This is a genomic window from Nonomuraea sp. NPDC059023, assembly GCF_042740095.1.
Lineage (GTDB): Bacteria > Actinomycetota > Actinomycetes > Streptosporangiales > Streptosporangiaceae > Nonomuraea.
Genome location: NZ_JBHYIO010000006.1, coordinates 1 through 56,955 on the forward strand (window position 1 = coordinate 1; position 56,955 = coordinate 56,955).

General features: G+C 69.7%; 49 protein-coding genes. 24 read left to right on the forward strand and 25 right to left on the reverse strand.

Translation table 11 applies throughout. From position 1 onward, the window contains the following. Positions 1-59: 59 nt before the first annotated feature. From ACFWYW_RS12005 to ACFWYW_RS12030, 6 genes are read left to right on the forward strand one after another with little or no spacing between them, the layout of a single operon-like run. Positions 60-692 carry a class F sortase gene (locus ACFWYW_RS12005; protein WP_379609749.1) on the forward strand — a complete coding sequence of 211 codons (633 nt, stop codon included), beginning with the start codon at positions 60-62 and terminating at the stop codon, positions 690-692. A 43-nt stretch (positions 693-735) separates the two neighbouring features. Continuing rightward, positions 736-1,545 carry a crotonase/enoyl-CoA hydratase family protein gene (locus ACFWYW_RS12010; RefSeq protein WP_379609750.1) on the forward strand — a complete coding sequence of 270 codons (810 nt, stop codon included), beginning with the start codon at positions 736-738 and terminating at the stop codon, positions 1,543-1,545. Between the two features lie 32 nt (positions 1,546-1,577). Continuing rightward, complete coding sequence (locus ACFWYW_RS12015) at positions 1,578-1,856, forward strand: type II toxin-antitoxin system Phd/YefM family antitoxin (RefSeq protein WP_379609751.1); 279 nt, start codon at positions 1,578-1,580, stop codon at positions 1,854-1,856. Further along, entirely contained in the window at positions 1,825-2,253 is a 429-nt protein-coding gene (locus ACFWYW_RS12020; protein ID WP_379610110.1) for a type II toxin-antitoxin system VapC family toxin, read from the forward strand. Before ACFWYW_RS12015 ends, ACFWYW_RS12020 begins: the two co-directional genes overlap by 32 nt. Before the next feature lie 12 nt (positions 2,254-2,265). Further along, positions 2,266-3,171 (forward strand): RNA polymerase subunit sigma-70, encoded by a 906-nt coding sequence (locus ACFWYW_RS12025; RefSeq protein WP_379609752.1) that lies wholly within the window; start codon positions 2,266-2,268, stop codon positions 3,169-3,171. 38 nt (positions 3,172-3,209) lie between these two features. Next, a complete protein-coding gene (locus ACFWYW_RS12030) occupies positions 3,210-3,611 on the forward strand; it encodes a hypothetical protein (RefSeq protein WP_379609753.1) in 402 nt (133 codons plus the stop codon). Here the strand turns inward: ACFWYW_RS12030 and ACFWYW_RS12035 are convergent. Both ACFWYW_RS12035 and ACFWYW_RS12040 read right to left on the reverse strand, forming a co-directional pair. Next, the gene (locus ACFWYW_RS12035; RefSeq protein WP_379609754.1) at positions 3,598-4,698 is read right to left on the reverse strand and encodes an NAD(P)H-dependent flavin oxidoreductase; all 1,101 of its coding nucleotides are present in this window, start codon (positions 4,696-4,698) and stop codon (positions 3,598-3,600) included. The genes ACFWYW_RS12030 and ACFWYW_RS12035 overlap by 14 nt on opposite strands. A gap of 168 nt (positions 4,699-4,866) precedes the next feature. Next, the gene (locus ACFWYW_RS12040) at positions 4,867-5,778 is read right to left on the reverse strand and encodes a DUF3068 domain-containing protein (protein WP_379609755.1); all 912 of its coding nucleotides are present in this window, start codon (positions 5,776-5,778) and stop codon (positions 4,867-4,869) included. 134 nt (positions 5,779-5,912) lie between these two features. On the opposite strand from ACFWYW_RS12040, the gene ACFWYW_RS12045 reads away from it, so the two are divergent. Together ACFWYW_RS12045 and ACFWYW_RS12050 are read left to right on the forward strand one after the other, a co-directional pair. Further along, entirely contained in the window at positions 5,913-6,632 is a 720-nt protein-coding gene (locus tag ACFWYW_RS12045; RefSeq protein WP_379609756.1) for a class I SAM-dependent methyltransferase, read from the forward strand. Continuing rightward, entirely contained in the window at positions 6,629-8,242 is a 1,614-nt protein-coding gene (locus tag ACFWYW_RS12050) for an acyltransferase family protein (protein ID WP_379609757.1), read from the forward strand. Before ACFWYW_RS12045 ends, ACFWYW_RS12050 begins: the two co-directional genes overlap by 4 nt. On the opposite strand, the gene ACFWYW_RS12055 is transcribed toward ACFWYW_RS12050, so the two are convergent. Genes ACFWYW_RS12055 through ACFWYW_RS12070 form a run of 4 tightly spaced genes read right to left on the reverse strand, consistent with a single transcriptional unit; the run spans position 8,166 to position 14,635 of the window. Beyond that, a complete protein-coding gene (locus ACFWYW_RS12055; RefSeq protein WP_379609758.1) occupies positions 8,166-12,563 on the reverse strand; it encodes an alpha-(1->3)-arabinofuranosyltransferase family protein in 4,398 nt (1,465 codons plus the stop codon). The genes ACFWYW_RS12050 and ACFWYW_RS12055 overlap by 77 nt on opposite strands. Further along, on the reverse strand, positions 12,560-13,690 hold the full coding sequence (locus ACFWYW_RS12060) for a glycosyltransferase family 4 protein (protein WP_379609759.1): 1,131 nt from the start codon (positions 13,688-13,690) through the stop codon (positions 12,560-12,562). Before ACFWYW_RS12060 ends, ACFWYW_RS12055 begins: the two co-directional genes overlap by 4 nt. Next, entirely contained in the window at positions 13,687-14,490 is an 804-nt protein-coding gene (locus tag ACFWYW_RS12065) for a glycosyltransferase (RefSeq protein WP_379609760.1), read from the reverse strand. Before ACFWYW_RS12065 ends, ACFWYW_RS12060 begins: the two co-directional genes overlap by 4 nt. Before the next feature lie 10 nt (positions 14,491-14,500). Further along, positions 14,501-14,635 (reverse strand): hypothetical protein, encoded by a 135-nt coding sequence (locus ACFWYW_RS12070; RefSeq protein ID WP_281395023.1) that lies wholly within the window; start codon positions 14,633-14,635, stop codon positions 14,501-14,503. Positions 14,636-14,797: 162 nt separating this feature from the next. Here ACFWYW_RS12070 and ACFWYW_RS12075 point away from each other — a divergent pair, with 162 nt between their 5' ends. Continuing rightward, complete coding sequence (locus ACFWYW_RS12075) at positions 14,798-16,825, forward strand: helicase-associated domain-containing protein (RefSeq protein WP_379609761.1); 2,028 nt, start codon at positions 14,798-14,800, stop codon at positions 16,823-16,825. On the opposite strand, the gene ACFWYW_RS12080 is transcribed toward ACFWYW_RS12075, so the two are convergent. Beyond that, complete coding sequence (locus ACFWYW_RS12080) at positions 16,820-18,343, reverse strand: hypothetical protein (protein ID WP_379609762.1); 1,524 nt, start codon at positions 18,341-18,343, stop codon at positions 16,820-16,822. The two genes, ACFWYW_RS12075 and ACFWYW_RS12080, sit on opposite strands and share 6 nt — an antisense overlap. A gap of 73 nt (positions 18,344-18,416) precedes the next feature. Here ACFWYW_RS12080 and ACFWYW_RS12085 point away from each other — a divergent pair, with 73 nt between their 5' ends. Next, positions 18,417-20,237: a hypothetical protein gene (locus ACFWYW_RS12085; RefSeq protein ID WP_379609763.1), complete on the forward strand. Its 1,821-nt coding sequence runs from the start codon at positions 18,417-18,419 to the stop codon at positions 20,235-20,237. 51 nt (positions 20,238-20,288) lie between these two features. Continuing rightward, a complete protein-coding gene (locus ACFWYW_RS12090) occupies positions 20,289-21,695 on the forward strand; it encodes a serine hydrolase (protein WP_379609764.1) in 1,407 nt (468 codons plus the stop codon). Between the two features lie 42 nt (positions 21,696-21,737). Here the strand turns inward: ACFWYW_RS12090 and ACFWYW_RS12095 are convergent, their stop codons facing one another. Both ACFWYW_RS12095 and ACFWYW_RS12100 read right to left on the reverse strand, forming a co-directional pair. Further along, positions 21,738-23,915, reverse strand: coding sequence for an acyl-CoA dehydrogenase (locus tag ACFWYW_RS12095; RefSeq protein WP_379609765.1), 2,178 nt, complete (start codon positions 23,913-23,915; stop codon positions 21,738-21,740). Between the two features lie 60 nt (positions 23,916-23,975). Then, positions 23,976-25,043: a hypothetical protein gene (locus ACFWYW_RS12100; protein ID WP_379609766.1), complete on the reverse strand. Its 1,068-nt coding sequence runs from the start codon at positions 25,041-25,043 to the stop codon at positions 23,976-23,978. Positions 25,044-25,110: 67 nt separating this feature from the next. Here ACFWYW_RS12100 and ACFWYW_RS12105 point away from each other — a divergent pair, with 67 nt between their 5' ends. Beyond that, the gene (locus ACFWYW_RS12105; protein ID WP_379609767.1) at positions 25,111-26,532 is read left to right on the forward strand and encodes an AMP-binding protein; all 1,422 of its coding nucleotides are present in this window, start codon (positions 25,111-25,113) and stop codon (positions 26,530-26,532) included. Positions 26,533-26,551: 19 nt separating this feature from the next. Next, positions 26,552-27,598, forward strand: coding sequence for a S1C family serine protease (locus ACFWYW_RS12110; protein ID WP_379609768.1), 1,047 nt, complete (start codon positions 26,552-26,554; stop codon positions 27,596-27,598). Between the two features lie 131 nt (positions 27,599-27,729). Here ACFWYW_RS12110 and ACFWYW_RS12115 read toward each other — a convergent pair whose 3' ends face one another. From ACFWYW_RS12115 to ACFWYW_RS12130, 4 genes are read right to left on the reverse strand one after another with little or no spacing between them, the layout of a single operon-like run. Continuing rightward, on the reverse strand, positions 27,730-28,269 hold the full coding sequence (locus ACFWYW_RS12115; protein WP_379609769.1) for an OmpA family protein: 540 nt from the start codon (positions 28,267-28,269) through the stop codon (positions 27,730-27,732). Further along, the gene (locus ACFWYW_RS12120) at positions 28,253-28,834 is read right to left on the reverse strand and encodes a hypothetical protein (protein WP_379609770.1); all 582 of its coding nucleotides are present in this window, start codon (positions 28,832-28,834) and stop codon (positions 28,253-28,255) included. The genes ACFWYW_RS12115 and ACFWYW_RS12120 overlap by 17 nt, the downstream gene beginning before the upstream one ends. Positions 28,835-28,858: 24 nt before the next feature. Next, positions 28,859-31,615: a BTAD domain-containing putative transcriptional regulator gene (locus ACFWYW_RS12125; protein ID WP_379609771.1), complete on the reverse strand. Its 2,757-nt coding sequence runs from the start codon at positions 31,613-31,615 to the stop codon at positions 28,859-28,861. Beyond that, entirely contained in the window at positions 31,612-33,114 is a 1,503-nt protein-coding gene (locus ACFWYW_RS12130; protein ID WP_379609772.1) for a protein kinase, read from the reverse strand. The genes ACFWYW_RS12125 and ACFWYW_RS12130 overlap by 4 nt, the downstream gene beginning before the upstream one ends. 86 nt (positions 33,115-33,200) lie before the next feature. Here ACFWYW_RS12130 and ACFWYW_RS12135 point away from each other — a divergent pair, with 86 nt between their 5' ends. Together ACFWYW_RS12135 and ACFWYW_RS12140 are read left to right on the forward strand one after the other, a co-directional pair. After that, positions 33,201-33,902, forward strand: a complete 702-nt coding sequence (locus ACFWYW_RS12135; protein WP_379609773.1) for a helix-turn-helix domain-containing protein — start codon at positions 33,201-33,203, stop codon at positions 33,900-33,902. Between the two features lie 55 nt (positions 33,903-33,957). Beyond that, positions 33,958-34,503 (forward strand): dihydrofolate reductase family protein, encoded by a 546-nt coding sequence (locus ACFWYW_RS12140; protein WP_379609774.1) that lies wholly within the window; start codon positions 33,958-33,960, stop codon positions 34,501-34,503. 4 nt (positions 34,504-34,507) lie between these two features. On the opposite strand, the gene ACFWYW_RS12145 is transcribed toward ACFWYW_RS12140, so the two are convergent. The 7 genes from ACFWYW_RS12145 to sigJ form a co-directional block, all read right to left on the reverse strand. Next, positions 34,508-34,909, reverse strand: coding sequence for a hypothetical protein (locus tag ACFWYW_RS12145; RefSeq protein WP_379609775.1), 402 nt, complete (start codon positions 34,907-34,909; stop codon positions 34,508-34,510). A gap of 207 nt (positions 34,910-35,116) precedes the next feature. Then, positions 35,117-36,814: an ABC transporter ATP-binding protein gene (locus ACFWYW_RS12150; RefSeq protein ID WP_379609776.1), complete on the reverse strand. Its 1,698-nt coding sequence runs from the start codon at positions 36,812-36,814 to the stop codon at positions 35,117-35,119. A gap of 8 nt (positions 36,815-36,822) precedes the next feature. Then, entirely contained in the window at positions 36,823-38,568 is a 1,746-nt protein-coding gene (locus ACFWYW_RS12155; protein ID WP_379609777.1) for an ABC transporter ATP-binding protein, read from the reverse strand. After that, positions 38,565-38,933 (reverse strand): cupin, encoded by a 369-nt coding sequence (locus ACFWYW_RS12160; protein WP_379609778.1) that lies wholly within the window; start codon positions 38,931-38,933, stop codon positions 38,565-38,567. Before ACFWYW_RS12160 ends, ACFWYW_RS12155 begins: the two co-directional genes overlap by 4 nt. Continuing rightward, on the reverse strand, positions 38,930-40,327 hold the full coding sequence (locus tag ACFWYW_RS12165; RefSeq protein ID WP_379640973.1) for an MFS transporter: 1,398 nt from the start codon (positions 40,325-40,327) through the stop codon (positions 38,930-38,932). Before ACFWYW_RS12165 ends, ACFWYW_RS12160 begins: the two co-directional genes overlap by 4 nt. A 107-nt stretch (positions 40,328-40,434) precedes the next feature. Next, positions 40,435-41,265 carry an SDR family NAD(P)-dependent oxidoreductase gene (locus ACFWYW_RS12170; protein WP_379609781.1) on the reverse strand — a complete coding sequence of 277 codons (831 nt, stop codon included), beginning with the start codon at positions 41,263-41,265 and terminating at the stop codon, positions 40,435-40,437. Between the two features lie 90 nt (positions 41,266-41,355). Beyond that, the gene (gene sigJ / locus ACFWYW_RS12175; RefSeq protein WP_379609782.1) at positions 41,356-42,312 is read right to left on the reverse strand and encodes an RNA polymerase sigma factor SigJ; all 957 of its coding nucleotides are present in this window, start codon (positions 42,310-42,312) and stop codon (positions 41,356-41,358) included. Positions 42,313-42,453: 141 nt separating this feature from the next. Between sigJ and ACFWYW_RS12180 the strand changes: the two genes are divergently transcribed. After that, positions 42,454-43,116 (forward strand): DUF2306 domain-containing protein, encoded by a 663-nt coding sequence (locus ACFWYW_RS12180; protein WP_379609783.1) that lies wholly within the window; start codon positions 42,454-42,456, stop codon positions 43,114-43,116. Here ACFWYW_RS12180 and ACFWYW_RS12185 read toward each other — a convergent pair. After that, positions 43,042-43,944: a LysR family transcriptional regulator gene (locus ACFWYW_RS12185; protein ID WP_379609784.1), complete on the reverse strand. Its 903-nt coding sequence runs from the start codon at positions 43,942-43,944 to the stop codon at positions 43,042-43,044. The two genes, ACFWYW_RS12180 and ACFWYW_RS12185, sit on opposite strands and share 75 nt — an antisense overlap. 117 nt (positions 43,945-44,061) lie before the next feature. Between ACFWYW_RS12185 and ACFWYW_RS12190 the strand changes: the two genes are divergently transcribed. After that, positions 44,062-44,589 carry a hypothetical protein gene (locus ACFWYW_RS12190; protein ID WP_379609785.1) on the forward strand — a complete coding sequence of 176 codons (528 nt, stop codon included), beginning with the start codon at positions 44,062-44,064 and terminating at the stop codon, positions 44,587-44,589. On the opposite strand, the gene ACFWYW_RS12195 is transcribed toward ACFWYW_RS12190, so the two are convergent. Beyond that, the gene (locus ACFWYW_RS12195) at positions 44,586-45,809 is read right to left on the reverse strand and encodes an oxygenase MpaB family protein (RefSeq protein ID WP_379609786.1); all 1,224 of its coding nucleotides are present in this window, start codon (positions 45,807-45,809) and stop codon (positions 44,586-44,588) included. The two genes, ACFWYW_RS12190 and ACFWYW_RS12195, sit on opposite strands and share 4 nt — an antisense overlap. 138 nt (positions 45,810-45,947) lie before the next feature. Between ACFWYW_RS12195 and ACFWYW_RS12200 the strand changes: the two genes are divergently transcribed. Continuing rightward, entirely contained in the window at positions 45,948-46,592 is a 645-nt protein-coding gene (locus ACFWYW_RS12200; protein WP_379609787.1) for a TetR/AcrR family transcriptional regulator, read from the forward strand. A 54-nt stretch (positions 46,593-46,646) separates the two neighbouring features. Next, a complete protein-coding gene (locus ACFWYW_RS12205) occupies positions 46,647-48,479 on the forward strand; it encodes a CocE/NonD family hydrolase (protein ID WP_379609788.1) in 1,833 nt (610 codons plus the stop codon). 81 nt (positions 48,480-48,560) lie between these two features. Here the strand turns inward: ACFWYW_RS12205 and ACFWYW_RS12210 are convergent, their stop codons facing one another. Next, positions 48,561-49,130 carry a hypothetical protein gene (locus ACFWYW_RS12210; protein ID WP_379609789.1) on the reverse strand — a complete coding sequence of 190 codons (570 nt, stop codon included), beginning with the start codon at positions 49,128-49,130 and terminating at the stop codon, positions 48,561-48,563. Between the two features lie 593 nt (positions 49,131-49,723). Here ACFWYW_RS12210 and ACFWYW_RS12215 point away from each other — a divergent pair. Next, positions 49,724-50,125 carry a hypothetical protein gene (locus tag ACFWYW_RS12215; RefSeq protein WP_379609790.1) on the forward strand — a complete coding sequence of 134 codons (402 nt, stop codon included), beginning with the start codon at positions 49,724-49,726 and terminating at the stop codon, positions 50,123-50,125. 446 nt (positions 50,126-50,571) lie between these two features. On the opposite strand, the gene ACFWYW_RS12220 is transcribed toward ACFWYW_RS12215, so the two are convergent. Together ACFWYW_RS12220 and ACFWYW_RS12225 are read right to left on the reverse strand one after the other, a co-directional pair. Beyond that, on the reverse strand, positions 50,572-50,910 hold the full coding sequence (locus tag ACFWYW_RS12220) for an LOG family protein (protein WP_379609791.1): 339 nt from the start codon (positions 50,908-50,910) through the stop codon (positions 50,572-50,574). Positions 50,911-51,039: 129 nt separating this feature from the next. Continuing rightward, the gene (locus ACFWYW_RS12225; RefSeq protein ID WP_379609792.1) at positions 51,040-51,867 is read right to left on the reverse strand and encodes a hypothetical protein; all 828 of its coding nucleotides are present in this window, start codon (positions 51,865-51,867) and stop codon (positions 51,040-51,042) included. Between ACFWYW_RS12225 and ACFWYW_RS12230 the strand changes: the two genes are divergently transcribed. The 4 genes from ACFWYW_RS12230 to ACFWYW_RS12245 all read left to right on the forward strand — a co-directional run bounded on the left by ACFWYW_RS12230 (position 51,820) and on the right by ACFWYW_RS12245 (position 56,952). Next, positions 51,820-52,296, forward strand: coding sequence for an alpha/beta fold hydrolase (locus tag ACFWYW_RS12230; protein ID WP_379609793.1), 477 nt, complete (start codon positions 51,820-51,822; stop codon positions 52,294-52,296). The two genes, ACFWYW_RS12225 and ACFWYW_RS12230, sit on opposite strands and share 48 nt — an antisense overlap. Before the next feature lie 773 nt (positions 52,297-53,069). Further along, on the forward strand, positions 53,070-54,449 hold the full coding sequence (locus ACFWYW_RS12235; RefSeq protein ID WP_379609794.1) for a hypothetical protein: 1,380 nt from the start codon (positions 53,070-53,072) through the stop codon (positions 54,447-54,449). Beyond that, positions 54,446-55,018, forward strand: a complete 573-nt coding sequence (locus ACFWYW_RS12240; RefSeq protein ID WP_379609795.1) for a hypothetical protein — start codon at positions 54,446-54,448, stop codon at positions 55,016-55,018. The genes ACFWYW_RS12235 and ACFWYW_RS12240 overlap by 4 nt, the downstream gene beginning before the upstream one ends. Further along, a complete protein-coding gene (locus ACFWYW_RS12245; RefSeq protein ID WP_379609796.1) occupies positions 55,015-56,952 on the forward strand; it encodes an AAA family ATPase in 1,938 nt (645 codons plus the stop codon). The genes ACFWYW_RS12240 and ACFWYW_RS12245 overlap by 4 nt, the downstream gene beginning before the upstream one ends. Positions 56,953-56,955: the final 3 nt, after the last annotated feature.

A 56,955-nucleotide genomic window follows, 5' to 3' on the forward strand; every position in this document is an offset into this window, starting at 1 on the left:
GCCCGGCAGCACGCGGGCCGTACCCCTTCCTTCCTTCGTCGACCGATCGGGGAACAGTCATGATCAGGAGCACGCTGGTCCAGGCCGCGGCGGCCGTACTGGTGTTCTCCGGCGGCCTGGCGGTCGCCGGTTCGTTCAAGGGCGAGCCTCTGCCCGCGCAGGCGGCGGAGGCGGCGGCGCGCCCGGCCGCGGCACCGCAGCGGGCGCCGATGTTCGCCGAGGCGGACACTGCCATGAAGCGGTCGGAGCCGGTCAGCGTGTCGATCGGGAAGATCGGGGTGAAGGACGCGCCGATCGACCCGGTGGGGCTCAAGCCCGACCAGTCGGTGGAGGTGCCGCCGCTGGACCGGCCGGAGCTGGTGGGCTGGTACAAGCACCGGCCGACGCCGGGTGAGGACGGGCCGGCCGTACTGCTGGGGCATGTGGACGCGCACGGCAGGCCCGCGGTCTTCCACAAGGCCGGCACGCTCGGACAGGGCGACACGATCTCGGTGAAGCGGGCGGACGGCTCGGTGGCGGAGTTCGCGGTGGATTCGGTGGAGCGGGTGGACAAGGACGCCTTCCCCACCGAGAAGGTGTACGGCACGACGGAGGGGGCGGAGTTGCGGCTGGTGACCTGCGGTGGCGCGTTCGATCCCGCGACGGGCCACTACGAGGACAACGTCATCGTCTACGCGCACCTGACCGTGTAGCCTAGCAAGCGCTTGATACATCAGCGTCTCCGGAGGTTGCCCCGTGGAACTCCTGCCGATCAGCACCCCGCACTGCCGGATCGAACGCGACGGCCACGTCGTGATCGTCACCATGAACCGGCCGGAGGCCCGCAACGCGCTCTCCTCCGACATGTTGATCGGCCTGGCCTCGGCCTGGGCCTACGTCTCGGCCGAGCCCGGCGTACGGGTGGCGGTGCTGACCGGGGCCGAAGGGACGTTCTGCGCCGGAGCCGATCTCAAGGCGATGGGCCAGCCGTCCCAGGACCCGGACGTACAGGCCCGTGCCGCCCAGATCCCCAACTTCCACTGGAAGGGCCTGCTGCGGGAGGACCTGCCCACCAAGCCGATCGTCTGCGCGGCCGAGGGCTACGCCGTGGCGGGCGGTACCGAACTGCTCATCGGCACCGACCTGCGCGTCGTGGCCGAGTCGGCGACGCTGGGGTTGTTCGAGGCCAAGCGGGCGCTGTTCCCCATGGGCGGGGCGGCGATCCGGCTGCCGCGCCAGATCCCGTACTGCCACGCCATGGACCTCCTGCTCACCGGCCGCTCGGTGACCGCCGCCGAGGCGCTGTCGATGGGCCTGGTCAACCGCGTGGTCCCCGACGGCCGGGCGCTGGCCGTGGCCAGGGAGATCGCCGACGACATCGCCGGGTCGGGGCCGCTGGCCGTACAGGCGATCCTGCGGACCTACCGCGACACCCTGGGCCTGGCCGAGCCGGAAGCCTTGAAGGTCTCCGACGAGTACGGCTGGCCGGTCATCGGCTCCGAGGACGCCCGCGAGGGCTCCCGCGCCTTCAAGGAGAAGCGCCCCGCGACCTACCGGGGCGTGTAGCACATGGGGCTACACCTCGCTACGATGATGGCATGATGAAGGTCATCACTCAACGAGAGTTCCGCAACAACTCGGCCGCCGTCATGGATCAGGTCGAAGCAGGCGAGATCTTTCACATCACCCGTAACGGCGTCGAGATCGCCGAGTTGCGCCCCATCCCGCGCAGACGGCGCCTGAGCACCGAAGAACTCATCGCACGCCGCCGTCACATTCCGGAGGTCGACTACGCGGAAATGCGGCGGGAAGCCGACGAGTTCTTCGGCAACGAAGATCGTGTCGATGACGACCCATGGGACCGGCGACGTGGGTGATCGCCAACCCCAGGGGGTGATCGACACCTGTGTCGTCATAGACCTGGTCAAGATCCCCGTCGAGGACCTCCCGCGCATCTCGGAGATCACCACCATCACCCTCGCCGAGCTCCATCAAGGTGTGGTGATGGCGAAGACGGAGACCGCGCGTGCGGTCCGTATGGAGACGCTGGCGGCGGCGGCCGTTGACTTCGACCCGCTGCCGTTTGACGCCGAGGCCGCGGCTCGATACGGAACTCTGGTCGCTTTGACGGTCGCGGCCAAGCGCGACCCGCGGCCGAGGCGCCTGGACCTGATGATCGCTGCGGTGGCGTCCGTCCATGGCCTGCCCCTCTACACGCGCAACGCCGACGACTTCGTCGGCCTGGAAAGCCTGGTCACGGTCGTTCCCGTCTGAAAGGGTGGCGGGGTGGAGGAGGCGGAGCGGTATCGGCGTGAGCTGCACGTGCACTGCTATCGCATGCTCGGCTCCTACACCGAGGCCGAGGACGCCGTTCAGGAGACGATGCTGCGCGCCTGGCGCGGGGCCGGCACCTACGAGGGCCGCTCCACCTACCGCGCCTGGCTCTACAAGATCGCGACCAACGTCTGCCTCGACCTTCTCGCCAAGCGCAAGGACGTGGTGCTGTCGGAGGCGCCGTTGTCGGATGTGCCGTGGCTGGAGCCGTACCCCGACCAGCAGCTCCCGGAGGAGCTGGCCGTGGCGAGGGAGACCATCGAGCTGGCCTTTCTGGCGGTCATCCAGCATCTGCCCGCGCGCCAGCGCGCGGTGCTGGTCATGCGCGACGTGCTCGGCTGGCCCGCGGAGGAGACCGCCGAGGCGCTGGAGATGACGGTGCCGTCCGTCAAGAGCGCGCTCCAGCGCGGCCGGGCCACGCTCCGCAAGCATCTTCCCGAACGGCGCGGCGACTGGGCGGCCGCCACCGAGCCGAGCCCCGAGGAGCGGGTCGTTCTCAAGCGCTTCGTCGAGGCGTCGATGAAGGCGGACATGGGCACGCTGGCGACCTTGTTGCGCGAGGACGCGCTGCAGGCCATGCCGCCGGCGATGATGTTCTTCCCGGGACGCCAGGCGATCCTCGACATGTGGGCGCCGGTCATGGCGGGCCAGGAGGCGTGGGGCGAGTGGCGGGCGCGTACCACCACCGCGAACAGGATGCCCGCGGTGGCCAACTACGTGCGGCGGCCGGGCGAGGAGTTCTTCGGCGCGGTCAACCTCGACGTGCTGCGCATCGAGGACGGCCTGATCGCCGAGATCACCACGTTCGGGCCCGAGACGCTGCCCACGTTCGGACTGCCGGAAAGAATCTTCGGCTGAGACCGATTCCTTTCCGCGCGCCGCCCGGTCATACGGGCATGAACATTTACGACAGGCTCATCGGTACCTGGAAAGTCTCCGGCGGCACCACCGGCACGATCACCTACCGCTGGCTGGCAGGCCGCAACTTCCTCGTCCAGGACATCGCGATGGACAGCGAGACCGGCCCCGTCCTGGGCATGGAGGTCATCGGCCGGGAGATGCCGTTCGGCGCGGACAAGCCCGGCGACGAGGTCAAGTCCCGCTACTACGGCTCCGGCGGCGAGACCTACGACTACGTCTACGAACTCGAAGGCGACACGCTGACGATCTGGGGCGGCGAGAAGGGCTCGCCCGCCTACTACCAGGGCACGTTCAGCGCGGACGGCGACACCCTGACCGGCGCCTGGCACTACCCGGGCGGCGGCGGGTACGACTCGGTCTCGGTCAGGATTCCGTGATCCCGTCGAGCCGTTCGATCGCCTCGACGTACTCCTCGACCAGCCCGAACATCACCTCCTTGACCGGCCGGACCTGATTGGTGATGCCGATGATCTGACCCGCCGGGAACGTGGCCAGCTCGGCGGCGTCGGATCTCCCGATCCGCCGCAGCGCATCGGACACCAGCATGAACTGCAGCGGCATCGGCAACGTCCCCGGGGAGTCCGCGGCTTCCCAGGCGTCGGTCCACTCGTTCTTGAGCAGGCGCGCGGGCTTGCCCGTCCAACTGCGCGAACGGACGGTGTCGCGCGAGGTGGCTTCGAGGATGCGCGCCTTGGCCATGGCCGGGGTGTCGGCCTCCTCGACGGTGAGCCAGAGCGAGCCGGTCCACACGCCCTCCGCGCCCAGCGCCATCCCGGCCGCCATCTGGCGGCCGTTGCCGATGCCGCCCGCGGCCAGCACGGGAACGTCCACGGCATCCACGACCTGCGGGATCAGCACCATCGTAGAGATCTCCCCGGTGTGCCCGCCGGCCTCGGTGCCCTGGGCGACCACGACGTCGACGCCCACCTCCACCTGCTTGAGCGCGTGGCGGGGCGTGGAGGCCAGGGCGGCCACCTTGACGCCGTGCCGGTGCGCCAGCTCGACGACGTCGGCGGGCGGCGGCCCGAGCGCGTTGGCCAGTAGCGCGATCGGGTGCCGCAACGCCACCTCGACCTGCGGCCTGGCGGTGGCGTCCGTCCAGCCGAGCAGGACTCTGCCCGCGTCGGCCGACGACTCGGGGACGTCATGGCGCCGGAGCAGGTCCTCCACGAAGGCGCGGTGCCCCTCGGGGATCATCCCCTGGAGCTTGCCGACGAGTTCCTCGGGCGCGAAGTCCGCGCCCTCGTAGGAGGCGGGCATGACCACGTCCACGCCGTACGGCCTGCCGTCCACGTGGTCGTCGATCCATTTGAGCTCCATCTCGAGCTCTTCGGGCGTGAAGTAGAGGGCGCCGAGGACGCCCATGCCGCCTGCCCGGCTGACCGCGGCGACGACATCCCGGCAGTGGCTGAAGGCGAAGATCGGCAGTTCGATCCCGAACATCTCGGTGACACGGGTCCGCATGGCCTGACGTTAATCCCGACATCAGGTTAATTGCAACACGTTCTACTCTAGAACATCACGTCGGTACTGGCGGGTAACATCTTGCAAGAACGTGTTCTAACTACGCTTCGTGGTGAAAACGAAAGACCCGCCCCTGCCGCAGGGACGGGCCATTTCGGAAACCGGGTGTCAGCGCTCGGCGCGGCGGCCCACCAGGACACCCACGAGCACGAAGGCGACGCCGACGATCAGCAGCACCAGCGGGATGATGTTCTTCAGCAGGTTGATCTGGCTCTTGCTCTTCTGGGCGCTGGAGACCAGGTCGGCGACGGTCTGGTCGGTCATCTTCGCCGTGGCCACGAAGGCCAGCGAACGCTCGACGCCGTCCTGGGTCTTCAGCACCTCGTGGCGCTGCTGCTCCTGCTTGACCGGCGCGCCGGTGGCCGGCTCGATCCAGAAGGTGACCTTGCCGTCGTAGTAGCGGTCGACCTGGACGTCGCCCTCCTCGGTCATGCCGAGGACGGAGGCCGGGGCGGTCAGGGTCTCGGTCTTGGTGGAGGGGATCTGCTGCTCGAAGACGTAGACGGGCAGGCCGTTCACCGCCTCCTCGCGCACGAACGTGGCGTCGAAGGCCTTCTGCACGCTGGAGTTGAACACCTTGTAGGTCTTCTTCTCCACGCCGAACGGGAACTTGTAGATCTGGCCCTCAAGGGTGACCGGGGCCTTCTTGACGTTGACGGCGCAGCAGTTCACGCCGGCGCCGGTGTACTTGTCGAACGCGCTGCGGCGGTCCGACAGGTCGATCTGGGGACGCCTGTTGGTCACGTCGTTGACGACGGTGGCCTCGTCCCAGACGACCACGTCGTCCTTGGACTCCTTCACGTCGCCGCGGGTCGTGACGATGATGTCGAGGTCGGCGGTGAGGACCTTGAGGTCCTGCTTGGAGAAGTACTGCGCGCCCGTCGCCGTCAGCCGGGTGATGCCGAACTGGTTGGCCGGGGCGGCGATGATCTTTTCCGCCGCCCAGAACTTCACCAGCGGGGCTAATGCGATGAAGAACGCTCCGACCCCGATGAGAACAAGCGTGGAAATGCGACCCATCAACGGCTCCTAGAACGTGTTGTCGTATGACCCGGCGCTAGGGGACCAAAGTATGACAGTGAGTGACATGCGTCACCGGGCGGTATAGAGCCGCAACCAAATCGATAGAAACAGGTTCTAACGTGGGTTGGGTTATGGGAGACACTCCGGTACGCGCCGATCTCGCGCGGTCCTTACGGCTGTTCCGCGCCTTCCGCTCCGAGCAGAGCGACGGGGACGCCTACTACACGACGCTGGCCGCCGACACCGCCGCCCAGCTCGTGGGGTACGCGGACCTGGACGGCCGGACCGTGCTCGACGTGGGCGGCGGCCCCGGCTACTTCGCGCGGGAGTTCCGGCGCAGGGGCGCGCGCTGCGTCTGCGTCGACGTGAACGCGGGCGAACTGGCGGGCGGCGGGCTGCTGGGCAGCGCCATGGACCTGCCGTTCCGCGACGGCAGCGTGGACGTCTGCTTCTCCTCGAACGTGCTGGAGCACGTGCCGGACCCGTGGCGGATGGCCACCGAGATGGCCCGGGTGACTAGACCAGGCGGCCTGATCTTCCTCGCCTACACGAACTGGCTGTCGCCGTGGGGCGGGCACGAGACGTCGCCGTGGCACTACTTGGGTGGGGAGCTGGCCGCCCGGAAATACCACGAAAAACACGGCAGGCCGCCGAAAAATCGGTACAAGGAGAGTCTGTACCCCGTCTCGGTGGCCGCAGGCCTCCGCTGGGCCCGAACCGCCGCAGAGGTGGAGCTGGTGGACGCGATCCCCCGCTACCTGCCCTGGTGGTACCGCCCGATGCTGAAGGTCCCGATCGTCAGGGAGTTCGCAACGTGGAACCTGGTGCTCGTCCTGAGGAAACGCCCGTGAGAAAACCCCCCGAAGACAAACTCGTAGCCGGCACCCCACCCCCAACCCCCACCCCCACCCCCTCGGCCAACCAGCCACCACCCCCCGACACACCCCAACGCCCCGCCGAACCCACCAACCAATCGGCAGCCACCGGGGCAACCCTTGGCACCGCCCAGCCCACCAACCAGTCGGCAGGCGGCGGGAGGTTCGAGGGCCCCGCACCTACCAACCGGCCGGCAGGTAGCGGAGCACCACCCCACGCCGCCGAACCCACCGCGCAGCCGCCAGGTGCCTGGCCAGCTCACTACGCGGCCGAACCCACCAACCAGTCGACAGGCGGCGGGAGGTTCGAGGGCTCCGCACCTACCAACCGGCCGGCAGGCGGCGGGGCAGCTCTTGGCGCCTCCGAGCCCACCAACCAGTCGGCAGGCGGCGGAGCAACACCCCACGGCACCGAACCCACCAATCAGTCGGCAGGTGGGGGTGGGCGGGATGCGGCGTTGGATGGGATTCGGGGGTTGGCGGCGCTGGGGGTCTGGCTGTTGCATGTTGGGGGGAATACGGGGGTCATCTATCGGGATGGGATGTTCGCGTGGATGACCACGCGGCTCGGGATCGCGGTGCCGATCTTCTTTCTGCTTTCCGGGCTGCTGTTGTTTCGGCCCTGGGCCAAGGCTTTTGTTGAGGGGGGTCGGGCGCCTGGTACGCCGCGGTATCTGTGGCGGCGGCTTCTGCGGGTCTTTCCTGCCTACTGGCTGGTGACCGCGCTGGCGCTGTGGGCCTGGAGTTCGCTCGACGGGTACGGCTGGGCCACCTGGATGCTGATGCTCCAGAACTACACCGGCCAGGGTCAGGCACCTGACGGGCTCTACCAGATGTGGACCATGCCTATCGAGCTGGCCTTCTATCTGGCGTTGCCGCTTATCGCCTGGTGTCTGGGGGTTTGGGCGCGGCGGGGGAATCGGGCGGTGCGGTTGTTGGGGGGCATTGCCGTCCTGCCGGTGATCTCGATTGCCACGGTGGTGGCGGCGCATGTGTGGGATCAGCCGCAGCTGGCCTTGTGGTTGCCGCATCACCTGATCTACTTCGCCGCTGGGATGGCCATGGCTGTCCTGTCGGTGTGGATCAAGGAGTCTCGGGCGCTGGACTCACTGGCGCCGCAGTTGCTGGTGCTGGCGGTGCTGCTCTACGCGATGCTCAGTACGGAGCTGGCGGGGCCGCGTACGTTGACGTTGCCTTCGTTGTCGCAGTCGCTCTGGCGGATGATGCTGGAGACCGCGGTGGCGGTGCTGGTGGTGGCGCCGTTCGCGTTGGCGCCTCGTACCGACTCCTTGCGGCATCGGGTGCTGGGGAATCCCGTTTCGGCTTATCTGGGGCGGATCTCCTACAGCGTGTTCCTCTGGCATGCGCCGGTGATCACTTTGTATTACAAGGTGACGGACGCGGAGCCGTTCAATGGGAACTTCTGGCCTGTCGCGACCTTCACGCTGATCGGGACGCTGCTGATCAGTGCGGGGAGTTACCACCTCGTTGAGGAGAACGCCCTGCGGCTCAGCGGGCTGCGGCGGCGAGTTCCTGTTCCACCGCCGGAACCTCCGGCTCGGGAACCGTCCGGGGCGGCACGGTGACCAGCGCCCCGAACAGCGCTCCCATGGCCGCGCAGGCGATCAGCTGAGCCACCTGGTCGGCCAGGACCGGCAGATCCAGCCGGATCCCGGCCGCCACGGCCGCCGCCGCGAGCACGAACAGCACCGCTCCCAGCCACGGCGACGCCACCATCCCCGCGATCCGCCCGCCCCTACGGTCCGCGGGCGCCTCGGGTACGCCTCCCGGCGCCTGTCCAGGAACCACACCTTCGGAACCAGCGCCGGGCAAGGACGCGGAGACGGAGACGACGGCCGGACCACGCGAAGGCACAGACGCCGCTGTGGCCGGAGATGCCGGGACGGGCATGTGCTCGTGGCCGGGCAATGGCGCGGAAGTGCGGGCCTGCGCAGACGAGAGGGCGCCGCGGTGGGTGGGCGTGGCGGAGTCGCCGTGGGAGGGCGCGGGAGTGTGGCTGTGCGGGGGCGCTGGTGTGCCCGTGGGTGTGGGGGTGTGGGAAGGCCTGGGGGTGCGGGGCTGGGTGGGGTGGAGGCGGGTTAGGAGGACCAGGGCGGTTGTCGCCAGGACGGCCGCCATGCCGGGCCAGCTCGCCACCCACCCGCCGAACGCGAGCCCCAGCACGATCACGTACGGCACCCGCCACCGATCCAGCCGAGACCGGTGAGCGGGCGCGGTCTGCAGGACATGCTCAGGACGTGGCCCACGCATGACGAGGGCCAGCAAGGCGAGCCCCGCGATGCCCGCCAGCCCGGCCGCCAGTGCCAGCCAGTAGGTCCGGTCAGGCCGGTACTCCAGGCGGACGGTCCCGGTGGTGCCGGCGGGCAGTTCCCAGGCCTGTTTCCAGCCGTCGATCCGCACCGGCCGCAGCGTCTGGCCGTCGAGTTCGGCCCGCCATCCCTCGTTGAAGTTCTCGTTGACGATGAGGAAGGAGTCCTTGGGCGCGGTGACGCGTACCTCGCGCAGGGACGGCGTCCAGGTGCCCTGGACGGCGGCGCCGGCGACGGCGGGTGAGCCGGGCTGGAGCGAGCCGACCATCAGGCTGGACACCGCCCATGGCTCCCAGCCGGGGATTCTGACCCGGTTGGCGCCCGCGGAGATCGCGGCCTTGGCGCAGCTGACGAAGCGGACGGGGCGCTGTTCCAGCAGGTCGGCGTAGGTGCCGCTGACCTTGGTCCGGACCTGCTTGCCGTTCAGCTGAAGGGTGGGGCCCTGCCCGCAGCCCAGGCGGAACGGGATGCCCTCGGGGCGGCTGGCCGGGGTCACTCCGGGGATGATCAGCTCGGTCACCTGGAGGCGGCGGGAGGCGGCGGAGAAGCGGAGTTTGAGCGTGCGGGTGGTCATGGGCTTGAAGACCAGGTTGCCGCCGGCGTCGACGCGGGCGCCGCGGGTGACGCCCTTGTCGCCGGTGACGATGACGTCCAGGGGTTGCTTGTCGCCGCCCGGCCGGGCGATCTGGATGCGGGAGATCGTCTTCGGCTTCTTCCAGCCGATGGTCAGGGCGGGTTCGGCGTCGGGGCCGGCGGGGATCCAGGTGGTGCCGGCATCGGCGTCGAAGGCGGATCGGGGGGCGACGACCGGGTCCTTGCTGACCTGGGAGGTGCCCTTGATGGACGGGAGGTCGTCGGTCAGGCGGGTGTAGCGGTCGACGAGCGCGGGGTCGCGCAGGACGGCGAAGCCGCTCAGCCCGTTCTTGGCGTCCTCGGCGGCGGTGAAGGTGCGGTCGAAACCGGCCCCCTCCTCGCCGGGGCGTTCCAGGAGGGGGTTGCAGACCCAGCGGGCCTGGTTGCGCATGCAGCGGGGGCGCTCGTCGACGCCGCGGTCCATGACGTAGACGTCGCCGGTGGCCTGCGGCAGCCGGATGGTACGGCCGGGCATCAGGCCCGGGATGGCGATCTCGCTGATGCCGACCCGCTCGACGAAGTTCCAGGAGCGGCTCGTGGTGGCGACGACCTTGATGCGTACCCAGCCGGTGGTGCCGGACGGGACACGCAGGCTCTGCGGGCTGTTGGTCTGCTGGACGTCCTGGACGATCCGCCCGTTCTCGGTCTCCACGGCCACGGTCTTGATGGACTGGCCGAGCAGCACGTTGTTGGTGAAGGTGACCTTCATGCCGGGCAGCGTGCGTTCGGCGGGGAAGTCGAGGCGCAGCCACTCGCCCGCGGGCGGTTTCCAGCCGCTGGTCTCCCAGTTGGTCTCGTAGTCGCCGTCCAGGGCGGCCCACGGGCTGCGTCCCGAACTGCTGATGCCGGGTACGGCACCGGCGTCGGCGGCCGAGGATGAGGCGGTCACGGCGGAGACGCCCTCGTACTCGGCGGTGGCGGTGTCGTCCAGCCAGCCGTCTTCGAGCAGGTCGAGTGCGCGTACGCCGGTGAAGTCCTCGCGGTGGTCGGCGGTGAGCGTCTGGGTCCAGTTGGAGCGGATCTCGCCGAAGTGGCGTTCGCGCAGCCGTAGCGCGTCGCTGACCACGGTCGGCGCCTCGCGGGTGCCGGCGTCGCCGTTGACCAGGACGGGCGAGTCCCCCAGCAGGCCGAGGTCGCCCATGGACAGCAAGGAATCCGGCCCACCGCGTACGGCCAGCGCGTCCCCGGCCGGTAGCACGCCGACCGCACCCGAACTGCCCGACACCTCGTACAGGTCCAGGGCGGGGAAGGGCCAATCGACGGAGTTCTCGGCGTCGTCGGTCTTGGTGTCGCCGACCTCGCCGCCGAACGACTGCAGCCGGGTGATGCCGGGTGACTCGCGCAGCGCCTCGTAGATCCTGGAGGGGTAGGCGCCGGCGATGGCGGCCCGGTTCAGGTCGTTGCGGACGAGCAGGTAGCGCACGCCCATGCGGCGCAGGACCTCGGTGAGGCCGGGCGAGCCGTGCCCGGCGGCGAAGCGCTGGTCGACGGCGTCGAGCAGCCGGCTGAGCCCGATCGAGCCGGCCGCGGTCACCTGCCTGGTCGTCCAGCGGGCGGCGAACATGGGCTGCATGGGGTCGTCCATGGGCCGGCCCCACAGGTACTCGCCGAACTTGGCGCCGGGTACGACCAGGACGCCTTCGCCGCCGGCGTTCTCGTTGACCCAGGCGGCGGCCTGGCGCCAGTAGAGCGGGACCTCCTTGAAGTGCCCGGGAGCGCCCAGGCCCACGTTGAACACGGGCAGCACCAGGCAGGCGAAGGCGGTCGCGGCCACGGCCTTGACCGGCAGGCGAACCTTGACGAGCAGGTGGGCCAGGCCGAGGGCGAGCGGCAGCCGTACCAGAGGATCGAATTTGCGCAGGTTGCGCAGCGGGGCCAGCGGACCGTCGAGCAGCCAGCGCACGGGCTCGGCGACGACGGGCTCCAGCGCGCTCATGTGGCCCGCGGTCAGCGCGGTCACGCCGACGAGGAAGAGCCCGATCACGAAGCCGCGCGCGGGCAGGTCGCGGTGGGCGAGCCCGGCCAGGCCGAGCGCGGCGAGCACGCCGGTCACGACGATCATGAGCGCGGAGGTCGCGATGGCGAAGCTCGCGGGCTGGGCGTCCACGCCGTTGACGGTCAGGTAACGCACCCAGTCGGAGGCGCCGCGCAGCACGTTGGTCAGCGAGGTGACCTGGGTGGTGGCGGTGGAGGTCTCGGTGTAGGGCAGGAAGGAGAACGCGTACCGGCCCACGAGCAGCAGCGGCAGCCACCAGAACAGCGTGGCCACGCCCACCGCGCCGCTCCACCAGGCCAGCATGCGCCAGCGCGGGACGGCTTTGGGCCTGGTCAGGATGTAGAGCACCGGGGCGATGAGCACGGCGAGCACGGCGACGGCGTTGACGCCGCCGCAGAGGGCGACGGCCAGACCCGATCTGATCGCCGCCCTGGCCCGCTGGCCGGTCTCGGCGGCGGTCAGCAGCGGGAGCAGGATCCACGGCAGCATCGCGGCGGGCAGCCACTCGGCGGAGATCTCGCCGATGATCGACAGCACCCGGGGCGCGAGCGCGTACGCCAGCGCGCCGGCGACGCGGGTGCCGGGGTTGCCGATGCCGAACTGCCTGGCCAGCCGTTCCACGCCGAGGAACGCGACGCACATGAGCAACGTCAGCCAGAGCCGCTGGGTGATCCAGGGGTCCAGGCCGAGCAGCTCGCCGAGGGCGAAGAACGGGCCCATGGGGAAGAGGTAGCCGGCGACCTGGTTCTGGAGCTGGCCGAAGTGCTGGAGGTCCCAGAGGTGGGCCAGGCGTTCCAGCCAGCCGACCGGGTTGAGCGCGAGGTCGATCTTGGTGTCCGCGATGATGTCGCCGGGACTGGTGGTGAACGCCAGGACGGCGAAGCCGAGGCAGCAGATCGCCAGCCAGAGCCGGTGCCTGGCCCGCCCGCTGACCGGGGTGTCGTTCACGACGGCTCCCAACCGAAGACCCGCATCGGCGCGACCGGACGGCCCAGGGCCAGCTCTGCCAGCCGTTCGGCGCTGTTGTCCCAGCGGAACCTCGACGCCCAGCCACGGCAGCTCGCGCTCTGGGCGCCGTCGAGCTCGTCGAGCGCGGCGGCGATGCCCTTGGCCAGGTCGGCGCCCTCGGACACGAGCCAGCCGGTCTCGCCGTGGCGGATGGCGTCCCTGAGCCCGTCCACGTCGAAGGCGACCGTGGGCACGCCGAGCGCGGCGGCCTCCAGCACGCACAGTCCCCAGCCCTCGCCTTGGGAGGCGTTGACCTGCAGCCAGGCGGTCGAGATGAGCCGCTCCTTCTCGTCCTCGGACACGTAGCCGTGCATGGTCACGCCTTCCGGCAGCCGCGCGCGCAGCCGTTCCTCCTCGGGGCCGCGGCCGACGATGTCCACGGTCAGCTCTGGCCAGCGCTCGCGCAGCTCGGGCACGGCGTCGAGCAGCAGGTCGACGCGCTTGTGCGCGACGAGCCTGCCCACGCAGACGAGCTTGGGCGTACGGCTGCGCGCCGCCCGGTGATCCGTGCCCGGTTCGACGCCGTTCGGGACGATGTCGATCGGGCCATGCCAGCCGAGCCGTACGCGCATCGCCGCCACCGTCGAGGGGGAGACCGCGACGCTGCGCCGCCTGCGGTAGGTCCAGCGCGAGGCCGGGCCCTCCAGGAAGCGGCCCAGCACGGCCAGCCACCGCGGCAGGTGCACGTCGAACTGCCGGTCGTGCACGTGGTGCACGACGCAGATCACTCTGGTACGGCGGTGCAGCACCCACGGCGTGAAGAACGGGATGCCGTTCTGGCAGTCGAGCACCACGTCGAACCTGTTCCTGCGGCGCAGCAGCCAGGCCAGCACCAGCGGGTAGACGGTGAACAGGCCGCCCATCCTGGCCAGCCGTACCCCGTCGACGGTCTGGTGGCGGGCCTGGCCGGGCGCGCGCGCCGTCACGAAGCGCACCCGCGCGCCCGCGCGGGCGAAGCGCCTGGCCATCTGCCAGGCGTACGTCTCGGCGCCGCCGGCGGCCGGGTGCCACGGATCCCGCCAGTTGACGACGGCGACGCGTAGTCCTTCGAGTTCGGACGGGATCACGAATATCCGACGGGGTCGGGCGCGTGTTCCCACGCCGGGCGTACGACGCCGCGTGACTCGGCGCGCAGCCGCAGCCAGATCCCGCCGAGTTCCAGCAGGATCCCGGCGCTGTGCCGGGCCGGGGAGAAGCGCGATCCCGGCATGTCGTGCCACTGGATGGGGATCTCCATCGCCGCGGAGCCCAGCGCCGCGCAGCGGGCGAGGAACTCCACGTCGAAGGCGAACCCGGGCGTGCGCATGCGTCCGGCCACCTCGCGGGCGAGCCGGCCGTCGAAGAACTTGAAGCCGCACTGCGTGTCGCTCACCCCGCGGACGAGACGGGAGGCGAGCGCGCGGAAGCCCACGGCGCCCAGTTCGCGCACACGGCTGTGGCGGTTCTCGACCTCGGAGAAGGTGTGCGCCCGCGAGCCGATGACCACGCGCTCCCCGGAGAGCAGCAGACCGACGGCCACGTCGACCGCGTCGAGGTCGGTGGCCATGTCGGCGTCGCAGAACCCGACCAGCGGGGCCCGCGTCTCCAGAAGTCCCGCCCGCACCGCGGCGCCCTTGCCGGGGACGGGGCAGGCGATCAGGCGGACCGGAACCTCGCCTTCCGGCCACGTCTTGACGATCTCGGCTGTGGTGTCCGTGCTGTTGTTGTCGACGACGATGACGGCGGCCGGGAACGGCATTTGGGCAAGCTTCGCGCACAGCTGCAGGAGGCCCCCGGGGAGTCGTCGTTCCTCGTTGTAGGCCGGGACGACGATCTCAAGCAGTGGTGTACGGCTTACCCGCGCGTCCCCTCGGCGGGACGGCGGCATGACGTGCGGCTTACCGGTCGCCGTAGTTGTAAAGCGGCCTGTTGACAGGCGTCGCGGTAGAACCCGTGAGCGAGACGGTTGTCACCGTCGTCACCAGAGCGGCCACGGCGATGCCGATGATCGCTGCTAAGAGGATCTTGATCACGGGGGGTTCCTCCTCTTGCGGGCTGTGATGTGGGGGCCGTCACAAACCTAGAACCAATTCTAGCTACTCGGAAGTAGCTAGACGGAATCTTAATATTCCGGACTTGTCCACCAGGGGTGTCAACCTGACCCGTAAACCCGGCGACGCCACTACCCTTGACGGGTGGATGTCCAGGCCTGCACGCTGCCGGAGTACCAGATCCTCGCCGCGATCTCCTGGGCGGCCGCCGAACGCCACGGCCCGCTTCCGCCGGCTTCCTGGTGGCGCGGCGCCCGGCCGGTGCCCGAGGCGGACGTACTACGGATGTTCGAGCCCGCCGCGCTCCGGGCCGTCAAGGCGCAGCTGACCTCGCTGGCGGAGCGGAAGCTGCTTCATCGAAGCGCGGGCGAGCTGGATCTCCCGGCCGAGGTGCGGGCCCCCGTCTCCGGCGGTCTCAAACTCGGCCGCCCGGCGGCCGACCTGATCGACGCGTACTTCAACGCCGCCGAGGTGCATCAGGTCGCGGCCGGCCTCGGGTTCGCCAAGGCGGCCAACAGGACCGCCGCCCGAAACGAGATCGTCGCGACCCTCACGGAGCCGTCACTGCTCGGCGGCGTTCTCGCGCTCGCCCCGCCGGACGCCGCCGAACTGCTGGAGACGCTCGCGTTCCAGGGCCCCTATCTGGGCACTCACGTCTTCGTCGCGACAAGTCCCTACGGCCACACCAAGTACACCTTCCGCGACGGAGGCGGGGGTGATCCGGCGACCGACTGGCTGGCCGCCCGCGGACTCGTCCTGCCCTCCGGTCAGCACGATCTCGCCGAGTTGCCCGCCGAGGTGGCGATGGCGGTCCGCGGCGACCGGCTCGCCCCCTTCGATCCGCTGCCGCCCGCGCCCCCGCCGGACTCGCCCGCCGTCACCGGGGTACGCGCGGCGGCCCAGGCACAGGCCACCGCCTTCGCCGGGCAACTGGAGCGCGTGCTCGGCGCGTGCGCCGCGACCCCGCTGACCATACGGAAGAACGGCGGCGTCGCCGTCCGCGACACCAAACGGGTGGCCAAGTCTCTCGGCCTGGATGAGGAGATCGTCAGATTCTGCGTTGACCTGTGCTTCGCCGCCGATCTGCTCGGCGGCATCGCCGATCCGGTCGAGAAGCCTCCCGGGCGGCGGCGGGCGCCCGCCCCGGCGCCCACTGTGCGCGTCGTGCCGACCGCCGCCTACGATGAGTGGCTCGGCCGTACCCCCGCGGGGCGACTGCTCCCGGCGATCACGGCCTGGGCCACGGTGCCCGGCCTGCTCACCTGGTGGCCCGATGGCGAGGAGGCCCCGGTGGCGATCGCCTTCGTACACGATCCGGCCGCGCCCGACCTGCGCCTCGCGATGCTCGAAGCGCTGGCCGTGATCCCCGGCGGCCACGGCCTCGACGAGCGGCGGGACATGGCCTACCTGCTTGAGGCGGTGAGCTGGCACCGTCCCTTCCTCGTGGACGGCTCGCCCGAGAGCCTGTCCCAGATGGCCTCGGTGATGAACGAGGCGGAGCACCTCGGCGTCACCGCGCACGGCGCGCTCACCGACCTCGGCCGGGCGGCCCTTGAGCTGCTCCGCTCCGGCGCCGCGTACCCGCAGGTCCTGAGCGAACCGCCGCCCGCCCTGGCCTCGGCGCTGGCCGAGCTGCTGCCCGCCCCCGCGACGACCGCACGTTTCCAGGCCGACCTGACCGCCGTCGTCTCCGGCCCGCCGGAGGCCTCGCTGGCCGAGTTGCTCGGGTCCGCCGCCACGCGCGAATCCGAGGGGCACGCGGTCGTATGGCGGTTCAGCGCCGCGTCGGTGCGCCGCGCGCTCGACGCGGGAACCGGCCCGGACGAGCTGCTCGCGTCGCTGGCCGCCGTCGCCCGGGGGGAGCTACCCCAGCCGCTGGTCTACCTGATCAACAACGTCGGCCGGACACACGGCCGGATGAGAGTGGTGCGCTCGGGCTGCTGCGTCCGTTCGGACGACGAGGCGCTGCTGGCCGAGCTCGCCGCCGCCCGTTCCCTGCGCCGGCTCGGGCTGCGGCGGATCGCCCCCACCGTCCTCATCAGCGCCGGTTCGGAGCGGGAGACCCTGGAGGCCTTGCGGGCGGCGGGCTACACCCCGGCGCTGGAGGCCGAGACCGGAGCCACCGTGCTGGAGCTGGACGCTGTCACCCGGGCGCCCAGACGCTTCTCATAGCTCCAGGGCGTAGAGCCGCAGTTCCGGGCGGTCCATGAGCAGCCGGGCGCCCGGAAGATCCGCGCTTCCGGAATCCACCACCACGTACCGGATGCCCTCCTCGGCCAGCCGCCGCGGGTCGCCCAGCACCGCGGCGACCCGCTTGGCCCGCGCGTCCTCGGTGCCGACCACCAGATCACCGACCCTGACGGAGTCGTTGACGATCACCTCGCGGCCCGGGGTGGCGAAGAACCGCTGCGCCGGGTCGAGCACCGCCCGGTCACCGTTCCACGGAAAGCGCCGGTAGGACTCGAACGGCAGCACCAGCACATCACCCTTCGCGGGGTCCCGGCCGATGATCTCGCGCGCCTCCACCCAGCTCAGCGGGTACGGCACCGCCGCCAGCGCACCCGACGCCCCCCACGCCAGCGTCGGCACCACGGCCAGCGGCACCAACGCCAGGGCGACGGCCCAGCGCGAGGCCACCCGGGCGGTGAGCATGCCCAGGCCGACGGCGGCCAGGAGGGCCAGCGGGGCGAGGTACTGCTGGGCGTCACGCAGCACCGCGAACCCGCTCCAGACCCCGATGAGCCACTTGAGCAGGTCCCTGCCCGGCTCGGTGACCCCGAGGCAGGCGATCAGGAACCCCGCACCGGCCGCCACCGCCAGCCCCGGCCCGAACTGCGGCTTCGTGTCCTTGAGCGCCAGCCAGAAGCCAGCGATGCCCGCCAGGACCAGCGCCAGCCGGGCCGCGGCGGTGACCGGCTGGTCGAAGCCCGCGGGGACGGCCCAGGCGTTCCAGACGCCGCCCAGCGACAGCAGGCTGACGACGGTGCCGAACGGCCCGTCGGCGCGGGCGGCGAAGGCGTCCACGCCCACCGGGTCACCGGTCAGCCCGTCGGCCCGGGTCAGCGCGGTCACCAGCCAGGGCAGGCTGAACGCCACCAGCAACAACGCCACGCCTCCGGCCATCTTCCACCGCGCCGCCGTACCGGAAGTGCCGGAGAGCGCAAGAGGGAGGGCCGTGACGGCGGTGACGATCATCGCGGCGAACCCGCCCACGGCGGCGGGCAGCAGCGCGACGGCGGGCAACCGGCCACGGGCCAGCGCCAGCACCACCCAGGGCAGCCCCGCGTACCCGAGCAGCAACGCCCACTGCCCCATGAGCAGCCGCTCGGCCACGTAGGGGTTCCAGACGTAGAAGGCTCCCGCGACCAGCCGGGGCGCCAGGGCGGACCCGGGCACCAGCAGCGCGGCCCCGGAACAACCCAGGGCGAAGACGCCCAGCAGCACGAGCTTCTGCACCAGGTCCGCCGGCAGCACCTGGGCCAGCACCGTGATCACCAGGTCACTGGGCACCGCGCGGGGCGAGCCGCCCGCCAATCCGAAGGTGAACGGCGAGAACGCCGGGTCGGGGACGAAGACCATGTCCTGGATGAGGATGTACCCGGGAGCGAGTCCGGGGCCGAGGCAGAGGGCGCCCAGGCCGGTGCCGAGCAGGGCGGCCCACCACCCATAGCGCGACACCTGCGGAAACATTCCGATATAACACCACATCACAACCGGACAACGCCCATTCCATCAGGATCAACGGCGTCGTTAGCCTTCATGCGTGACGGCGGCGAGCGAGACCGTGGTGGAGCCCAGGCAGTGGCTGCGCGGCGACGGCGTGCTCGCGGCCGCGATGGTCATGGTCGCCGTCCAGCTCGTCTGGAAGTTCGACCTGGTCCGCAGGACCTACTTCAGGCAGGACGACTTCACCTTCATCGCCCGCGGCCTGGAGAACGACCTGACCTGGGACTATCTCATGCGCGCCGACTACGGGCACCTCATGCCCGGCCCGTTCGGCGCGCACTGGGCGATGGGCCGCCTCGGCGTCTACAACGACGTGCTGATGCACGTGGTCACCATCGTGCTCATGGGCGCGGCCGCGCTGGCCCTGCTGCGCCTGCTCTTCCTCCTGTACGGCTCCCGCCCCGCCATCCTGCTCCCCTTCGCCTTCTACCTGCTCACCCCGATGACGATCTCGTCGCTGTCCTGGTGGGCGGTGGTGATCGAGACCCTCCCGTTCCAGGTCGCCCTGCCGATGGCCCTGGGCGCGCACATCCTGTACGTACGCACGCGGCGCTTCCGCCACGCCCTGGCCGCCGCCGGCTGGACCGTCTTCGCGATGGTGTTCTTCGTCAAGGCCCCGTTCATCCCGGTCCTGGCCTTCGTGCTCACCGCGGGCTGGCTCGGCGGCATCAGGAAGTGGCAGTGGCCGGCCTGGGCCCTGTACGCCGCGATCGTGGCCGGGTACGCGGCGATCCTGTTCCCGGCCGTGTTCACCTCCGTGCAGCTCACCAACGACACGGTCCAGCCCAGCCTGCCTCCGCTCGCCGTGGCGGCGGCGTTCGCCTGGCGGTTGTTCTCCGGCTCTCTGGTGGCCTCCGCCCTGGGCGGCCCCTGGCGCTGGCACCCGATCGGCGACGACTACGCCATCGCCGCCACCCCCGACGCCGCCGTCTGGGCCGGGCTCGGCGCGGCCGCGCTGGTCGTGGCGCTGACCATCCGTTTCCGGCGGCGCGCGTGGCTGGCCTGGCTCATGCTGCTCGGGTACTTCCTGCTGGCCGACGTCATCCCCGTCATGATCGGCAGAATCGAGCAGCTCGGGCCCGATCTGGGCGGCTTCGAGCTGCGCTACATCGCGCCCACGGCCTCGCTGACGGCCGTCGTGGTGGCGCTGGCCTTCATCCCGCGCGAGGGCGAGCGCCCGCTGCGGATCGTGTGGATCCCGCTGGCCGCCGTCTTCGCCGCGGGTTCGATCTGGTCCATCACCCAGTACACGCGCCTGCCCCTCGGCGAGAACGTCAAGTCCTACATCGAGACCGGCCGCATCGCCCTGCGCAGGGCGCCCGCCGGCCTCGTCGTCCTGGACACCCACGTCCCCGCCAAGGTCGTCTACCCGATCTTCTTCTACGACTACGCGCTGGCCTCCAAGGTCCTCGGCCCGATCGCCGGCCGCCCGGTCACCTGGGTCCGGCAGCTCGACGGCCCGCTGCGCAACCTGATGACCTTCGACGAGCGCGGGCGGCTGCGCCCGGTCAACATCGAGGGACTGACCGTCCCGGCCGGAACCGCTTGCCGCCCGATCGGCCCCGCCCCGGAACGTTTCCGCCTCCCGCTCCCCCTGCCGCAGGGCGCCTGGACCGTGCAGGTCAGCTACCTCAACCCGCGCCCGGCCCGGCTGACCGTCGGCCTCGGCACCGGATCCGCCGACGCGCAGACGGGCAAGGACCTCGGCTGGACGTACGCCACGGTGAAGGGCGGCGGGCAGGAGCTGACCATCCGCTCCCCCGACGGCGCCCGCCCCTGCGTGGGCGAGATCAGGATCGGCGTGCCCATGCCCGCCAAGACCGGCAGCCCCATCCCCCTGCAGCCGGTCACCCCCTGACATTCCCGAATCGGCGCCGTCCACCAAGATCAGTAAATAAGATCAAGTCACATGTCATTCCTTCAGAAGAGCCGCCGAACCGCCGCGGGGGTCGCCGCCGGCACCCTCTTCCTGAGCCTCACCACGATGCCCGCGCAGGCCGCGGAGAGCGGGCACGTCGCCCGCTTCCTCCAGCAGGCCATGGACCGGGCACGCTTCCAGGAGGTGCTCGACCTGGCCCCGCCGGGTTCGTCCCAGGCACGGGTGCTCGCCTCCTCCGCCGAGGAGAAGGAGGCCACGCCGCCCGAGGACTACGCCCGCCTGTTCGCCTCGGCCGATCCCAAGCCGATCGCGCAGCAGCCGCAGCTCGACGTCACCGTCCTCGAACTCGACCGCCACGGCAGGCCGCTGTCGTCCGGCACCGTGCTGATGAGCCCGCAGCACCCGCGCGGCGTCGTGGTTCCCGTCGACAGAAACTTCCACACCGACGCCGTGCGCTGGCGCCAGTGGGACGACAACGGCTGGTACGCCAACCAGGGCAAGGGCACGATCGACATCGTCCCCGGCCGTGAGCAGGCGCCGATCGACTTCATGTCGCCCTACCCGGCCTCCGTGCTGAAGCTGATGGTCGCCTTCGGCGTGCTGCGCCTGGCCGACAAGGGCACCATCGCGCTGGCCGACACCTACGACTACCGTCCCACCGAGACCAGCTCCCTGTGCCAGGGCGACACCAGCAACACGGTCGCCAACTACCTGGAAGCCTCCCTCACCTCCTCCAACAACCCCGCCACCTGCGCGCTCGTCAAGCTCCTGCACGACAGGGGCGCCGTCGACGAGCTCAACCAGACCTTCCAGAGCCTCGGCCTGGAGACGCTGCAGTTCAAGAACACCAACCCGGCCACCGGCGGGCGCTGGTCGAACCCGGTCACCATGAGCTCGCTCGACACCGCCAAGCTGCTCGCCCTGGTCAACGGCCTGCCCGGCAGGGCGTGGACGACTCCGGGCGGCAAGCCGGTGACCGAGGCCGTGCTGAGCTCGTCCTCCCGCCAGGTGTTCAAGCGGCACCTCGCCGCCCAGGGCTGGAACGACATGCTCTCCTCGGCCAACCGGTGCGGCGGCGCGTACCCGGCCGCGGGCATCCCGCACGCCGTCGCGGAGCGCTGGATCGACGCCGACGGGACCATCACCGTCGCCGGCAACAAGTTCGGCCGTGACGTACGCCCCTGCAACGCCAAGGCGGAGGTGACCTACTCCCACAAGACCGGCTGGGTCGGCAACTCCGGCGCCGACGCCGGCATCGTCAGGTCGCTGCCCGGCAAGGACGGCCGGCACTACATCGTCGTCGCCCTGACCAACCTCGGCACCCAGTACGTGGACGCGCACCGTCCGCCCGCCGAGCCCGGCCTCTTCCCCGTGACCTACACGGAGAAGCTCGCGCGGCTCGGCCGCGCGGTGGACACCTACGAGTCGCGCCGCTGACCGCTCCGGGTACGGCCCGGCCGGGCCGTACCCGATCTCAAGCTAGCGGCCGGGCTCGGGGTCCCTGGGGAGGCCGAGCATGCGCTCGCCGATGATGTTCAGCTGCACCTCGGTGGTGCCGCCGTAGATGGTCATGGCCCTGGTCGCCAGCACGGCGCGGTTCCAGTAGCCGGCGTCGCCGAGCTTCATGTCGGCGGCGATCACGGCCTGGGCGCCGAGCAGGCCGACCGCGGTCTCCGATACGTGCTGCGCGTGGGAGGTGGACAGCAGCTTGCGCACCGACGCGTCGGCGCCGGGTTCGCCTCCGGCCAGCTGCTTGAGCGTGACCCGCAGGGAGAGCGCGTTGATCGAGTGCCCCTCGCAGATGACGCCGGCCAGCTCCACGGCCTCGACCGGGGTGAGGTCGCGGCCCAGGCGGGAGGTCAGCCCCAGCAGGTCGGACACCGACGAGCCGGTGCCGCCCGAGCCGGACGACAGCGAGACGCGCTCGTTGGACAGCGTGTTGCGCGCCACCCGCCAGCCGTTGTCGACCTCGCCGACCACCAGGTCGTCGGGGACGAAGACGTCGTCGAGGAAGACCTCGTTGAACAGGTTCTCGCCGGTCATCTCCGTCAGCGGCCGGACCGTGACGCCCGCGCCCTTCATGTCGACGAGGAAGTAGGTGATCCCGTCGTGCTTGGGCTTGGACGGGTCGGTACGCGCGATGCAGATGCCCCATTCGGCCACATGCGCGACCGAGGTCCAGATCTTCTGGCCGTTCAGGCGCCAGCCGCCCTCGACCCTCTCCGCCTTCATCTGCACGTTGGCCAGGTCGGAGCCGACGCCGGGCTCGGAGAACAACTGGCACCAGATCATCTCGCCGCTGAGCGTCTTGGGCAGGAAGCGCTCCTGCTGCTCGGGCGTGCCGTACGTGGCGATGGAGGGCACCACCCACGCACCGATGATCATCTGCGGCAGCCTGACCTTGGCGGCCTTGAGCTCCTGCTGGATGAGTACCTGCTCCAGCGGCTTGGCGGCGCGGCCCCACGGCTTGGGCAGGTGGGACATCACGAAGCCCTGGCCGGCCAGCGCCCGCTTCTGCTCCTGTCCCTCCAGCTTCGCCAGCTCGGCGATCTCGGCGCGGATCGCGGCGCGCATCTCCTCCGCGCCCTCGGGCAGGTCGATCTCCATCTCGCGGGTGACGCCCTGCAGCGCCAGCGCGGTGACGGAGGCGGCCCACTCGGCGCTCGGGCCGAGCAGCGCGCGCAGGGTGAGCGCCCGGCGGTAGTACAGGTGGGCGTCGTGCTCGAAGGTGTAGCCGATGCCGCCGAAGGTCTGGATCGCGTCCTTGGCGCACTGGACGGCGGCGTCCGGGGCCATGACGCCGGCGATCGCGGCGGCGTACTCCAGCTCGCGGCCCTCCGCGCGGGTGGCGTCCCACACGGTGGCCCTGGCCTGCTCCAGCGCCACCAGCATGCGCGAGAGCTTGTGCTTGATACCCTGGAACTGGCCGATCGGCCGGCCGAACTGCTCGCGTACCTTCGCGTAGCCGGAGGCGGCCCGCACACACCACGACGCCAGGCCCGTGGCCTCGGCGCCCAGCAGGATGGCGGCGAGGTTGAGCACGTCGGGCCCCTCGACCCCGTCCAGAACCCGCTCAGCCGGTACGGCTGCCGCCGCCGCCTCCACCTTGGCCACCGAGCGCGTGATGTCCAGCGACGTGACGGCCGTCACCGTGGCGGCGGAGGCGTCGAGCGCGATCCATTCCTCGCCGTCGCCGGTGGACACCGGCAGGACCAGGATGTCGGCCATCGCGCCGCCCAGGACGGGCTCGGCCGTACCGGAGACGACGAGGGAGCCGTCGGCGGCGCGCTCGCCCGTCAGCGCGGCGCCGAGCGCGACGGCGCCGGTCAGCGTGCCGTCGGCCAGGCCGGACAGCAGTCCGTGCTGCTTGGAGGCGTGGATGACCGCGCCGGCCAGCACCGTCGGCACGTACGGCCCCGGCGCCATCCGCTCGGCCAGCGCCTCGACCGCGACGGCGGCCTCCAGCAGCCCGTAGCCGGAGCCGCCGTACTCCTCGGGCAGGTGCAGGCCCAGCAGCCCCTGCTCGGCCAGCCCCGCCCAGAACGCGGGCCGCTCTTCGGTGCCGGACCGCAGCAGCTCGGCGGGGATGTTGCGCTCCGCCCAGCCGGTGACAGACTCGCGGAGCGCCTCGTGCTCCTCGCTCAACCCGATCGCCATTACTCATCCTCCAGCGCGTCCCATGCCATGGCAGAACCATATTCTAGAGGATGCTTCTGTCTATAGCGGGCGCACACCTTTCAGAAGTGTCGTCAGATCCCGCCACTGCGTCTTGCGGCCGTCGGCCACGGTCGCCAGCATCATCGCGGGCTTCGTCTTGCCCACCTCGACCACGGCCACCACCGCCTGCGACGACTTGGCGCCGTAGGTGACCTGGTAGCCGAGCAGCCAGCCCTTGCCGGTGGCCAGCGGCTGCGAGCCCGTCCAGGCCAGCGTCGACCCCGCCGGGAACTGCGTGCGCAGCGACCAGCGCGCCGCCCGCACCGCCAGTTCGCGGTAGCCGGACTCGTCCTTGGGCTTGGTCTTGGGGGCCTCGATCGGGTACTTCGCCGAGACGATCATCGTGTACGGCTGCGCCACCTTGCCGATCCGCTGGGCCACGGTGTACGGCGCGTACGACTTGGACTGCCACGGCGTGCCCAGCCTGGGATACACGATGCCCGTCTTGGTGTCGGCCACCAGGCCGATCACGACCGCGGCCTTGCCCTTGTAGGCGGGGAAGGCCTTGGCCTCAGGAGCCGGAGGGAGGGCCAGCTCGGACGGGGAGGCCCCGGCCAGGCTGGCGGTCGCGGTGGCCCTGGCCGGGTTCGCGTCGGGGGTGTCGCCGGAGAAGAAGACGAAGATGAGCAGGACGGCGATGATCGTGGCGATGACGGCTCCGACCATGTAGACGACCCGGAAGGGGATCTCGCTGATGCCCCGCTTGGGCGGAGGCGGGATCATCGGCATGCGCGGCGGCGACACGCGCGGCACGGTCACCGTCTCGACCGCGGCCTTGGACTTCTCGACCGGCCTTTCCACCGGCTTCCGCACGGGCTTCGCGGCCGGCTTCGCGACGGGCTTCGCGGTGGGCTTTTCCGCGGGCTTGATCACGGGGCGCCGGACATAGGCCGTCGTGGTGTCGTCGACCTCGGGTTCCGGTTCCGGATCAGGTGCGGGCTCGTCGGGCAGGACGATCCTGGGCATCTGCACGGTGTCGTCGGGCTCGGCGTCGGCGGGCACGACCACCCGCTGAAAGGGGGTGGTCGGAGCATCATAAGAGGGCACTTGGTCGCCGACGTCCGCCATGACGTCGAGGCTAGACGAGATTGCGACTATTCCCGGGACAGAATCTAATTCTGTAGTCTCCCCTGACATGAGGGGCTTTTACGAGATCGCCACCGCCGACCCCGGACGTCCCGCCCTGCTGGGAGAGGAGACGATCACCTACGGCGCCCTGCACGAACGCGCCAACCGCCTGTCCCACGGCCTTCGCGTCGAAGGCCTGGACCGGGGCGACGCCGTCGTCAGCGTCCTGCGCAACGGCCTCGACTCCCTGGCCGTCATGCTGGCCACCTACCAGATCGGCGCCTACCACGTGCCGGTCAACTGGCACTACACACTCGACGAGATTCTCTACATCATCACCGACTGCCACCCCGCCAACGTCTTGTTCAGCTCGGACATCGAGCGCTTCGACCACCTGCCCGGCACCCCGCCCGAGGACCGCAGGGCCGGATCGATGATGCTCTACACCTCCGGCACCACCGGCCGCCCCAAGGGCGTGCGCAGGCGGCTGCTCGACCTCACGCCAGAGGACGTGTACCCGATCCTGATGCGCAAGAGCTGGCGGCACTTCGGCCTGCCCGCCGACGGCGTGCACCTGGTCTGCTCGCAGCTCTACCACTCGGCCCCCTACGGCCAGGTCATGATGGCTCTGCAGTACGGCCACGCGATCGTCGCCCCGGAGCGCTTCGACGCCGAAGACACGTTGCGCCTGATCCAGGAGCACCGGGTGACGAACGCCTTCATGGTCCCGACCATGTTTCACCGGCTGCTGGCCGTACCGGATCGGGAGAAATACGACCTGTCCTCGCTCACCCACCTCTATCACGGCGCGGCCCCCTGCCCGCCCGCGACCAAGCAGGCGATGATCGACTGGCTGGGCCCGGTGCTGTGGGAGTACTACGGCTCCACCGAGGCGGCGGTCGCCACGATGGTCTCCTCGCGGGAGTGGCAGGAGCGCCCCGGCACGGTCGGCCGCGCGCTGGACGGGATGTCCTTCACGATCGTGGACGAGGACGGCGGCGAGGCCGCGCCCGGCGCGCCCGGCCTGGTGTACATCGGCGGCATCAACCGCTTCGAGTACCACGGCGATCCCGGGAAGACCGCCGCGGCCATGCGCGAGCGCGCCTACACGCCCGGCGACATCGGCTACGTGGACGAGGACGGCTACCTCTTCCTGCTCGACCGCAGGACCGACCTGATCATCTCCGGCGGCGTCAACATCTACCCGGCCGAGATCGAGGCGGCGCTCCTGGAACATCCCGCGGTGGCCGACGTGGCGGTGATCGGCGTGCCCGATCCCGAATGGGGACACAAGGTCGTGGCGCTCGTCCAGCCCGTACCCGGCGCGACCCCAGGCGAGGAACTGACCGCCGCGCTCCTGGCCCACTGCGAGCCGCGGCTGGCCCGGCTCAAGCACCCCCGGCTCATCGAGTACCGGACATCTCTCCCCAGAACCCCCACCGGCAAGCTCAGCAGGAGCGACGTCAGAAAAGAGTATCTTTCCGCCTGACCTGGGAAGATACCCTCGTATGAGGTTGATCGCGGCGGGTCTCGCCGTCGTTCTGGCCGCCGGGTGCGGCGCGTCCACACCACAGGGCACGGGTACGGCCACGCCGACCGGCAGCCCGACCGGCGGCACCCCTCAGGCCGCCCAGGTGGAGTCCGGCTACGAACAGGTCATCACCCAGGTGCTGCCGTCCATCGTGCAGATCACCACCAAGGTGGGGCTCGGCTCCGGCATCGTGTACGACTCCTCCGGCCACGTGGTGACCAACGCCCACGTCGTCGGCCAGGCCACCGAGATGGAGGTGTCGCTGGCCACCGGCGGCACCCCGCGCAAGGCCAAGCTCGTCTCGTCGTTCCCGGCGGGCGACCTCGCGGTGATCAAGGTGGAGGACGCGAACGGGCTGAAGCCCGCCACGTTCGGCGACTCCTCCAAGCTGCGCGTGGGCCAGCTCGTCCTGGCCATGGGCAACCCGCTCGGCCTGTCGGGCAGCGTCACCCAGGGCATCGTCTCGGCGCTCGGCCGCACGGTCAGCGAGCCGCAGAACCCGGGCTCACCCGGCGCTACGATCGCCGGAGCCATCCAGACCTCGGCCGCGATCAACCCCGGCAACAGCGGCGGCGCGCTGGTCGACATGAGCGGCCAGGTGATCGGCATCCCGACGCTCGCGGCCACCGACCCGGAGCTCGGCGGCGGCGCCGCGCCCGGCATCGGCTTCGCCATCCCGAGCAACACGGCCGCCGACATCGCCGGCCAGATCGTGAAGAGCGGCAAGGTCACCAACAGCCACCGCGCGGCACTCGGCCTCAGGGGCCGTACGGTCCTGGGCGAGAACGGGCAGCCCGTGGGCGTGGCGGTGGCCGGGGTGGAGCGTGGCGGGGCGGCGGCGAAGGCGGGCATCGAGACCGGCGACGTGATCGTCTCCGTCAACGGCAAACCCACTCCCACCATGTCCGACTTGTCGGAGATCCTCACCACCCTCAAACCCGGCGACCAGGTCAAGGTCGAAGTAATCCGCCCAGACGGCACAACCGACACCGTGACCGCCACCCTGGGCGAACTCAAGGCCTAGAAACCGCGTGCCAGCACCGCGTCGCCGACCCGCATGGCCGGACCGCATGGCCGGACCGCGTGCCAGCCGCCCTGGCTGCGGTGGGCGGGTTGGCGTGGGGTGGGACGGGGTGTCGGTGCGGGGGATCGGGTTCACTGTGGGGTTTTGACGGTGAAGACGATCTCGACGCGGCGGTTCTTGGCACGGTTCTTCTGCTGAGGGCGGCCGTCGACGGTGTTGGGGAGCTTGGGGCGGGCTTCGCCGTACCCCTTGACCTCGAAGGTCACGCCGGTCAGGCCGCTCTGGACGGCTTGGCGCACGGCCTGGGCGCGGCGGTGGGACAAGGTGAGGTTGTAGGCGTCCTGGCCCTGGTCGTCCGTGTGGCCCTCGATCTTGACCACGCCTCCGGCACCCTCGGAGCGGATCTTGGCGGCCACGGACCCCAGGCGCTGCTTGGCCTTGGCGGTCAGCACCCACTTGTCCACCGCGAACAGGACGTCGCTGGTCAGCGCGACGCGTACCTCGTCGCCCCGCTTGGTCTCGCTCTGGGCGCCGTCCAGGGACTCGGTCTCGGGGAGGATGTCCTCCACCGGGAAGACCAGGTCCTCGACCGGGAGCGTGGCGGTGTCCGGCGGCGGGGTCGGGGACAGCGCGATCAGCAGGGCGGCGACGAGGCTAGGAGACAGGGACATCGTTGAACACTCCGAGATCCGCCATCTCGACGTTGACCTTGGTGATGTCGGCGGGCGGGGCGCCGTAGACGGCGTACATCTCCAGGCCGCCGCCGGGCTTGAGGTGCTGGTTGACCCGGCTGCAGACGCAGGCCGCGTCCTCACCGGCGCCGTTGCGGGCCACCCGGTAGCGCTTGCCGTTGACCGGGTCGATCAGGGAGACGGCCGAGGTGGTGTAGTCGAGGACGTCGCTGCCGAGGTTCGCGCCCACGTACCAGCTGCCGTCGGTGTTGAGGTTGGTGACCGTCCAGGTCAGCGTGACGATCTTGCCCGAGCGCTTGAGCTGGGTGAGGTCGATGCGCAGGGTGTTGTCGTCATGCTTGATCTTCCGGCTGGTGATCGCCGTCAGCTCCCCGGCCGGCGCCGGCTCCCCTGTGGGGGTGGGGGTGGCGGTGGGCGTGGGCTGCTGGGCGGCCGCCTGCTTCTCCTCGCCGCCCGTTCCCTGCCGGTCCTGGCCGGGCAGCATCCCGCAACTGGCCAGGGCGGGGAGCACCAGCAGCAGGGCGAGCTTGTTCCGCATCGTCATGTCACCTTTCTAGGAGGGCGACATTCAGGATCCGTATAGCCCGCGACGCCGCCGCGCCTCCCGCGCCAGCCCTTCCGCTTCGGTGAGGCCACGCTGATCGCTGAGCAGGACAAACTCTCCCATAGCACGCTCAAGACCATCAACCGCCTCATCCACCTCATCGAGGTCGAGATGCGCCTCAGCCATGGCGAGCAGGGCCTGCCCGGCGCCCTTGCGGTCGCCGAACGTCCGGAAGATCTCCAGGGCGGCGGCCGCGGCCCGGGGATCCGGCCGGCCTTCTGCGCGCGAGATCCCGGCCAGAACCAGAAGCCCGTACGCCTCGGGCAGCCGGTCGCCGAGCCGCCGGTTGATCCGCAGGCGGCGCTCGGCCCACTCGCGCGCCTCCGGCAGCCTGCGCGCCGACAGGTGCAGGTTCGCCAGGTCGAGCAGCGCCTCGGCCTCGCCGCGCGGATCGCCCAGCGCGAGGTATCCGGCCAGGCTCTCCTCCAGCAGCCCCCGATCGCCCTTCAGCGCGCCGAGCGCGCGCAGCGTGTCCGTCCTGCCGCGCTGGTCTCCCGCCTGCTCGAAGACGGCCAGACAGCGGGCGTACGCGCGCTCGTCACCCGTCACCAGCCCGAGCCTGAGCGTGACCCGGGCCAGTTCCAGCCCCTCGACCAGCGGCTGGGCGGCACGCAGCGCGGCCGCGGCGGCCTGCGGGTCGCCCTCGATCCGGTGCAGGTCGGCCAGGCCGCGCAGCAGCAGGGCCTCGCCCTGCCGGTGGCCGGCCGCCCTGGCCGCGTCCAGGCCGGTGGCCGTGGTCTGGTGCCAGTCGTCGTGGTGGGCGCCCAGCTCGTAGAACGGCGCCAGGTAGAAGGCCAGCCGCCAGGCGGCCTCGTACAGCCTGGCGTCGTGGAAGTCGGCCACGCACGCGGACAGGAACCGCCGCTCCGACCGCAGCCATCCGGCCGACTCGCGCAGCAGCGTGGTCTCCAGCACCTGCTCCTCGGTCCGCGCGACGGTCCGGCCGGAACCGGGCTCGGCGGGCAGCAGCAGTCGCCTGGCCCGTCTGGCCCGGTCGAGGATCTCCCCCGCCACTCCGGCCAGCACGTCGCGACCCTCCGCGGCCAGGAGTTCGGCGGCGTAGAGGCGGGTGAGGTCGTGCCAGCCGTAGCGCTCCTGGCCGGACTCGTCGAGGCCGCGCGACTGCAGCAGTCCCGCCTCGGCCAGCGCCTCCAGGTCGCCGAAGACCCACGGGGCGAAGTCGGGCGCCGACAGCGCGCCCAACCGGCGAAACAGCGTACGCTCCCGCTCGGCCAGCCCGTCGTACCCCAGCGCGAGACTCCCCCGCACCGCCAGGTCGCCCGCGCTCAGCTCGTCCAGGCGGCGCCGCGAGTCGCCCAGGCGGCCGGCCAGGTGCTCAAGCGTCCAGCCGGGCTTCCTGGCCAGGCGGGATCCGGCCACGCGCAGGGCGAGCGGCAGGTGCCCGCACAGCAGCGCGATCCTGGCCGCCGCCTGCGGCTCCGCCGCGACCCGCTGCCGTCCGGCGACGACCGCGAGCAGGTCGAGCGCCTCCTGCGGGGAGAGCACGCCCAGCTCCATGGCCCGGGACGCCTCCAGCCCCGACAACGGCGAGCGGCTCGTGACCAGCGTCATGCTCCCGGCGCCGGTGGGCAGCAGCGGGCGTACCTGGGACTCGCCCGAAGCGTCGTCGAGCACGACGAGCAGCCGCCGCGACGCCGTCATGCTCCGATAAAGCCGGATCCGCTCGGTCGGCGCGGCCGGAACCGCGCCCTCGGGACACCCGAGCGAGCGCAGCAGATCCTCCAGCACCGCCCCCGGCGCACGCTCGCGCAACGTCGCGAACAGTACGCCGCCGGTGAACGCGCCGCCCGCCGACGCCGCGGCGTGCACGGCGACGGCTGACTTCCCGCACCCCGGCGCCCCGTGCACCACCAGGTGAACCGGCGCGCCGCCCGCAGCGGGCACCGCCTCGCCGATCCACCGCAGCACCTCCGCCCGCCCGGTGAAGTCGGCGATGTCGGGCGGCGTCTCGTTGGGAGCCGGCACGGGCGGCTCCCGCCCGGCCAGTACGTCCGCGTGCGCCTGCCGCAACTCCGCGCCCGGCTCCAGGCCGAGCTCGTCCACGAGCACCCGCCGGGCCTCCTGATAGGCCTCCAGCGCCTCGGAGCGCCGCCCCGCCAGCCGCAGCGCCGTGATCAGCTGGGCCCAGGCCCGCTCACGCAGCGGGTAGGCGCCGACCAGCGCCCGCAGCTCGCCGACCACCTCACCGCCGCGCCCGAGCCGCAGGTCCAGCTCCACGCGCTCTTCGAGCGCCCGCAACCGAAGCTCCTCCAGCGGTACGGCGGAGGCCCGCCGCAGCGGACCGGAATCCACGTCCGCCAGCGCCGGCCCGCGCCACAGCCCGAGCGCCGCCCGGAGCTGATCGGCCGCCTGGGCCAGGCTCCCCGCCTCCCTGGCCCGCCGCCCCCGCTCCACCAGCCGCTCGAACCGGTACCAGTCGACCCGCTCCGGCTCGACCGCCAGCAGATAACCACCGGGAACGGTCTGGATCCCGGCAACGACCTTGCGCAACGCGCTCACGTACACGCGCAGCACCGACTCGGCCGACGCGGGCGGCTCGCCGTCCCACACGAGCGCCACGAGCCGCTCGATCGGCACCATCCGGCCGGGCGACAGCAGCAACGCGGCCAGCAACGCCCGATGCTTGGCCGGGCCGGGCGGCGGCGCGCCGTCCGGCAGCATGAGCGGCCCCAGCACCCCGAAGGCCACGGCGTCACTCACGGCTCGACCGGCTCCAGCGTGAACGCGCTGAACCGCACCCGCATCGCCCGCTCGCCGGACGGCGCCGCGTGCACGCCCGCCACCGTGTTCGGATAGGCCCGGTCCGTGTCGCTCGCCTCGCCGACCTTGCGGCCGTTGACCCACATGCCCAGGGCGGCCTTGCCGCTCTCCCTCGTGCAGCGGGCCGTGACGCGGGTCTCGGTGGTGGTCTTGACGCGGGCGGGGCCGTACAGGATGGCGGGTTCCGCTCCCGCGCGGCGCTTGACGATCGTGGCCTGCCCCGACGCGCTCACCGAGAACTCGTAGCGGTCGCCCGCCCCCTCGGTCCCGTGGCACCAGACGCCGAACTCGCCCGCGCCCTCCTCGACCCTCGCCCGCGCGCTGACCGTCACGCCCCGCTCGGGCTCTTCACGGGGCGCCGACTTCCACAGCCGCCACCCCGGCTTGGCCGTCAGCACGTACGCCGCGCCGTCCACCCGCGCCTCGCCGCCCTGCGAAGCCCCCACCGCCCAGGCCTCATCGAAGCCCGCCTGATACGGCCACTTCTCCCCCAGCGCAGCCGGTACGACCACCGCCGCCCCACCCGCGACCAGCACCGCCAGCCCACCGGCCAGCCACCACTTCCACCGCGCGCGACGAACAGGCGGCTCCGGACTCACCGGACCCGTCCACGTACGCTCCACCACCTGGCTGGCCTCGGCCGGAGCCGAGCGCCGCGCCCCGACCAGCGCGTCCAGCAACTGCTGAGCCGTGGGCCGCGCGGCGGGGTCCTTGGCCAGCGCCCACTCCACGAGCCCGCGCATCCGCTCGTCGAGCCCGTCGAGGTTCGGCCCCTCGTGGACGATCCGGTACAGCACCTCGTGCGGCGCGCCACCGCCGAACGGCAGCCGCCCCGTCCCGGCGTACGCGATCACCCCGCCCCACGCGTAGACGTCGGCGGCGGGCGTCACCGGCTCGGCCCGTACCTGCTCGGGCGCCATGAACGCGGGCGTCCCCAGAATGGCCTGACTGACCAGGCTCTGCGCGTCCACGAGCTGGGCGATGCCGAAGTCGATCACCCTGGGCCCGAGCGGCGACAGCAGCACGTTGGACGGCTTGAGGTCGCGGTGCACGACTCCGGCCCCGTGGATCGCGCTCAGCGCCGTCGCGATGCCGACCGCGAGCGCCTCCAGGTTCGAGCCGCCGAACGCCCCCTGGTCCCGTACGGCGGCGGCCAGATCCGGGCCCTTCACGTACTCGGTGACCAGGTAGGCCGTCTCCCCGTCCAGCCCGGCGTCGATGACCGGAGCGGTGCAGAACCGGGCGACCCTGCGCGCCGCGGCGACCTCCCGCTCGAACCGCCGCCGGAACGCCTCTTCCCTGGCCAGCTGCGGATGGATCACCTTCACCGCCGCCATGCCGCCCGTGGGGCCGGTGGCCAGGTAGACCTCGCCCATGCCGCCCCGGCCGAGCAACCGCCGCAGCGTGTACCCGCCCACCACCCGTTCCGTACCGTTCATCGCAGGACACACATTAGCCAGATACCGCTTTTCCCGGACGCTTCGCACATGCCAGACTGCCTGCTCGGTGGCCAGGAGGGATTGCGATGGGCTTGCAGGTCGAAAGCCGGGCCTCCGACTCGCCCTACATCGATCGGGTATGGCGCAGCCGGAGCTCCGACGTCGCCCGGATGATGTCCGTCGCGGCGGCCCGCTGGGACCTCGTCTTCTGGGAGCACCGGGGCCAGGCGTGCGCCGCCGTACAGGGGCCCGAGACGCGGGCGCGCGCCGCGCCCGTCCCCGAGGACGCGACGTTCTTCGGCATCACCTTCTCCCTCGGCACCGCGATGCCCCACCTGCCCATCGACCGGCTCGTCGACAACTCCGCGACGATCCCCGGCACCACCGGCAGCTCGTTCTGGCTGAAGGGCTCGACCTGGCGGCTACCCGGCTACGACGACGCCGAGGCGTTCGTCCGGCGGCTGGTCCGCGAGGACGTCCTGGCCCGCGACCCGATCGTCGCCGCCGCGCTCGACGGTTCCCGCCCGGAGGTCTCGGACCGCACGCTCCAGCGGCGGTTCCTGGCCGCCACCGGCCTGACCCGCGGCGCCGTACGCCAGATCGACCGCGCGCGGCACGCGGCGATCCTTCTGCGGGAGGGCCGGCCGGCCCAGGAGGTGGTCCACCGGCTCGGCTACTTCGACCAGCCCCACCTGGCCCGCTCGCTGACCCGCTTCATCGGCCGGACCGCCACGCAGCTCGCCGGCCCGCGGCAGCCGGAACCGCTGTCGCTTCTGTACAAGACCTGACCGCCCGTTCCGGCCTACCCTCCCACTCGTACCGAACGACCTAAGGAGCACCGCCATGGCAAGGATCATCTCCAGTTTCTTCATCTCCCTGGACGGCGTCGTCGAGTCGCCCGACAAGTGGCACTTCCCGTACTGGAGCGATGAGATGGGCGCCGTGGTCATGGAGGGCATGGGCAGCGCCGCCGGCTACCTCATGGGCCGCACGCTGTACGACGAGTGGTCCTCCTACTGGCCGACCGCCGAGGCCGACCCGGAGGCCGGCAGGTCGCTCAACGAGAGCCGCAAGTGGGTCGTGTCCAACAGCCTCGAAAAGGCCGACTGGAACAACACCACGATCATCTCCGGCGACGTCGCCGCCAAGATCCGCGACCTCAAGGAGCGGATCGAGGGCGACATCCAGATGTCCGGCTCCGCGACGACGGTCCGCTGGCTCCTGGCCCACGGGCTCCTGGACCAGCTGAACCTGCTCGTCCACCCCATCGTCGTCGGTCACGGCCGGCGTTTGTTCGAGGACACCCCGACCCACCCGCTGAAGCTCACCAACTCCGTGACCTTCGACACCGGCGTCCTGAACCTCTCCTACGTCCCGGCCCCCAGCTGAGCGCTCACCAGGGCCAGAACCCCACCAGCCAGGCCCCGGACAGCACCACCCCGCCGACCGACACCCACCCTCCGGCCAGCACCCCGGCGGCCAGCGCGTACGGAGCGGCGGTGAACAACGCCATCCACAGCCAGCTGATCTCGATGTACCTGCCGGTGGTGGCCGCCACCATGACCATGAGGCCGGCCGTTCCGAGGAACAGCACCCCGGTCGCCCACGCCAGCCGCCCCCAGGAACGGTCGGTCAGCACCGACCCCCGGGGCGTCATGGAACCGGCCACGTAGAGGATCGCCACCCCCGCCAGGACGGCGGGCACCAGCATGATCGGCCCGATGGCCGCGATGAACGTCCCCGCCACAAGGACGCCCGCGCTCATCGGCAGGCCGAAGAGCCCCACCAACAGCATCTGAGCCACCGCCGGCCGCCACGGCCGATCAAACGTCGCCAGGACCACACCGGGATCATAGGCGGTCACGGAGCAACGTCAATGTGCCGAATGCCATGGGATCGTGGCTCGCCTCCGCCCGGGTCCGGCCCGGCCTGCTGCTGGAGACCGTGGCCAGGATCGAACCCTCGGTGCTGGCCCGGCTCGCGACCCGGGACCGCGCCTGACTCAGGAGCTGTTCAGCGAGACGTTCCAGAAGGCGGCGTAGCGGCCGCCGCGGCCCAGCAGCTCGTCGTGGCCGCCCTCCTCCACGATGCCGCCGTCGTCGAGGAAGACGATGCGGTCGGCGCGGCGGACGGTCCGCATCCTATGCGCCACCATCACCACGGTACGGCCGGCCATCAGGTGTTCGATCCCCTCATGGACGGCCGCCTCGTTCACCGGGTCCAGGGCGGAGGTGACCTCGTCCAGCAGCACGATGGGCGCGTCCTTCAGCAGCGCCCGCGCGATCGAGACACGCTGGCGCTCGCCGCCCGACAGCAGCGCGCCGCCCTCGCCGACGTTCGCCGCCCAGCCGCCGGGCAGCCGCTCGATCACCTCGTCCAGCCGGGCGGCGGTGGCGGCGGCCCGTACGTCGGCGTCGTCGGCGCCGGGGCGGCCGAGCCGTACGTTCTCCTCGATCGTGCCGTCGAAGAGGTAGACGTCCTGGAAGACGATGGAGATCCGCTCCATCAGCGCCTCGGAGCTCATCGCGCGCACGTCCACGCCGCCCACCCGGACGGCGCCCGCGTCCACGTCGTAGAAGCGCGCGAGCAGTTGCAGCAGGGTGCTCTTGCCCGAGCCCGACGGCCCGACCACGGCCAGCCGCTGTCCCTGTGGCACGGACAGCGACACCTCGTCGAGCACCGTGCGCTCGCCGTGCCGGAACGTGACGGACTCGAACTCCAGGTCGTGGCCGCGCGGCAGGACCGGCTCGCGGGGTTCCGGCAGCGGTTCGGTACGCAGCACCGCGTCGAGCCTGGCCAGCTCGGCACGCGCGCCGCGTACCTTGCCGCCGATGTCCGACAGCGCCAGCAGCGGGTCGGCGCCGCGGGCGGCCAGCACCAGGATCGCCAGCACCTCCGCCACCCCGACGCCCCCGCCGAGCGCGAGGTAGGCGCCCAGGACCAGCAGCGCGGTGAAGACCGCCTGCACGGTGATCGTCGTGGCCACCACGCCGGACAGCGCCGACAGCACCATGCGGCGGGAGGCCCGCTGGAGTTCGCTCAGCGAGTCGTCCAGCAGCCGGAACCGCTCGTGGGTCCGGCCACCGGCGCGCAGCACCGGCTGGGCCTGCAGGTACTCGATGACCCGCCCGGTCGCCTCGTGGCCGCGCTCCGCGGTCCGCGCGTCGGCGGCGGCCATCGAGCGTCCCGACCAGACCTGGATCGCCGCCACCACCGGCACGGCGACCAGCGCGGCCAGCCCCATCTGCCAGTTGAAGGCGAGCATCACGGCCACGATCGTCAGCGGAGTCACCCCGGCGGCGATGAACGGCGACAGCAGGTGCGCGATCACGCTCATCGCCTGCAGCACGCCCTCACCGGCCAGGACCGACACCTGCCCGACGCGCCGGGCGTCGTACCAGCCGATGGGCAGCCGGGCCAGATGCCCGCCGAGCCGGTGATACATGCCGCGCAACAGCGAGATGCCCATCCGGAACCCGGACAGATCACTGAAGTAGCGCAGCGCCGCGAAGAACGCGACCGCGACCCCGAACGCGACCAGCCAGGGCACCGCCTCCCCCGGCGTGCCCCCGAACAGCGCCCGCAGCACCGGGAACAGCAGCGCGTAGGACAGCCCCTCGGCCACCGCGGTCGCCGTCATCAGGACCACGGTGCGGCGCAACGGACGGGCGTACTCGTCGCCCAGCACACGAAGCAGCATGCGGATCATCAGAGTTCGTCTCCCTGCGGTGATCGGTGGGACTGCCAGAACGCGGCGAACCTGCCACCCCGCGCCAGCAACTCGGCGGGCCTGCCGCGCTCGACGATCGCCCCGTCCTCCAGCAGTACGACGGTGTCGGCGTCGGCGACCGTCTCCAGGCGATGGGCGATGACCAGGATCGTGCGCTCACCCGCCAGCCGGGCCAGGGCCCGGCGTACCGCCTGTTCGGTGTGCGGGTCGGCGAAGGAGGTCGCCTCGTCGAGCACGAGGACGGGCGCGTCGGCGAGCAGCGCGCGGGCCAGCGAGATCCGCTGCGCCTCGCCGCCCGACAACTTCACGTCCTCGCCGATCACGGTGTCGTAGCCCCGTGGCAGTTCGAGCACACGCTCGTGGATGTTGGCCATGCGCGCGGCGCGTACCACGTCGTCGTGATCGGCGTGCGGTACGGCCAGCGCGATGTTGTCCGCGACCGAGGCGCGCAGCAGCCGCACATCCTGGAAGACGAAGGAGACCGACCGGTAGAGCTCCCGGCTGCCGAGCTCGCGCAGATCGACCCCGCCCAGCAGGACCGACCCGTGGCTCGGGTCGAAGAACCGCGGCAGCAACTGGACCAGCGTGGACTTGCCGCCGCCCGACGGGCCGACGACGGCGGTGACCGTACCCGGCTCCAGGACGAGGTCGATCCCGCGCAGCACCTCGTGATCGTCCTCGTAGCCGAACCGGACGTCGCGCAGCTCCACCCGGTACCCCTGCGGCGCGACCGGGCGCGCGGGCTCGCGCAGGGACGGCACCGCGAGCACGTCCTTGATCCGCCCGACCGCGCGCCCGGCGGCCTGCATCTCGTCGAAGCCGTGGCCGAGGGCGGCCACCGGTGCGGTCAGTCCCAGCCCGAGCAGCAGGAACGGCAGCAGGTCGGCGGGTGCGAGACCTCCGGACGTGATCAGGACCGTGCCGCCGATCAGCACCACCAGCAGCACGAACGGCGGCGACAACGCCACCTGCATGCCCGCGCCGATCCCGGAGATGCCGTAGATCAGCCGGGAGAAGATGCCGACGAACTCGTCCACGGCCGTCACGAACCTGCTGTGGGCCCGCCCGGATCCACCGAACGCCTTCACCACCGAGATCCCCTGCACGAACTCGACGACCGAGCTCGTGATCCGTCCCATGGCCGCGTCGAACGCCTTCTGCTCGCGCAGCCTGGCCGGGGTCATCATCAGGGGTACCAGCGCCAGGGCCAGCACGACCGGGATGAGCGTGATCAGCGTGAGCCGCCAGTCGACGGTGAACAGGTAGACGAGCGACACGAGCGGCACCACGAACGCGGAGACGAGCTCGCCCGGCGTGTGGGCGATGAACGGGTGCACGGCGCTCACGTCGTCGCCGACCACCTTGGCCAGTTCGCCGCTGTGGCGCCGGGAGAACCAGCCGATCGGGACCCGTCCCAGCCGCGCCGCCAGTTGCCGGCGGAACATCAGCTGAACCTGGCCGTCGACCAGGTGCCCGATCCCGGACGACGCGGCCGTGAACAGCAGCCGGACGAACAACCCGGCCGCTCCCGCGATCACGACGGTCCAGACGTGGCCGTGGTCGAGCGGGCCGGGCGACAGCAGCGTACGGCCCAGCTCGACGACCGCGAGCAGCGGCGCCAGCCCCGCGACGGCCCCGATGACCTGCAGAACGACCACGGCGGCGAAACTCAGGGCATGGGGGCGTAGCAGCCGCGCCATGCCGGGCGACTCGGTGGCGTTCATCGCTTCTCCAGCCGGCTGCCGCGCGGAAGGGTGACGGCCATGATGTTGCTGGGGATGTCCAGCTCGATGCGGTGCCAGCGACCGCGCGGGACGACGGCCGCCGTTCCGGCGATCAGCCTGATCTCCTCCTCCTGCTGGCCGGGCCGTTCCGGACGCAGGTAGAGGCGGATCTTCCCGATGAGGCAGGACACCAGTTCCTCGGCCTCGGGGTGGATCTCCCAGTGGTCGGCGTGGACGTCGGCGCCGGTCTTCGCGTGGAAGGCGGTCAGCCGCCAGCCGTCCTGGCCGGGGGTTCCGGCCTTGACCTGGCCGTCTTGGTGGAGATGGAGAGAGGAGGCGAACAGATCGATCGGGGTGATGGTCATGCCGGGACGGCCTTCCTGCGCAGGACGGTGAGGGCGATGAGGACGGCGGCGGCCAGGAGCGCGGCGCAGACGGTCAGGCTGAGCGCGTAGCCGTCGGTGAGGGTCTGCGGCGTGAGGACCTGGCCGGTGCGGTGGTGTGCCACGGTGCCGAGGACGGCCAGCCCGAGCGAGGCGCCGATCTGGCGCGAGCTGTTGAGCAGGCCCGACGCGGTGCCGCTCTCGTGGGCCGCGACGCCGGTGGTGGCCGTGGAGACGACCGGCCCGAGGCAGAGCCCGAACCCGACCCCGATCACGACCGACGGCCCCAGGACGTGGGTGATGAAGGAACCGTCCGGGCTGATCTGCCCGAACCAGGCGAACCCGGCCCCGGTCAGCAGCGCGCCGGCGATCAGCAGCGTGCGCGGCGCGGCCCGGTAGCCGAGCTTGACCGCGAGCACGGACCCGGCGACCACCGCGAGCGCCATCGGCAGGAACATGAGCCCGGTCAGCGCCGGCCCCGTTCCGAGCACGCGCTGGAGGTAGAGGGAGGCGAAGTAGAAGGACGCGGCCATGGCTCCGCCGACCAGCAGGTTGAACAGGTTCGCGCCGAGTACCGACCGGTTGGCGAACAGGCCGAGCCGGATCAGCGGCTCGCGCCGGGTGGTCAGCTCGACCCGCACGAACGCGACCAGCAGCGCGATCGCGACCGCGAGCGTCGTCACCGTGGTCGGCGAGGTCCACGCATGGTGTTCGGTACGCACGATGCCGAACACCAGCAGGGTCACGCCGGCCGTGGCCAGGACGGCTCCGAGCACGTCCGGACGACCATGGCGAACCGGCGCCGGTTCCGCGGCGACACCTCTCCAGGCCAGGGCCAGCGCGCCGGCGGCCATCGGCACGTTCACGAACATCACCCAGCGCCAGCTCGCGTACTCGGTGAGCAGACCTCCGATCAGCACGCCGAGCGCCCCGCCCGCCGCGTTGGTGGCGCTCCAGACGCCGAAGGCGCGCACCCGCTCCCTGCCCCCGGGAAACGTCGTGGCCAGCAGCGACAACGCGGCCGGAGCCAGCGCGGCGGCCCCGATGCCCTGGGCGGCGCGGGCGGCGATCAGATGGCCGGGTTCCTGGGCGAAGCCGCCGATGAGCGAGGCGAGGCCGAACAGGCCGAGGCCCAGCAGAAGGACCTGTTTACGGCCATACCGGTCGGCCGCCTTGCCGCCGAGCAGGAGCAGCCCGCCGAAGGTGAGCGCGTAGGCGTGGATCACCCAGGTCAGTCCCACCGCGCTGAAGCCGAGGCCGGCCGCGATCTGCGGGAGTCCGACGTTGACCACCGACAGGTCCAGCGACACCATGAACTGCACGACCGCCACCGTCGCCAGCGTGGACCCCGTGCGTGTGCGGACCGATATCGTCATGCCCGCAATCGTGGTCGAGCCGCAGCTCAGAGACGTCGTACCCGTGAAGTCAATTGCCGCTACCGCCCCCGCACCAGTGGCGGTCCCGACTACGCCGGGGGGAGTAGTCAGCCGTGGGACGCCGCCGAAAGGTCCTGCCCGTCGGCCCAGGTCTTGAGCCGGTCGGCGTAGACCTGCTGGATCATCGGATAGAAACCCTGCCCGAAGAGCACCCGCAGCGGCGGCTCGGCCGAGTCGACGATCGTGAGCAGCGTCCGGGCCGCGGCGGCCGGGTCCCCGGAAGGCTGATTTTTCATGACCCCGGCCAGACTCTGCCGCAGCCCGTCATAGGCCGGGTTGGTCTCCGCCATGAACCCGTTGTCCAGCGGATCGGGATTCTTCCCGTCCCTGGTGGCGAACCCGGCGGGCTCGATCACGGTCACCTTGATCCCGAACCCCGCGACCTCACGGGCCAGGGTCTCGTTGAGCGCTTCGAGGGCCCACTTGGAGGCCTGGTACGCGCCCCCGAGCGGCATGGCGACCAGCCCGGCCACCGAGGACAGCTGGACGATGTGCCCCGAACCCTGCTCGCGCAGGTGGGGCAGCGCCGCCTGGAGAACCCAGACCGCCCCGAACAGGTTCGTCTCGAACTGGTCGCGCAGTTCCCGCTCGGTCAGCTCCTCGATCGCGCCGATCTGGGCGTATCCGGCATTGTTCACGACGACGTCGAGCCGCCCGAAGCGTTCCTTGGCCAGCTTCACGCTCTCGAAGACCGCGGCCTTGTCGGTCACGTCCAGCTCCAGCGGAAGCACCGCGTCGCCGTGGGCGGCGACCAGCCCGTCAAGGCTTCCGGCGTTCCTGGCGGTAGCCGCCACCCGGTCACCGCGCGACAGGGCCGCCTCGGCGAAGTTACGGCCAAGCCCGCGCGACGACCCGGTGACAAACCAAACCTTGCTCATGATGTCTTCCCGTTTCTTCGCTGTCGGCTGCGTACACCTCCTGAACCGGACAGCCGCCCGATTCCTGACAGTGAGGGAACGTGACGTGACTCACCACGCGCTCGCGATGGGCCGATGCGGCCCGGCGGCCGCCCACTGCCGGGTGATGCGCTCAAGCTTGGCGGGGTTGACCTGAAGGTGGATCGCCGCGACCCCGTCAGGGCCCACGTCGAGGCAGAAGACGCCGAAGACCCGGTCACCGGTCTGGGCCAGCAGGGCGGGACCGCCGTTGACGACGACGTCGTGGAAGGCGAGACCGTCGCCGCCGAGCATGGCCCGCTTGGCGTCGGTCGGCCGGAACACGCGCGCCAGGTACCGCGCGATGTCCGGCGCGCCGACGATCGGGGTCCTGCGGGCCGGTACCCGGCCACCGCCGTCGGCCACGCTGACCGCGTCATCGGTGAGCAGCCGGACCAGCGGCTCGGTGTCGCCGCTGAGCGCCGCGGCCAGAAATCCTCGGACGATCTTCTCCGCCGCCCCCGCGTCGACCTCGCCACGGGAGCGCCCGGCGGCCAGGTGCTGCTTGGCCCGCCGGAAGACCTGCTGGCAGTTCGCCTCGGTCAGGTCGAGGATCTCCGCGATCTCGCGGTGGGGGTAGCCGAACGCCTCGCGCAGCACGTACACCACGCGCTCGTTGGGCGAGAGCCGTTCCATGAGGGTGAGCATCGCCATGGACACCGACTCACGCTGCTCGGCGGTGTCAGCCGGGCCGAGCATGCGGTCCCCGGCCAGAACCGGCTCCGGCAGCCACTGCCCCACATAGGTCTCCCGCCGGACCCGCGCCGAGCGTAGCTGGCTGAGGCAGAGGTTGGTGAGCACCTTCGTCAGCCAGGCCTCGGGCGTCTCGATCAGCTCACGGTCCGCCGCGTGCCAGCGCAGGAAGGTGTCCTGCACCGCGTCCTCGGCGTCGCCGGCCGACCCCAGCATCCGGTAGGCGATCGCCTCCAGGCGACCTCGGAAGCTCTCGAAGAAATCGGCCTCGCGCGACATGCCTCCATGCTCGACCATGCTGGGCGCACCCCTCCAACCGCCCCCTGAGATGAGGCAGGGGTGACCCCAGGGCAGTACTCAGGGGCGCACCCGATGCCCGGCCGATCTCTCCCGGATCATGCTGTGCGCATGCGGATCAGCCGGGCCGGTTGGGCCCTCATGACTGTGCTCTCCTTGTTCATCGTCTTCATCGCCGCGAAATACCTGACCTTCGACCCGGCCGTGTACTTCCCGCAGCAACGCGAGATCTACACCGAACGTGTCCTTGCCCTCGGACTGCACATCTCCGGTGCGATCGTCGCCCTTGCGATCGGGCCCCTGCAGTTCGTGGGAGCGATACGGCGCCGCCTGCCCCGCCTCCACCGCGCCATCGGCGTCCTCTACCTCCTGGGCTGCCTGGCCGGCGGAATCGGCGGACTCCTCCTGGCTCCCACCGCCCACGGCGGCCCGATCGCCGGCCTCGGCTTCGCCGGCCTGGCCGTCAGCTGGCTGGTGACCGGCGCCATCGGCCTCCGCATGATCCTCACCGGCCGCGTGGCCGACCACCGCCGCTGGATGATCCGCAGCTTCGCCCTCACCTTCTCCGCCGTCACGCTGCGCCTCATGCTCCTCGGGTACGGCGGGCTGGCCTCGGCCGAGCTCATCACCCTCGACTTCACCACGGCCTACGTGGCGATCGCCTGGCTGTGCTGGGTCCCCAACCTCCTCATCGCCGTCCACTTCACCCCGGCCCCGGTTCCGCACGCGTCAAGCACTGGCCGGCGGCGCGAGTTCGGCCGCGACCTCGGCCGCGATCTCGATGGCTCGACCAGCGAGCGGTGAGTGGGTGCGGCCGGCCCGCCAGTGCAGGTAGATCTCCCGCGGCGGCGGGGAGGGCCGCAGTTCGTGGACGCGGAGCCGGTCGTCGGAGGAGACGCCGGCCCCGCGGATGGCGAGCCACGGCAGCACCGCCGAACCCAGACCCGCTCGCACCATCGACAACAAGGTGTCGTTGACCGCGCTGCGGAACACGAACTGCGGGCGGGCGCCGCCGCGGGCCAGAGCCTGTTCCATCAAGGGCTGGTCGCAGGTCAGCGGCCAGGCCACCATCGGGACACCGTCGAGCCGCTCCAGCGCGACCGGCCCGTCGGGGAAGGCGCCGGCCCCCGCCACCAGCAGGTACGGATCGTCGAGCAGCTTGAGGTGATCGCTGTCGCCGTCGATGACCCCGTCGTAGAACAGCAGGTCGAGGTCGCCGATCCGCGGCTGGTCCGGCTCCTCCTCGGACAGTCTGATGTCGCAGCCGGGGTGCTCGGCACGCAGCCGCCGTACCACCGAGGGGAGGATCACGTTGGAAACGCTCTGGAACGTGCCGATGTCGATCCGGCCGTCGCCCGCCTTGAACCTTTCCACGGCGTCGTTCAGCGCGCCGGCCTTCGCCAGCAGGTCGCGAGCGTGGCCGAGGACCACGGAGCCGAGCGGGGTGAGGCGGACGGGCTTGGGGCCGCCCGGCCGGTCGAACACCAGGCCGCCGACGGCCTTCTCCAGCGCGGCGACCTGCTGGCTCACCGTTGACTGGGTGTAGCCGAGCCGGGCGGCCGCCCGGCCGAACGAACCCTCCTCGGCGATGGCGGCCATCGCCGCCAGGTGGCGCAACTCGATGTCGGACACGCGTACCACCATAGCCTTGAGCGATTGACTTAATCGGAAATCATCGCTTTTCGCGATCAAGCCACAAGACGGCCCGTACGCGGCGTTCGAGGGCGGTGGATGTGATCGTATGAGGCCATGGAGACCGTGCTGGCCGGAGCCGTTGCCGTTGTGGGAACTCTGCTGGGTTCCATCGTCACGTACTGGTTACAACGACGGGCGTCCGATCATGGTGACAAGCGGCTCAGAAGCTCCCAGCTCAGACAGGAGCGGATCGAGGCCTACGGCGCCTTCGCCGCGGCGGCGACCACCCTCCGGCAGGCACGGACCACGCGGTGGTACAGACGGCAGGACGATTCCGGAGGATCCGCCTACCACGAGGCGCGCGCCGCAAGCGACCAGGCCCAGGGAGTCGCGCTGCACGCCCTCTTCCGTGCGCAGATCGTCGCCGGCGAGAACGACGTGACGGCCAGCGCCCAGGATGCCCTCGACGCGATCGACGAGATCCGTCCCGGCCTGTCACGGCCGGAGTTCCAGGCGAAGCTGGAGAACAGCCGGCTGCTGCTCGCCCGGTTCGTGGCGCACGCCTCTCGTGAAGTGACGAGCTGGGAGACCTCACCCGCGCTGCGAGAGCTGCCCGGGTATCCCGAAGAAGCGCGCCCCTAGCCGGGCCGGTTGCCCGTCGGGATCACGATCTTGGTCTGCGCGCCGCGGGTGAGGTAGTACGTGGTCCACTTCTTGACCATCTCGTCGAGGAGCCAGGCGGCTGCGGGCACCAGCGGCAGCCCGATCAGTCCCTCCCGGAAGCGCACCAGCAGCGGCCAGGCGGTCTTGACCACCGGGTCCCACAGCGGCTCGCGGCGGATGCCGTTCCAGTCGGCGACCTGGTTGCCGGTGAGGTATCTGGAGAACGCGTTGACCAGCGGCTTGTCGATGCCTCCCGGGCTGGTCAGCTCCGCGAGCATGTCCCGCAGGATGGCGTTGAGCTCCACTCCCTCCCGGGTCGGCCCCATGTTCCTGGGCAGGACCAGGTCCGACTGGGTGTAGGAGGTTTCCCAGGTGGCGGGGAGGAACTCGTCCCTGATGCCGAGCATGTGCCCCAGCATCTGCACCGAGTGCAGGTATCCCTCGACCTCGGTGGCGGACATGCGCACCTTCCACTCCCGCAGGCCGCGCATGGAGTACGTCGCCAGGGTGTGCCACGTGACGAGCATGTCCTCCTGGCTGATCGGGATGGGGCCCGACCAGTGGGGGGACGACTTCAGCAGGTGCCGTACCGCCGCGTGCACCAGCCGGGTCTTCACCGCCTCGACCACGGCCGTGCCGCCGGCGCCCCAGGCGTTCTGGGGCCGGACCGCGTAGGCCAGGATGTTCGTCTTGGCGATCCGGTCCTTCAGATCCGCGCCGCCCGCGGAGTAGTAGACCGCGCGGGCCTCCTTGGGGATGGCGGTGGCCAGCATCCCGGCGCCGACGATCGTGAGGACGACGATGTAGTTCCCCTTGAGCGCGTGGAAGCGCGCCCCGGCGTCCAGCTTGGCGGGGTCGGCCCACGACGGGAGTTGACGCGCCTGCTCGATGAAGGCCCGCAGATCCTCCGGCAGTCCTGCGGGCAGCGGCTGGTCGTTGCGGTTCCAGTCGTACAGCAGCCGGTTGACCTCGGGGATGGCACCGCGCTCGAACAGTGAGGCGAGCAGCGGATCGGCCACCTCGTCCCACACCCAGCGGGGGTCGGCGCCGGTGCCGGAACCCGCGATCGAACCGCTGGCGGGCCAGGTCCAGTCGCCGGCCAGGGAGTCCGCCTGCGCCGGGGCGGACACCCCTAACGCGCCGAGCGCTCCCAGTGCGGCGCCCGAGATCAGTGCCTCGCGCCTGCTCAACTCTGCCATGCTCGCACTCCTTTCAGGGCATGCGAGAAAGGGATGATACGAAGAAACAACCCTTGCATCCGTGTATCATCATCAGAGCACAGGGTGACGAGCATCACAAGACCGCGGTTGAGGCAGAATCCCCTACAGGAGGTGGTCGTGGAATCCGTGCTGTCCGGATTGCTGGAGCGCGCCTACGTCGACGCCGTCGAGCGCGTCGACGACACCGACGAGCTACGGACGCGCATCCTCGACGCGGCGTACGAGCAGTTCTGCCGGATGGGCATCAGGCGCTCCACCATGGAGGACGTCGCCCGCCTGGCCAAGGTGTCGCGGATCACGGTCTACCGGCGCTTCGACAGCAAGGACACGCTGGTCGAACACGTGGTACGCCGGGAGTTCCGCCGCTACTTCGACCGGTTCCTCATCGACATCGAGCAAGCCGGCACCGCCGCCGACCGGGTGGTTCTGGGCTTCGTCAGCTCGTTGCGGGCCATTCGCGGCAACCCGCTGATCGGCGGCCTCATCGCCACGGAACCGGATCTCCTGGTCCCCTCCATGACGGCCGACGGCGGTCAGACCCTGGCCACGGTCCGGCATTTCGTCGCCGGCCAGCTCCGCAGCGAGCAACGCGCTGGCAACGTCTCGGGCCGCCTCGACGTCGACCTCGTGGCCGAGATGATGGTGCGCATCTCCACCTCTTTCCTGACCATCCCCAGCGCGATCATCGACCTGGACGACGACGAACAGCTGGCCGCGGTGGCCCGCCGGTTCCTCGTCCCCATGCTGGAACCACCGGCCTGAGCGTGTCAGCGGCGCGACGGTCCGGTGTCAGGGCCGTCCGCGACCGTTGGCGCCATGAAGTACACAGTGATCGCGGCACTCGCGAGCGCACTCGTGGCCCCGACGATTGAGGTCTCAGACAACCTCACCCAGCCCACCTTCTCCTACGAAGACGCCATCCGTGAGCACGTCCGCGTCGAGTCGACCGTCGACAGCGACGGTGACGGCAAGAAGGACCTGGTCCGGGTCGACATCATCCGGCCGAAGGAGTCCGATTCCGGGCTCAAGGTCCCGGTGATCATGCAGGAAAGCCCGTACTACGACGAGCCCGGCGTCGGCTTCGAGATCGAGAAGAAGAAGTACGACGCTGAGGGGAACGTGATGAAGTTCCCCATGTATTACGACAACTACTTCGTGCCCCGCGGCTACGCGTTCGTGTCCGTCGACATGATCGGCACCAGGCTGTCGGAAGGCTGCCCGACCTCCTATGGCCCGTCGGACGTGCTGGGCGGCAAGGCGGTCGTCGACTGGCTCAACGGCCGCGCGACCGCCTACGACGCCAAGGGCGCCCCGGTCAAGGCGACCTGGACCACCGGGCGTACCGGGATGATCGGTCACTCCTACGAGGGATCACTCGCCGTCGGCATCGCCGGCACCGGCGTGCGGGGCCTGGAGACGATCGTGCCGCTGGCGTCGTTCAGCAGAGGCTACGAGATGTGGCGCGCGAACGGCACCCTCACCTGGTTCAAGGGCGGGACGGCCTGGCAGTCCAAGCGGGTCGACAAGGACCCGGACGAGAAGTGCGGGGCCATCCGCCAGAAGATGCAGGAGGACTCCGACGACGGCACCGGCGACTACAACGCGTTCTGGCACGAGCGCGACTATCGCGACGGACCGCTGTTCAAGGCGAGCAACGTGCGCGCCAGCGTCTTCGCGGTGATGGGCTTCCAGGACCGGAACGTGGTGGGCAGCCACTTCTCCGAATGGTGGGCCAAGCTGCCGCGTACCGTGGAACGCAAGGCGTGGGTGACACAGTACGGTCACCTCGACCCCTTCTGGGCACGCCGCGACGTATGGGTCGACACCCTGCACAAGTGGTTCGACCACGAGCTGATGGGCATCGACAACGACATCATGCGCCGGCCCCGCATCGACGTGCAGCACGGCCCCGGCCGCTGGCTCACCGAGGCCGCCTGGCCCGCACCGTCCAGGACCGTCACCCTGCGCCCGCAGCAGGACGGCTCGCTGGCCACGACACCGTCCACCGGCACCGGCAGCTACGTCGACGTCGCCAGGACCGAGACCGCGATGTCCGAGACCCCCGCCATCACCAACCCCAACCGCCTGGCCTTCCTGACCCCGCCGCTGAAGGCCGCCACGCGGCTGTCCGGAACTCCGTCGGTGAGCATGCGGGTCAAGCTGGACAAGCCGGCCGCCAACCTCGGCGTCCTGCTCGTCGACTACGGCACCGACACCCGCATCAACCACCGCGAAGCAGGCCCGGACCGCGGGGAGGGGCTCAAGTTCATCGGCGGCGAAGACTGCGTCGGCGCGAGCACGAACGATGACGACGCCTGCTACCTGAGGGCCGCCGACAACACGGCGCCCACCGCCTTCAACGTCGTCAGCCGCGGAATCATCGACGCGCAGAACCACAGGTCACTGAGCCACTCGACGCCGCTGGTGCCCGGCAGGGCGTACCGGATCACCTGGAAGCTGCAACCGCAGGACTACGAGTTCAAGGCAGGACACCGGCTCGGCCTGATCCTGACCGGAAGCAACGACGACTTCAACCTCGACCCGAGCGGCACCGGCGGCGGCGACGACGCCGAACCCGGCACCGGCGCCAAGGTCACCGTCGAACTGGGCGGCACCTCGATCAAACTCCCGCTGACCACCGAAAAGTAGCCCATCGCCTATGGTCGCGGCCCATGTGGTCGCGACCAGCCGGTCACTACCCGCGCCCGCCGCGGACAGGCGGTCACGTGGTCAGAGGCGGCGGCACTGGTCCTCCTTGTTGCCGCCGACCACGTTGCCGCCGCCCTTCGGCGCCGGGCTGTTCTCCTTGCACTGCAGATTGCCCTTGACCGTGTTGCGCTCCACCAGCGCCCGCCCGCGGTTGCCGACGATCTGGATGCTCCCGCCGACCCGGTTGCCGGCCGCCTGGAGCCGGCCCCGGTTGGCGTCGTACTGGATGTCACCGGTGACCCGCGACGAACGGACCGTCGCCGCCCCGCCCTGCTTGACCTGTACGCTCCCGCCCACCTTGGAACCCCCGGTGACGGTGACGGCCCGCGCGCCTTCGGCCTGGACGTTGCCGATCACGTGCACCCCGCGCGCCACGAGCACCGCGTTCCGCTCCACCTTGACCGTGCCCTTCACCCGCGTACCGGTCAGCGTGCACGTCGCGCCCTGCGGCACCCGTACGTTGTCGAGCGTGCTCGCCCCAATCGAGCCACGGCACGTCCGCTCCTCCGCCAGCGCGGGTACGGCCAGCGCCGCCGCCCCCAGCCCCATCCCGAGCACCGAACCCATCAGAACCAGCTTGATCTTGCCCATGTCCGGTCTCCTCGTCTTTTGTCCACCACCAGCAGCCTTCCGGCGACCGATGAGACGCCGCTGGCACCACCATGAGAGACCTCTCACGCACTAGGCCGACACCGGCCCGCATCCAGGCAGCTTTCGCTGGTGAAAGGCGGGCCCAGCCACATAGCCGGGCAGCGGGGTGGGCCCGCGAAGCCCAATAGGGGTCGGGTTCGCACCCCGACTGGAAGAACTCGCGGAGCGAAGCGGAGCACCATCTACTCGAACCCAGCGCTTCAGGTGCCAGAGCTGCGGCAGATGATCGAAAAGGTCGACTTCCCACTTTACTAGGAACGTTCGTTCCTAGTAGGCTAGACTCACAAGATCATGAGCGAGAATGTCCCCACACTTCCGCGCTACGGCCGAGGTCAACGCCATCGTCGCAGCCGCCGGGGCAACCGCTGATTGGTTGTTCCACAACAAACGCGAGACCTGTGCCGTGGTGGTCATCAGACATGGCAAGCGGTCGGCAATGGTCTACGTTCCGGCGAACCCAGACGCTCGACCGGCCGCGTACCTTGAGGCACTGGTAGATCTGCGAGCCGCCATCGAAGACTTGGAGAACCATCATGACTGAGCCCATTACCTACACGGTCACTTTCGAAGAGGGCGGCTGGACCGCCCGAGACCACTCAAAACGAGTGCGCGGCGTGGCCGTGGCCAGCAATCTGACCCAGTTGGAGCGGGAGTTGGCAGAGGCTCACGAATGGGCCTGGCCCGAGAACCCGCCACCCGTCACGCTCATCCTTGATCTGCCCGGCGAATTGACAGCCAAGGTGAAAGCCTGGCGCGACGAGCGCAGGCTGGCCGAACTACACGCGGCCCGTAGCCTGGAAATGGGAGAAGAAGTCGTCGCCGAGCTAACGGCGCGCTGGTCGGAGCCCGACACAGCACGAATCACCGGCCTGTCCAAGCAGCGGGTACACCAACTGAAAAGGTCGTACCAGTCAAAATCCAAAGCAGACGCGTGAATGTATGGGCGATGTCCCGTACGGCCGACTCGGATCGCGGTTCCGTCGCTTGACGCAAGCTGGGCATGACCACCCAATGCTCGGCGACGCGGCGTCCCCGGATCGATGAACCCTCTCCTGGTACGAGCGGTCAGAGACAGGCCGATTGTCAGGTTGTACCGTCCTGGCCGGGACATCAGGTGATCGGGGAGCTGCCGTGTGAGGAGCATGCGTGGCCCGAGGGCGTCGGCGCGGCTGCTGGATTTCCAGGCGGGCCAGTCGGGCGGCAGGTCGAAGCGGAAGCCAAAGCGGCGTGTCGCGTGCAGCCCCTGCTTCGTCCAGATGAGCAACGGGTGATCGCCGGTGAGGTGCGGGCTGGTGTCGCATACGCCGCTGGCTGACGGCGGTCACGCGGTTTGATCATGAAGTGCCGGCGACTATGACGCAGGTCACAGTTCGGGCGTCGTTCAGAACAGCCCGGTCGCCTCGATGACCTCTTCCGGGGTGGCCGCGTAAACCACTCCTTCAACGGGCGAGCCATCGGCCGCGCTGATCCTCCAGCCGCCTATCTGCACGACCTTGGCGTCCCTGCGGCGGGCGAGGGCCAGTTCCGACAAGGTGCCCCAGGACCCGCCGACCACGATCACGGCGTCACCCGAGTTCACGATGATGGCGTTGCGCGCTTCCCCCATCCCCGTCGGGATCGCGACGCTGAGATGAGGGTTGGCGTTCTCTCTGGTCCCGGCGGACAGAACACCGATCACCAGCCCACCGTCCGAGGCCGCGCCCTCCGCGACCGCCTCCATCACACCGGTGTACCCGCCGCAGATCACGGCGGCCCATGCTGGGCGAGTAGCCGACCGACCCGGCGGGCGTTGGCCAAGTCGTCTTCGGTGGCCGCGCGAGGTCCGCACACCGATACTTGAATCACGTGATCATCCTTCAGTCGGGTCTGCTGACGGTAGCGCTGCCGGACCGGCCGGGTACACGGTGAAGACCTCCGCCTCGGCCGCCAGTTCAGCGGCGACGGGCGCATCGGATTCGTTGAGGCGCTTCACAGCGGCCACGACCCTGCCGATGATCGGCACCGTACGGTGCTGCGGGGCCATTCTCAAGACCTCACGCAGGGGGTCGGCAGCGCCGTCGATGTCTCCGGCCGCGATGTGCGCCGCCGCCAGGTCCAGCCGAGCGGCGGCGATCAGCTCCGGCGAAGGGACCGCCTCGGCCTCCAGAAGGGTGATCGCCTCGGTCGCCTCGACCATCGCGCGAGGGAAGTCTCCGACGGCGGTATGGGCTTCGGCGGCATAGTAGGCGGCCTTGCCGGGATTGAAGCGGAACACCCCCGCCTCGACGTCTGGTTCGCCGGTCGCCGCGTCACGGCACGTCAGGGCGAGGGCGGCGGCCCCGGCGAACTCGCCCGTGAGCCCGGCGGCGGCCAGCGCCCGCGCCTCCTGCGAGGTCAATCGCAGCATCGCGGTAGCCGTCGTCGCGTGGTCGCGGCCCAGGGCGGCGATATCGGCGGCGCTGCGGTAGTCGCCCCGCCAGTAGGCGATGAGGGACTGCACCCATCGGGTGTAGGCGCGCAGTGGGCCGTCGTTGATCAGCTCCGCGCACACCAGCGCTGTCCGGGCGTGCGTGTCGGCCTCGGCTGGGTGCCCCAGGTCGGCGGAGGCGTGCGCGAGCAGGGCGCACAGCTTCCCGGCCACCAGGTACAGGTGGCGCTCGTCGAGCATGGAGAAGACGTCGGCGCGCAGCCCAGCCACGCGCCGGAAGGTAGTGATCAGGGGGCGGCGGAGGTAGTCCTCGGCGAGCCTGCCGACGTCGGCGTCGAGCTGCTCCATCGCGGTCTCGTCCAGTCGCCGGACCCTGCCCTTGGCCTCGCCCTGGCCGGAGCCGTCAGCGCCGCCTATCAGGTGCTCAGCGAGCGCGCCGACACACGCCCCTTCCCGGCCCCCGGCCGCTTCATCACCGTCCGGGGGCGCAAGATCCACGTCCGGGTCGAAGGCGAGGGCGGGCCGACCATCGTCATGCTGCCCGGCATGACGGACAACGGCCTGAACTGGGCGCGCGTGTGGCGGCAGCTCGTGCCCGCGCACCGGGCGTGGATGTACGACCATGACCTCGTGGGCCCGGCCAGCTCCGGTCCGAACGCGGCAGACGCTCATCCTGGGCACGGACTTCACCGTCCTTAGCCAACAAGCACTCGGCACTGGCACAACGCTTACCCAGGCGCAAGCCGCGCGCCGAAGGCGCCTGATAGGACGGCCCGAGCGAAGCGAGGCCCAATGACCAGGGCGGGATCCAACCACCCAACTGGGCAACGGGCGGGCCTCAAACGAACGCCCGACCGAAGGGAGGCCCTCCAGGGGTCGGGGCAACGCCCCGACTGGAAGAACGCGCGGAGCGAAGCGAAGCACCATGCCCTTGGGCCCAAACAAAACAGCCTTGCCCCCCACGCCCGAAGGGCGCAGAGGGCAAGACCATGCTTCTGTGGACCTAATCTCCGCCTACTCGAACTCGGCGTCACAGGTGACAGAGCTGCGCCACAAGATCGAATCCTTGGACAGGGCCTACCGCCTCTAGATCGTGCGGCTCGGCGACCCTTCATTACGAGTGAACGGCGAAGGCGCGGCTGAGGCGTCGCGGTGCTGGTCAGGCGTATGTGGAGGTACGTGGTGATGAGCCGGCGTCCGGGCGCGTTGCTGTACTTGAGTGCTGATCGGCGAAGGCGAGAACCCGCGCTTCGGTGACAAGCAGACCACGGCAGCCATCTCGGACTGTTGGTGCATTTCGGTCCCACCCAAAGCCATAAAGGCCAAGGGCTAAAAAAGGCATGGGTGCCGAATTCTCGGCATGCACGCCCTACACATCATTCGTTTGACGGAGAAGCTTACTATTTGACTGCACACAGGTTGATTGGCGTCAGTAAGAGGACGTTTCACGACTTGTTCACTATGGTTAGCTGGTGTCGTCCGACTCGGCAGGGACACCTGTGACAGCAGTTCAGCTCGTCGTGTCCACTGTGCCCACCGACGACGCGGGAGCCAGGACCGCAGACCTGTTCGACTGGCAGGCTTCCATGGCGGCTGCCGACGGCCTGGCCCTATATCGGTCAGCATTGAACGAGGCCAAAGAGCTTGTAGATGATGACAACTGTCGACTCATCTGTGAGCACCACGAAGACTGGGTGGCTGTCCGGGCAAGCGACGCAGAGCTTGTCTCGGCCAAGCACAAGGAGCCAGCGTTCGGGGCGTTCACTACCTACAACCAGCTTCTGGGAGACGGTGGTCTGGCTCACCTCTTTCTCAGGTGGAGGATGCTCAAGGAGCAACCGACATGTCGGCTTGCTACCAACGTCGGACTTGCCGCGGGGGCCGCTCAAAACCTTGCGAAGGCAACGGTTGTTCTTCGAGCCCAAAGGCTGGCTGGGACGTCGCTAGCGTCTTCGGATGGTTCTGTCACGGGCTTTGCCCGGGCGCTCCTCGGCCGATCGGACATGCCTCATGAGTGGCAGCAGGGCGAGCCCCGGGACATCTCCATCCCGACGGCTGAGCAGAGCGCAGAGGTTGCACGCTTTCTTTCCATGCTCAGCTTGCCCGATCCGAGCCCCAGCCGTCTTTACGTCTCATATGCCGCGCCGGCCATGTATGCCAAGCCGATCCTCGACCGGCTTGGCCGACCCGACATTCAGGCTGAGTCGGTCTGGGAAGCGGTTCTTGCCCTGTTCCGCGCGAGAATGCGGGCTGCTGGTCCTAAGCCAGAGGGAGGACTGCCAGCAGTGCTTGCTTACCCCCTTGGAGCGCCGGCCCCAAGCCTGGCTGACATGGAGCGTTCCCTAGCCTCTAGGATCGTAACCTTGGGCGACATCGACATAGCTGTACGTACTGCCATAGCAAACCCTGGCGGTTACATGCCTCTCACGCGCATACTTCGGACGAGTCCACTAGCCGTCAAGATGGCCGCAGGGCGCTGCACTGACAACAGCATCGAGCGTGCCGAGCACCTGAAGCTGGACTACCAGAACTACTGGCGAAACCGTGGTAGTGGTGACCCAGCCGCGCGTCTCGACAAAGAGCGCCTGGTCCGCGTGCTACTTCGCATCGGCGATCAAGCGAGCGAATCACTGTCCCACGTGCCCGAACCCATCGGCAACGCCCTATGGAAGGAACTCCAGTTGCTGATCAACGGGCTGAACCTCGACGACATGCATCCTGGCATGGACCACGATTTGCTTCTTGGTGGGGTCTGTGATCTCGTGAACCGTTGCAAAATCTGGTTCAGCCCGGCTTTCGAAGTTCAAGTGGAGATCGACAGACTCCGTGCACTGCAGGAGTCAGCGTCATGAGTACCCCACGCGATCCCTACGAGCTTGCATTGTTGCGGGAAGACCTCGCCTATCACCAGGCCCGCGTGCTCCTCTTAGTAGAAGCTGTATCTAGCACGCCTGGCCACTCTGGCAAACTCGATGGCTTGACCAAGCTTGCCAAGTTGGACTTTCTCTTACGCTATCCAGCGCTCGCGCCGACGGTACTTGATGCCCTCGACCCAGCCGACGGCCGCCTTCACCTAAGCGAGGAGGACACCGTCATGCCAACAGATGTCGAGGCGCCGATGACCCGCTACAAATATGGCCCCTGGGATGACAAGTACTATCCAGTAATCGGGGCGCTTGTGGGTCGCGGCCTACTCCGCTATGCGAAAGGACGTCGGGGTAGTGTCGCACTCGTTCCTACTCCTTTAGGGCGGCGAGCGGCTCGCGCGATAGCGGCTTCAGATGCCTGGGCGAAAACTAGCGACCGGTCACTCGCTATTGCGCAGGCGTCATCCGGATTAGCAGGAAACACCCTGAAAGAGCTGATCTATCAACGACTGGCTGGCCTGATGGACCGCCCGTACAGGCAGGTGATCCAGTGACCACCCAATTTAGGATAAACACTGTCCTAATCAGTACTATCGAGGGAAACGTTGAGTACACCTTCCCTTCCGATCTTACAGTTCTAGCAGGCAGAACTGGCGTTGGAAAAACAACGCTTCTTGAGCTTATCAAGTACGGGTTCGGCGGCGATGGTGCGCTCGCGGACGTAGTTCGTAACCATGTCGACGGAGTCACGCTTGAAGTATTGATGGGAGAATCTCGGTTCCGGATCTATCGCAGCGTCGACTCCGCTAAACGCAATGCAGTCCGCGTCTATGATCTGATCGCTCATGAGAGGCTTCCGGATCATTTCACTGACTACCGACAGCAGCCTAGTCTCAATACGCTTCTAATGCAGGCATTGGGTTTGCCTGATGATGTGAGAGCAGCTGCTCGAACAAAGGGTAGTAGCCGCGCCGGTGACCGCATAACGTTCGCTGACGTCTTCTCGTATCTGTACGTACCGCAGTCGGCTATCAACAGAGAGATTGCGCATAGCGAAGAGGGTTACAGGGAACCGAAACGAAAGGCAGTTTTCGAGCTGCTATTCGGTCTAACCAATACAGACATCCTGAAGATGCAATCCGAGGTTAATATACTGAATGGCTCGATAGCAGAGGCAGAGAGAGAGCACGCGACCGTCCTCGCGTTCCTTCGTGAGAGTAATACTGCCGAACAAGTGGATGCCCAAGCGGCCTTCCAAGAGGCTGTGGCTGAGCAGCGGGCGGCCGAGGAAGAACAGAGGCGGTTGCGTGATACCGTCGACCCGATCGCCGATCGCGAAACACAAGCACTACGTGACTTGCTGAATGAAGCTGAGCGTGGCGTAGCTGAGGCTCGCAGTGTGGTGATCGATCTCACCCGGAGACAGGGAGAGTACCGGGGAGAGCGACGTCGTGTTCAAGCGGATCTACACAGGCTCGAACGTATGCATGATGCGGGAGAGCGTTTGGCTGATATCGAGTTCGTTGTATGCCCTCGATGCATGCAATCGCTTGCCGGCCGCGAGATCCCGCACGGTAGCTGTCGCGTTTGCCTACAGCCTGACCCTGTGCCAGCGACCGAAGGTGCTGGCGGTGGCCAGTACGAGTTGCTCCAACTTAAGGATCAACTCGTAGAGATGGAGAATCATCTTGCTGTAATCGACCACCAACTCCGCCTGACTATGCAGATGGTTTCAGATAGAGAGCAGCTCGTCCAATCACTTACCGTTCAAATCGATGCGCGAACAGCCGAACGAATCACCCCGCGCCTGCAAGCTTTTAGCGATGCGGCTGACCGACTCGCCGTCGCTCGGACAAAACAAGAGTATCTGGAACAGGTGTTGCGTCAATGGGACCGTGCTGACGACCTAGGCACAGCTGTTCAAGACCTTCAGGAAGAGAAGGCCCAGATCGTTGCGGACATGGAACGTGCTCAGGATGCGTTGAACTCTCGGCGCCGCAGCATCCTTGAGGCATTGAATGAGGAGTTCCAAGAGGCTGCGGCGGCTATCGGCATTCCAGGCGTAACGAATGCCGGTATTCACGCCACCAACTATTTGCCTTTGCTTAACGGGCAGAGGTACTCGCAATTCAGTGGCCCAGGTGGCGGTATCATCACTGCTACGCAGGTCGCTTACTGGATGTCTCTGCTCGCTGTTGCCGTGCGGGATCGCGAGACTCGGTATCCAGCGTTCCTAATGATTGATAGTCCACGGCTGGCGCTGAACACAGCAGAAGCGCTCTCTGCGGCGCTCTACAGGCGAATGGTCCGTCAGGCTGATGCAAATCCTGGCCGCGTACAGATGATTGTCGCCGATAATGAGCTGCCTGCGGAGTATCGAGGCGACTACCGGCAAATAGATTTCAGCTACGAGCAGCCCACTATTGCTACGGTCTCGCATCCGGGACCTGATGCGGTAAAGCTCATGGTCGCGCCGCACGAAAGCTAAGCG

Excerpts from the sequence above, each read along its gene's own strand:
- ACFWYW_RS12215 (WP_379609790.1), top strand. The coding sequence starts at position 49,724 with ATGACTGAGCCCATTACCTACACGGTCACTTTCGAAGAGGGCGGCTGG.
- ACFWYW_RS12130 (WP_379609772.1), bottom strand. The coding sequence starts at position 33,114 with ATGAACGGTACGGAACGGGTGGTGGGCGGGTACACGCTGCGGCGGTTG.
- ACFWYW_RS12240 (WP_379609795.1), top strand. The coding sequence starts at position 54,446 with ATGAGTACCCCACGCGATCCCTACGAGCTTGCATTGTTGCGGGAAGAC.
- ACFWYW_RS12220 (WP_379609791.1), bottom strand. The coding sequence starts at position 50,910 with ATGGAGGCGGTCGCGGAGGGCGCGGCCTCGGACGGTGGGCTGGTGATC.
- ACFWYW_RS12135 (WP_379609773.1), top strand. The coding sequence starts at position 33,201 with ATGGGCTTGCAGGTCGAAAGCCGGGCCTCCGACTCGCCCTACATCGAT.
- ACFWYW_RS12140 (WP_379609774.1), top strand. The coding sequence starts at position 33,958 with ATGGCAAGGATCATCTCCAGTTTCTTCATCTCCCTGGACGGCGTCGTC.
- ACFWYW_RS12100 (WP_379609766.1), bottom strand. The coding sequence starts at position 25,043 with ATGGCGGACGTCGGCGACCAAGTGCCCTCTTATGATGCTCCGACCACC.
- ACFWYW_RS12145 (WP_379609775.1), bottom strand. The coding sequence starts at position 34,909 with ATGCTGTTGGTGGGGCTCTTCGGCCTGCCGATGAGCGCGGGCGTCCTT.
- ACFWYW_RS12180 (WP_379609783.1), top strand. The coding sequence starts at position 42,454 with ATGACTGTGCTCTCCTTGTTCATCGTCTTCATCGCCGCGAAATACCTG.
- ACFWYW_RS12030 (WP_379609753.1), top strand. The coding sequence starts at position 3,210 with ATGAACATTTACGACAGGCTCATCGGTACCTGGAAAGTCTCCGGCGGC.
- ACFWYW_RS12170 (WP_379609781.1), bottom strand. The coding sequence starts at position 41,265 with ATGAGCAAGGTTTGGTTTGTCACCGGGTCGTCGCGCGGGCTTGGCCGT.
- ACFWYW_RS12015 (WP_379609751.1), top strand. The coding sequence starts at position 1,578 with ATGATGAAGGTCATCACTCAACGAGAGTTCCGCAACAACTCGGCCGCC.
- ACFWYW_RS12095 (WP_379609765.1), bottom strand. The coding sequence starts at position 23,915 with ATGGCGATCGGGTTGAGCGAGGAGCACGAGGCGCTCCGCGAGTCTGTC.
- ACFWYW_RS12020 (WP_379610110.1), top strand. The coding sequence starts at position 1,825 with ATGACGACCCATGGGACCGGCGACGTGGGTGATCGCCAACCCCAGGGG.
- ACFWYW_RS12160 (WP_379609778.1), bottom strand. The coding sequence starts at position 38,933 with ATGACCATCACCCCGATCGATCTGTTCGCCTCCTCTCTCCATCTCCAC.
- ACFWYW_RS12040 (WP_379609755.1), bottom strand. The coding sequence starts at position 5,778 with ATGGGTCGCATTTCCACGCTTGTTCTCATCGGGGTCGGAGCGTTCTTC.
- ACFWYW_RS12005 (WP_379609749.1), top strand. The coding sequence starts at position 60 with ATGATCAGGAGCACGCTGGTCCAGGCCGCGGCGGCCGTACTGGTGTTC.
- ACFWYW_RS12105 (WP_379609767.1), top strand. The coding sequence starts at position 25,111 with ATGAGGGGCTTTTACGAGATCGCCACCGCCGACCCCGGACGTCCCGCC.
- ACFWYW_RS12195 (WP_379609786.1), bottom strand. The coding sequence starts at position 45,809 with ATGGCAGAGTTGAGCAGGCGCGAGGCACTGATCTCGGGCGCCGCACTG.
- ACFWYW_RS12090 (WP_379609764.1), top strand. The coding sequence starts at position 20,289 with ATGTCATTCCTTCAGAAGAGCCGCCGAACCGCCGCGGGGGTCGCCGCC.
- sigJ (WP_379609782.1), bottom strand. The coding sequence starts at position 42,312 with ATGGTCGAGCATGGAGGCATGTCGCGCGAGGCCGATTTCTTCGAGAGC.
- ACFWYW_RS12190 (WP_379609785.1), top strand. The coding sequence starts at position 44,062 with ATGGAGACCGTGCTGGCCGGAGCCGTTGCCGTTGTGGGAACTCTGCTG.
- ACFWYW_RS12150 (WP_379609776.1), bottom strand. The coding sequence starts at position 36,814 with ATGCTGCTTCGTGTGCTGGGCGACGAGTACGCCCGTCCGTTGCGCCGC.
- ACFWYW_RS12045 (WP_379609756.1), top strand. The coding sequence starts at position 5,913 with ATGGGAGACACTCCGGTACGCGCCGATCTCGCGCGGTCCTTACGGCTG.
- ACFWYW_RS12120 (WP_379609770.1), bottom strand. The coding sequence starts at position 28,834 with ATGACGATGCGGAACAAGCTCGCCCTGCTGCTGGTGCTCCCCGCCCTG.
- ACFWYW_RS12035 (WP_379609754.1), bottom strand. The coding sequence starts at position 4,698 with ATGCGGACCCGTGTCACCGAGATGTTCGGGATCGAACTGCCGATCTTC.
- ACFWYW_RS12080 (WP_379609762.1), bottom strand. The coding sequence starts at position 18,343 with ATGTTTCCGCAGGTGTCGCGCTATGGGTGGTGGGCCGCCCTGCTCGGC.
- ACFWYW_RS12210 (WP_379609789.1), bottom strand. The coding sequence starts at position 49,130 with ATGGGCAAGATCAAGCTGGTTCTGATGGGTTCGGTGCTCGGGATGGGG.
- ACFWYW_RS12110 (WP_379609768.1), top strand. The coding sequence starts at position 26,552 with ATGAGGTTGATCGCGGCGGGTCTCGCCGTCGTTCTGGCCGCCGGGTGC.
- ACFWYW_RS12205 (WP_379609788.1), top strand. The coding sequence starts at position 46,647 with ATGAAGTACACAGTGATCGCGGCACTCGCGAGCGCACTCGTGGCCCCG.
- ACFWYW_RS12165 (WP_379640973.1), bottom strand. The coding sequence starts at position 40,327 with ATGACGATATCGGTCCGCACACGCACGGGGTCCACGCTGGCGACGGTG.
- ACFWYW_RS12155 (WP_379609777.1), bottom strand. The coding sequence starts at position 38,568 with ATGAACGCCACCGAGTCGCCCGGCATGGCGCGGCTGCTACGCCCCCAT.
- ACFWYW_RS12065 (WP_379609760.1), bottom strand. The coding sequence starts at position 14,490 with ATGCCGCCGTCCCGCCGAGGGGACGCGCGGGTAAGCCGTACACCACTG.
- ACFWYW_RS12115 (WP_379609769.1), bottom strand. The coding sequence starts at position 28,269 with ATGTCCCTGTCTCCTAGCCTCGTCGCCGCCCTGCTGATCGCGCTGTCC.